55 protein-coding genes and 1 tRNA gene (2 of these 56 cut by a window edge) are annotated in these 57339 nt (G+C 57.8%); 28 read left to right on the top strand and 28 right to left on the bottom strand.

Annotation, left to right across the window (positions count from 1 at the left end):
* On the top strand, positions 1–303 hold the 3' end of the coding sequence (locus NIM86_RS09370; protein WP_253381385.1) for a diguanylate cyclase domain-containing protein. 948 nt of this gene lie to the left of the window's left edge; 303 of the gene's 1251 nt are visible here — the last part of the coding sequence; the start codon falls outside the window, past its left edge; the stop codon is at positions 301–303.
* A gap of 70 nt (positions 304–373) precedes the next feature.
* Here the strand turns inward: NIM86_RS09370 and NIM86_RS09365 are convergent.
* Positions 374–449, bottom strand: a tRNA-Lys gene (locus tag NIM86_RS09365).
* Between the two features lie 243 nt (positions 450–692).
* Between NIM86_RS09365 and NIM86_RS09360 the strand changes: the two genes are divergently transcribed.
* The 5 genes from NIM86_RS09360 (at position 693) to NIM86_RS09340 (ending at position 6603) form a co-directional block, all read left to right on the top strand.
* Positions 693–2132 (top strand): UbiA family prenyltransferase, encoded by a 1440-nt coding sequence (locus NIM86_RS09360; protein ID WP_253382000.1) that lies wholly within the window; start codon positions 693–695, stop codon positions 2130–2132.
* A gap of 3 nt (positions 2133–2135) precedes the next feature.
* Complete coding sequence (locus NIM86_RS09355) at positions 2136–3470, top strand: FAD-binding oxidoreductase (RefSeq protein WP_253381382.1); 1335 nt, start codon at positions 2136–2138, stop codon at positions 3468–3470.
* Between the two features lie 147 nt (positions 3471–3617).
* Entirely contained in the window at positions 3618–4061 is a 444-nt protein-coding gene (locus NIM86_RS09350; RefSeq protein WP_253381380.1) for a transporter, read from the top strand.
* Positions 4062–4072: 11 nt separating this feature from the next.
* The gene (locus NIM86_RS09345; RefSeq protein ID WP_253381378.1) at positions 4073–5113 is read left to right on the top strand and encodes an NAD(P)-dependent oxidoreductase; all 1041 of its coding nucleotides are present in this window, start codon (positions 4073–4075) and stop codon (positions 5111–5113) included.
* Between the two features lie 134 nt (positions 5114–5247).
* On the top strand, positions 5248–6603 hold the full coding sequence (locus tag NIM86_RS09340) for an aspartate aminotransferase family protein (RefSeq protein WP_253381998.1): 1356 nt from the start codon (positions 5248–5250) through the stop codon (positions 6601–6603).
* A gap of 14 nt (positions 6604–6617) precedes the next feature.
* On the opposite strand, the gene NIM86_RS09335 is transcribed toward NIM86_RS09340, so the two are convergent.
* Both NIM86_RS09335 and NIM86_RS09330 read right to left on the bottom strand, forming a co-directional pair.
* Positions 6618–8417: a hypothetical protein gene (locus tag NIM86_RS09335; protein WP_253381376.1), complete on the bottom strand. Its 1800-nt coding sequence runs from the start codon at positions 8415–8417 to the stop codon at positions 6618–6620.
* A 96-nt stretch (positions 8418–8513) separates the two neighbouring features.
* Complete coding sequence (locus NIM86_RS09330; protein ID WP_253381374.1) at positions 8514–9167, bottom strand: exopolysaccharide biosynthesis protein; 654 nt, start codon at positions 9165–9167, stop codon at positions 8514–8516.
* A 299-nt stretch (positions 9168–9466) separates the two neighbouring features.
* Between NIM86_RS09330 and NIM86_RS09325 the strand changes: the two genes are divergently transcribed.
* Positions 9467–9811, top strand: a complete 345-nt coding sequence (locus NIM86_RS09325) for a hypothetical protein (RefSeq protein WP_253381372.1) — start codon at positions 9467–9469, stop codon at positions 9809–9811.
* On the opposite strand, the gene NIM86_RS09320 is transcribed toward NIM86_RS09325, so the two are convergent.
* The 4 genes from NIM86_RS09320 to NIM86_RS09305 all read right to left on the bottom strand — a co-directional run bounded on the left by NIM86_RS09320 (position 9801) and on the right by NIM86_RS09305 (position 15238).
* On the bottom strand, positions 9801–11900 hold the full coding sequence (locus NIM86_RS09320; protein WP_253381370.1) for a hypothetical protein: 2100 nt from the start codon (positions 11898–11900) through the stop codon (positions 9801–9803). The genes NIM86_RS09325 and NIM86_RS09320 overlap by 11 nt on opposite strands.
* A 2-nt stretch (positions 11901–11902) precedes the next feature.
* Entirely contained in the window at positions 11903–13366 is a 1464-nt protein-coding gene (locus NIM86_RS09315; RefSeq protein WP_253381368.1) for an efflux RND transporter periplasmic adaptor subunit, read from the bottom strand.
* On the bottom strand, positions 13363–14160 hold the full coding sequence (locus tag NIM86_RS09310) for an efflux RND transporter periplasmic adaptor subunit (RefSeq protein ID WP_253381366.1): 798 nt from the start codon (positions 14158–14160) through the stop codon (positions 13363–13365). The genes NIM86_RS09315 and NIM86_RS09310 overlap by 4 nt, the downstream gene beginning before the upstream one ends.
* A 283-nt stretch (positions 14161–14443) precedes the next feature.
* On the bottom strand, positions 14444–15238 hold the full coding sequence (locus tag NIM86_RS09305; RefSeq protein ID WP_253381364.1) for a TSUP family transporter: 795 nt from the start codon (positions 15236–15238) through the stop codon (positions 14444–14446).
* Positions 15239–15456: 218 nt separating this feature from the next.
* On the opposite strand from NIM86_RS09305, the gene NIM86_RS09300 reads away from it, so the two are divergent.
* The 7 genes from NIM86_RS09300 (at position 15457) to NIM86_RS09270 (ending at position 21105) form a co-directional block, all read left to right on the top strand.
* Positions 15457–15885, top strand: coding sequence for a L,D-transpeptidase (locus NIM86_RS09300; RefSeq protein WP_253381362.1), 429 nt, complete (start codon positions 15457–15459; stop codon positions 15883–15885).
* Between the two features lie 197 nt (positions 15886–16082).
* Complete coding sequence (gene pobA / locus NIM86_RS09295) at positions 16083–17288, top strand: 4-hydroxybenzoate 3-monooxygenase (RefSeq protein WP_253381360.1); 1206 nt, start codon at positions 16083–16085, stop codon at positions 17286–17288.
* A 60-nt stretch (positions 17289–17348) separates the two neighbouring features.
* On the top strand, positions 17349–18146 hold the full coding sequence (pcaD, locus tag NIM86_RS09290; RefSeq protein ID WP_253381358.1) for a 3-oxoadipate enol-lactonase: 798 nt from the start codon (positions 17349–17351) through the stop codon (positions 18144–18146).
* Positions 18143–18574 carry a 4-carboxymuconolactone decarboxylase gene (pcaC, locus tag NIM86_RS09285; protein ID WP_253381356.1) on the top strand — a complete coding sequence of 144 codons (432 nt, stop codon included), beginning with the start codon at positions 18143–18145 and terminating at the stop codon, positions 18572–18574. Before pcaD ends, pcaC begins: the two co-directional genes overlap by 4 nt.
* Entirely contained in the window at positions 18574–19320 is a 747-nt protein-coding gene (pcaH, locus tag NIM86_RS09280) for a protocatechuate 3,4-dioxygenase subunit beta (RefSeq protein WP_253381354.1), read from the top strand. The genes pcaC and pcaH overlap by 1 nt, the downstream gene beginning before the upstream one ends.
* On the top strand, positions 19320–19934 hold the full coding sequence (pcaG, locus tag NIM86_RS09275; RefSeq protein ID WP_253381352.1) for a protocatechuate 3,4-dioxygenase subunit alpha: 615 nt from the start codon (positions 19320–19322) through the stop codon (positions 19932–19934). Before pcaH ends, pcaG begins: the two co-directional genes overlap by 1 nt.
* A 67-nt stretch (positions 19935–20001) precedes the next feature.
* Positions 20002–21105 carry a 3-carboxy-cis,cis-muconate cycloisomerase gene (locus NIM86_RS09270; protein WP_253381349.1) on the top strand — a complete coding sequence of 368 codons (1104 nt, stop codon included), beginning with the start codon at positions 20002–20004 and terminating at the stop codon, positions 21103–21105.
* A 16-nt stretch (positions 21106–21121) separates the two neighbouring features.
* Here NIM86_RS09270 and NIM86_RS09265 read toward each other — a convergent pair whose 3' ends face one another.
* The 16 genes from NIM86_RS09265 to NIM86_RS09190 all read right to left on the bottom strand — a co-directional run bounded on the left by NIM86_RS09265 (position 21122) and on the right by NIM86_RS09190 (position 38731).
* Positions 21122–22246 carry a glycine betaine/L-proline ABC transporter ATP-binding protein gene (locus NIM86_RS09265; RefSeq protein ID WP_253381347.1) on the bottom strand — a complete coding sequence of 375 codons (1125 nt, stop codon included), beginning with the start codon at positions 22244–22246 and terminating at the stop codon, positions 21122–21124.
* Positions 22243–23133 (bottom strand): proline/glycine betaine ABC transporter permease, encoded by an 891-nt coding sequence (locus NIM86_RS09260; RefSeq protein ID WP_253381345.1) that lies wholly within the window; start codon positions 23131–23133, stop codon positions 22243–22245. The genes NIM86_RS09265 and NIM86_RS09260 overlap by 4 nt, the downstream gene beginning before the upstream one ends.
* Before the next feature lie 98 nt (positions 23134–23231).
* Positions 23232–24251, bottom strand: a complete 1020-nt coding sequence (locus NIM86_RS09255) for an ABC transporter substrate-binding protein (RefSeq protein ID WP_253381343.1) — start codon at positions 24249–24251, stop codon at positions 23232–23234.
* A 272-nt stretch (positions 24252–24523) separates the two neighbouring features.
* Positions 24524–25258, bottom strand: a complete 735-nt coding sequence (locus NIM86_RS09250) for a transporter substrate-binding domain-containing protein (RefSeq protein ID WP_253381341.1) — start codon at positions 25256–25258, stop codon at positions 24524–24526.
* Between the two features lie 79 nt (positions 25259–25337).
* Positions 25338–25976: an energy-coupling factor transporter transmembrane protein EcfT gene (locus tag NIM86_RS09245; protein WP_253381339.1), complete on the bottom strand. Its 639-nt coding sequence runs from the start codon at positions 25974–25976 to the stop codon at positions 25338–25340.
* Positions 25973–26650 carry an energy-coupling factor ABC transporter ATP-binding protein gene (locus tag NIM86_RS09240; RefSeq protein ID WP_371872869.1) on the bottom strand — a complete coding sequence of 226 codons (678 nt, stop codon included), beginning with the start codon at positions 26648–26650 and terminating at the stop codon, positions 25973–25975. Before NIM86_RS09240 ends, NIM86_RS09245 begins: the two co-directional genes overlap by 4 nt.
* Entirely contained in the window at positions 26647–27207 is a 561-nt protein-coding gene (locus tag NIM86_RS09235) for a biotin transporter BioY (RefSeq protein WP_253381337.1), read from the bottom strand. Before NIM86_RS09235 ends, NIM86_RS09240 begins: the two co-directional genes overlap by 4 nt.
* 263 nt (positions 27208–27470) lie before the next feature.
* Complete coding sequence (locus tag NIM86_RS09230; RefSeq protein WP_253381335.1) at positions 27471–28418, bottom strand: sugar-binding transcriptional regulator; 948 nt, start codon at positions 28416–28418, stop codon at positions 27471–27473.
* A 46-nt stretch (positions 28419–28464) separates the two neighbouring features.
* Positions 28465–29466, bottom strand: a complete 1002-nt coding sequence (locus NIM86_RS09225) for a hypothetical protein (protein ID WP_253381333.1) — start codon at positions 29464–29466, stop codon at positions 28465–28467.
* Positions 29463–30563 (bottom strand): ABC transporter ATP-binding protein, encoded by a 1101-nt coding sequence (locus NIM86_RS09220; RefSeq protein ID WP_253381331.1) that lies wholly within the window; start codon positions 30561–30563, stop codon positions 29463–29465. Before NIM86_RS09220 ends, NIM86_RS09225 begins: the two co-directional genes overlap by 4 nt.
* 9 nt (positions 30564–30572) lie before the next feature.
* Positions 30573–31388, bottom strand: a complete 816-nt coding sequence (locus NIM86_RS09215; RefSeq protein ID WP_253381329.1) for a carbohydrate ABC transporter permease — start codon at positions 31386–31388, stop codon at positions 30573–30575.
* Positions 31376–32248: a carbohydrate ABC transporter permease gene (locus NIM86_RS09210; RefSeq protein ID WP_253381327.1), complete on the bottom strand. Its 873-nt coding sequence runs from the start codon at positions 32246–32248 to the stop codon at positions 31376–31378. Before NIM86_RS09210 ends, NIM86_RS09215 begins: the two co-directional genes overlap by 13 nt.
* Before the next feature lie 69 nt (positions 32249–32317).
* Positions 32318–33604 carry a sugar ABC transporter substrate-binding protein gene (locus NIM86_RS09205; RefSeq protein WP_253381325.1) on the bottom strand — a complete coding sequence of 429 codons (1287 nt, stop codon included), beginning with the start codon at positions 33602–33604 and terminating at the stop codon, positions 32318–32320.
* A gap of 16 nt (positions 33605–33620) precedes the next feature.
* Complete coding sequence (locus tag NIM86_RS09200) at positions 33621–35123, bottom strand: FGGY-family carbohydrate kinase (RefSeq protein ID WP_253381324.1); 1503 nt, start codon at positions 35121–35123, stop codon at positions 33621–33623.
* Complete coding sequence (locus NIM86_RS09195) at positions 35120–36838, bottom strand: glycerol-3-phosphate dehydrogenase/oxidase (RefSeq protein ID WP_253381321.1); 1719 nt, start codon at positions 36836–36838, stop codon at positions 35120–35122. Before NIM86_RS09195 ends, NIM86_RS09200 begins: the two co-directional genes overlap by 4 nt.
* Before the next feature lie 294 nt (positions 36839–37132).
* Positions 37133–38731 (bottom strand): IclR family transcriptional regulator C-terminal domain-containing protein, encoded by a 1599-nt coding sequence (locus NIM86_RS09190; protein ID WP_253381319.1) that lies wholly within the window; start codon positions 38729–38731, stop codon positions 37133–37135.
* Between the two features lie 359 nt (positions 38732–39090).
* On the opposite strand from NIM86_RS09190, the gene NIM86_RS09185 reads away from it, so the two are divergent.
* From NIM86_RS09185 to larC, 6 genes are all read left to right on the top strand, one after another.
* Entirely contained in the window at positions 39091–39819 is a 729-nt protein-coding gene (locus NIM86_RS09185) for a ribonuclease activity regulator RraA (protein ID WP_253381318.1), read from the top strand.
* Positions 39816–40280: a nuclear transport factor 2 family protein gene (locus NIM86_RS09180; RefSeq protein ID WP_253381316.1), complete on the top strand. Its 465-nt coding sequence runs from the start codon at positions 39816–39818 to the stop codon at positions 40278–40280. The genes NIM86_RS09185 and NIM86_RS09180 overlap by 4 nt, the downstream gene beginning before the upstream one ends.
* Positions 40280–40582: a YciI family protein gene (locus NIM86_RS09175; protein WP_253381314.1), complete on the top strand. Its 303-nt coding sequence runs from the start codon at positions 40280–40282 to the stop codon at positions 40580–40582. Before NIM86_RS09180 ends, NIM86_RS09175 begins: the two co-directional genes overlap by 1 nt.
* A 78-nt stretch (positions 40583–40660) precedes the next feature.
* Positions 40661–42175: an aldehyde dehydrogenase (NADP(+)) gene (locus NIM86_RS09170; RefSeq protein WP_253381312.1), complete on the top strand. Its 1515-nt coding sequence runs from the start codon at positions 40661–40663 to the stop codon at positions 42173–42175.
* Positions 42176–42222: 47 nt separating this feature from the next.
* A complete protein-coding gene (locus tag NIM86_RS09165) occupies positions 42223–42954 on the top strand; it encodes a ribonuclease activity regulator RraA (RefSeq protein WP_253381310.1) in 732 nt (243 codons plus the stop codon).
* A 122-nt stretch (positions 42955–43076) separates the two neighbouring features.
* Positions 43077–44033, top strand: coding sequence for a nickel insertion protein (gene larC, locus NIM86_RS09160; RefSeq protein WP_253381308.1), 957 nt, complete (start codon positions 43077–43079; stop codon positions 44031–44033).
* Positions 44034–44142: 109 nt separating this feature from the next.
* Here the strand turns inward: larC and NIM86_RS09155 are convergent, their stop codons facing one another.
* The 4 genes from NIM86_RS09155 to NIM86_RS09140 are packed head-to-tail and all read right to left on the bottom strand — an operon-like array spanning position 44143 to position 47959.
* Positions 44143–45063 carry an SMP-30/gluconolactonase/LRE family protein gene (locus tag NIM86_RS09155; protein WP_253381306.1) on the bottom strand — a complete coding sequence of 307 codons (921 nt, stop codon included), beginning with the start codon at positions 45061–45063 and terminating at the stop codon, positions 44143–44145.
* A gap of 1 nt (position 45064) precedes the next feature.
* A complete protein-coding gene (locus NIM86_RS09150; protein WP_253381304.1) occupies positions 45065–46363 on the bottom strand; it encodes a TRAP transporter large permease in 1299 nt (432 codons plus the stop codon).
* Positions 46363–46917, bottom strand: a complete 555-nt coding sequence (locus NIM86_RS09145; RefSeq protein ID WP_253381302.1) for a TRAP transporter small permease — start codon at positions 46915–46917, stop codon at positions 46363–46365. The genes NIM86_RS09150 and NIM86_RS09145 overlap by 1 nt, the downstream gene beginning before the upstream one ends.
* A 58-nt stretch (positions 46918–46975) precedes the next feature.
* Positions 46976–47959 carry a TRAP transporter substrate-binding protein gene (locus tag NIM86_RS09140; protein ID WP_253381300.1) on the bottom strand — a complete coding sequence of 328 codons (984 nt, stop codon included), beginning with the start codon at positions 47957–47959 and terminating at the stop codon, positions 46976–46978.
* Between the two features lie 26 nt (positions 47960–47985).
* Here NIM86_RS09140 and NIM86_RS17190 point away from each other — a divergent pair, with 26 nt between their 5' ends.
* The 5 genes from NIM86_RS17190 (at position 47986) to NIM86_RS09120 (ending at position 52479) form a co-directional block, all read left to right on the top strand.
* Positions 47986–48111: a hypothetical protein gene (locus NIM86_RS17190; RefSeq protein WP_256478420.1), complete on the top strand. Its 126-nt coding sequence runs from the start codon at positions 47986–47988 to the stop codon at positions 48109–48111.
* A gap of 251 nt (positions 48112–48362) precedes the next feature.
* On the top strand, positions 48363–49286 hold the full coding sequence (locus NIM86_RS09135) for a hypothetical protein (RefSeq protein ID WP_253381298.1): 924 nt from the start codon (positions 48363–48365) through the stop codon (positions 49284–49286).
* A gap of 130 nt (positions 49287–49416) precedes the next feature.
* The gene (locus NIM86_RS09130; protein WP_253381296.1) at positions 49417–50367 is read left to right on the top strand and encodes a tripartite tricarboxylate transporter substrate-binding protein; all 951 of its coding nucleotides are present in this window, start codon (positions 49417–49419) and stop codon (positions 50365–50367) included.
* Between the two features lie 60 nt (positions 50368–50427).
* Positions 50428–50985, top strand: a complete 558-nt coding sequence (locus NIM86_RS09125; protein ID WP_253381294.1) for a tripartite tricarboxylate transporter TctB family protein — start codon at positions 50428–50430, stop codon at positions 50983–50985.
* Between the two features lie 9 nt (positions 50986–50994).
* Entirely contained in the window at positions 50995–52479 is a 1485-nt protein-coding gene (locus NIM86_RS09120) for a tripartite tricarboxylate transporter permease (protein ID WP_253381292.1), read from the top strand.
* Positions 52480–52515: 36 nt separating this feature from the next.
* Here NIM86_RS09120 and NIM86_RS09115 read toward each other — a convergent pair whose 3' ends face one another.
* A complete protein-coding gene (locus NIM86_RS09115; RefSeq protein WP_253381290.1) occupies positions 52516–53403 on the bottom strand; it encodes a LysR family transcriptional regulator in 888 nt (295 codons plus the stop codon).
* 102 nt (positions 53404–53505) lie between these two features.
* On the opposite strand from NIM86_RS09115, the gene NIM86_RS09110 reads away from it, so the two are divergent.
* The 3 genes in view from NIM86_RS09110 to NIM86_RS09100 are tightly spaced (at most 21 nt apart) and all read left to right on the top strand, a layout consistent with a single transcriptional unit that may run on beyond the window.
* A complete protein-coding gene (locus NIM86_RS09110; protein ID WP_253381288.1) occupies positions 53506–55029 on the top strand; it encodes a UxaA family hydrolase in 1524 nt (507 codons plus the stop codon).
* Between the two features lie 21 nt (positions 55030–55050).
* Complete coding sequence (locus NIM86_RS09105) at positions 55051–56592, top strand: UxaA family hydrolase (protein ID WP_253381286.1); 1542 nt, start codon at positions 55051–55053, stop codon at positions 56590–56592.
* A protein-coding gene (locus NIM86_RS09100; protein WP_253381284.1) for a lactate racemase domain-containing protein crosses the window boundary here: on the top strand, positions 56592–57339 show its 5' portion. Its footprint extends 581 nt past the window's final position; only the first 748 of its 1329 coding nucleotides appear in the window; the start codon lies at positions 56592–56594; its stop codon lies beyond the right edge, outside the window. The genes NIM86_RS09105 and NIM86_RS09100 overlap by 1 nt, the downstream gene beginning before the upstream one ends.

Genomic DNA, 57339 nt, shown 5'->3' with positions numbered 1-57339 from the left:
CAGGATTCGTGCCGCGGTACGGATATGGCTTGCCGCGTTGGCGGCGATGAGTTCGCTATTGTTCTGCCGGGATCGGACAAGGAGCAGGCGGCTGGCGTTGCGCAGCGCCTGTTGCGATCGCTTGGCAGGCCATTTGTCCACGAAGGCCGGACGATCCAGATGTCGGCGAGTATCGGCTATGCCGAATACGGCGATTTCGACGATGTGCTGGGCATGCTGCAGGCCGCCGATACCATGATGTATGAGCAAAAACGGAAAAAGCCGGATAGCTCGCCCTATGGTCTTCTCAAACTCACCGCATGAGAAGCAATCGACTTGCATCGGGCAAAATTTGCAAGCGATGCTTAAAGAACGGATCGCAAACCATTGATTTTGGTGGGTGATGTAGGGATCGAACCTACGACCCGCTGATTAAGAGTCAGCTGCTCTACCAACTGAGCTAATCACCCGAACCGTCGCGGCCATATAGGCGGTGCGCGATTGTCTGTCCAGCCCTTTCAAAGCGGTTTGACGCCATCTTGCCAAGCGCGGAAGTGCCGGCACGCCTTGGGAGCTGTGTCCGGCACGGAGTTAGGCTTCTGTTAGCCGTGAGATCATTCAATCGTCGATCGGCGACGCCTCTTCAGTCCGTGGTCATTTCTTGATGGCATGAAGCAGGTATGAGCCACCACAACCAAACGATGACAGCTATCATGGATGCACGGACCGACATCAAGTCTATCCCGCTTGCCATAGACCTAGACGGCACGCTGGTTTCGACCGATCTCCTATGGGAAGGTCTCTTCCGTCTGCTGCGGTCGAACCCGCTCATTCTTTTTCTTGTGCCGATCTGGATCGCGTCCGGTGGACCAGCGCGGCTCAAGCACGAAGTGGCGCGGCGGGCGGACTGGGACGTTCCGGCACTGCCTTACCGGGATGACGTTGTGGGTCTTATACGCGATGAGCGGCGAAAGGGACGGACAATTATTCTGGCGACAGGCACGCCGAAGCCCGTGGCCGATGAAATTGCCGAACATCTCGGTCTCTTCGATGCGGTCATCGCGACGGAAGATCAAGGCAATATGACCAGCCGAAACAAGGCCGACAAACTCGTCGAACTCTATGGTGAGGCCGGGTTCGACTATGTCGGTAACAGCCGCGCCGATTTGCCGGTGCTGGCGGCCGCAAGGCAGGGCACTGTCGTTCAGCCAGATGCCTCAGCACGCCGCTGGGCATTGCGCAACGATGCGCAAAGGTTGGTTGATGAGCCGATTTCCTGGCGCGACATCCGTAAAATGCTGCGTGTTCATCAATGGCTGAAAAACGTGCTGGTCATCGTGCCGCTGATGCTGGCGCATGAGTACAGCAACTGGACCACGGTCACACAGGCTATCGTCGCATTCTTCTCGTTCTCGCTGTCGGCATCTGCGATCTATATCGTCAATGACTGTTTCGACATGGCGCTCGACCGTGCCCATCCGACCAAGAAAAACCGCCCCTTCGCCTCGGGAAGGCTCTCCATTCCGTTCGGCCTTATGTCGACCGCGGTTCTGCTCATCGCGGCGTTCGCGCTGTCTCTGTTCCTTCCCGTTGCGTTTACAGGCGTTCTGGCCGTCTACCTTTTGGCGACGACCGCCTATTCCTTCGCCCTGAAGCGGATGCTTCTCATCGATGTTTTCACGCTGGCATCGCTTTATACGCTGCGCATCATCGGCGGCGCGGCGGCGACACAGGTGGATGTCTCGTTCTGGCTCCTGGGCTTTTCCATTTTCTTCTTCCTATCGCTCGCACTCGTGAAACGGTTCGTGGAACTGAACGATCGTGGCCTTCAGGTCGGCCGGAAGATCGAAGGCCGCGCCTATCGCGGCGAAGACAAGGCCATCATCGCCATGAGCGGCGTCTCGTCGGGCTTCGGCGCGGCTATGGTGTTGGCTCTCTACATTCAGTCCGATTCCGTGGCCGGCCAGTATTCGCTGCCCTGGCTTCTGTGGCCGTTGGCGCCTGCGATACTCTTTATCTGCATGCGGATATGGATTCTCGCCTATCGCGGCGAGATGCATGACGACCCGATTGTTTTCATCATGAGCGATTGGCGCAGCCAGGCGGTTGCGGCCATTGGCGCCCTGCTGGTCGTGGGCGCGCTGGTTCTGTAGACAATGGCGCAGCCCGATTATCAGAGTTTCGGCCGGCTCCGACCGGCAATGCGGCACGCATTGACGCCGGATGAAGCTCTACCTCGCTTTCAGGATCGGTCGTTCGCCGATACGTTTCTGCCCTTCGGCAAAGGGCTCTCCTATGGCGATAGCTGCCATAATGATGAGGGTCATCTGATCGATATGGGCCGAGCGGAGCGCATCCTCTCCTTCGACCCGCAAACGGGCCTTCTCGATGCGGAAGCCGGCGTCGATCTGGCAACCATCATCGCCCATTGCGGTCCGCATGGCTGGTTTCTGCCGGTCACGCCCGGCACGCGCTTCGTCACGCTGGGCGGGGCAATCGCCAATGATGTGCATGGAAAGAACCATCATCGCCGCGGCACATTCGGCGCGCATATCGAAAGTCTGACCATCGCCCGTAGCGATAGCGGCGTTCGGGATATCAGCCCAACAAATGAAGCTGAGCTGTTTTATGCGACCATTGGCGGGATGGGTCTGACCGGCGTGATCGTTTCGGCGCGGCTTCGCCTGATGCGTGTTGCCTCTCTCGATGTCGTTCAGACCGTGACACCCTTCGGCACGATCGGCGACTATCTCGCCATGGCCGAAGCGGCCGATGCGACGAACGAATATGCCGTCGCCTGGATCGATCAGATGGCGTCGGGCGCGAAGCGGGGCAGGGGCGTCCTGCTTGCGGCGAACCATGCTGAGAGCGGCCCGGCGGGCGATGTTGCCATTGGCGGAGCGCGTCTTTCTGTTCCGTTCCAGCCGCCTCTTAACGTCTTGAATCGACCGTTCCTCAAATTGTTCAACGGCGCGTATCGTTTCTCTCAGCTTCGTAAAGCCGGTACGCCGTCACGCACAAGCTGGCAAAGCTATTTCTATCCACTGGACGGGGTGCGTGACTGGAACCGCCTGTACGGGCCAAATGGTCTTTATCAGCATCAATCCGTCGTTCCCTACGATAGTGCGGCGGACGCGCTACCCGCTTTGCTAGAGGCCGCAGAGAAGGAGGGCGCTGGCTCGTTCCTCACCGTACTGAAGCGGTTTGGCGAAGAGGGGAGCGCAGGACTGATGGGGTTTGCCCGGCCGGGTTACACACTGACGCTCGATTTTCCAAATCAGGGCGACCGTACGCGGCGACTTCTGAACCGGCTCGATGCAATCACGATCGCGGCGGGTGGGGCGGTCAATCCCTACAAAGATGCGCGAATGAGCGCCGATACTTACGCTGCCGGGTTTCCCGATTGGCCAAAGCTGGAGAGATCGAGAGATCCGTCACTCATGAGTGATTTCTGGCGACGGACCGGGCTTGTGCTGAAAGAGCGCAGTTAGCGGATTGTTACGGAAAAGCCTTCAATTCAAAACATTAACTTTACGCATCAAAACGCCTGCTGTGCGGCCAATTTCGGCATTCGCGTTTACGGGTTCGAACGTTTTGAACACTAGGCTGTCGCTAACTCAAACAAAGACTGTGCCGAAATGAAATATATTCCGTTCATCCTGTTTACCGTGGCGACCAATGCATTTGCCCAGCTCATGCTAAAGCACGGCATGATGCAGTTGGGCGATCTGGCAGTGCCGGGTGTCCATCCTCTTCTCAGGATACTGCAGATCGTTTTTCAGCCCTGGGTCTTTTTCGGCCTTTGCATGTTCGTGGTCTCGATGGCGAGCCATCTGTTCGTTCTGTCGAAGGTCGATCTCTCATTTGCCTATCCATTCTTGTCGCTCGCCTATGTGCTGGTTGCCGTTCTGGCCTGGCAACTCTTCGGCGAAGATCTGAATGCGCTGCGTATCGGCGGCATTGCGCTGATCTGCGTCGGCACCGTGCTGATCGCCCAGTCGGGTCGCGAAGGCCACGCCGATACCGCCGAGCCGACGGACATCAGCGCTGCAAAACCCGTTTCATCTTCAACGCTCAAGTGAGATCCAATCCCATGTCAAAACAACGTCATATCATTTTCGGCGGCGATGGCTTCGTGGGTCGGCATCTGGCGCCGAAGCTTGTCGGTGATGGCCATGAGGTGATCGTAGCCGACATCGTCAAAAGTGGATTGCCGCATTATGAGGAGGGCGTCGCCTTCACTCATTGCGACGTGACTGACCGGCAGTCTATCGAAGCTCTCAAACTGCGTTCGGACGACAAGATTTACAATCTTTCGGCCAAGATGCTCTCGCCCCTTCAGGTGCGCGCCAAGCGGCACGACTTTTTCTTTCCGGTCAATTATGATGGCACGGTCAACATCATCGAGGCCATGGACAAGGTGGGGGCGCGCGAGCTGGTGCACTTCACCACCGACATGGTCTACGGCCACACCGTTCATTATCCGATGACCGAGGATCACCCTGTTGCGCCGCTCGGCGAGTACGGGCTTTCGAAGTTGCGGACCGAAGAACTGGCCGAGGAGTGGCGCAAGAAGGGGATGAACATCACGCTCTTCCGCCCGCGCCTCATTATCGGGCCTGGCCGTCTCGGCATTTTGGAAAAGCTCTTCAAGCTCGTCGACCGCAATCTGCCGGTGCCGATGATCGGATCGGGTAAAAACCCCTATCAGTTCATCTCCGTTTTCGATTGTGCCGAGGCCGCACGGCTCGCCATGATCCATGGCTGCCCGAACGAAGCGTACAATTTGGGCTCCCTCAATCCGCCCTCCGTTCGCGCCCTTCTGACAAAGCTCATCAAGCACGCCGGATCGAAATCCGTTCTGGTGCCAACGCCGGGTTGGGCGGTGAAGCAGACGCTGAATCTGCTGGACTGGATGAACATGCCGCTGATGGACCCCGAGCAGTATCTCATCGCCGACGAAGACTGCCTGCTCGACGTCTCGAAGGGCGAGCGCGATCTCGGCTGGGTGCCCCAATATCGCGACGAAGACATGCTGATCGCCGCCTATGACGAATACCACGCCAAGAAAGCCGGCGGTGACGGCGCAATGAAAGCCAAAAACGATGCCGGCTATCTCGAGGCGGCGGAATGAGGAGCGACGCAGTGAATGTAATCGATAGACCGCAGAGCGCGGAACGCCTCGATCTGGATGCGCCCGAACTGGCGCCGGATACTCTGCCGGGCGCTCCGAAGCCCGATCTCCTCACCGTGGAGGATGCGACGTCCATGACGCTCGGCACGATGGCCGATCTGTTCATGGCCCATATCAATCCCGGCCAGATGCATTTCATGAAGCTGCTGGGCTTCAACAAGGTCAAAGTCGAGCGTGCCGAAGGCATGTATTATTACGACCAGAACGGCCGAAAAATTCTCGATTTCTTCGGCGGATTCGGTTCTCTGGCGCTCGGACACAACCACCCTCGCATTCTTGAGGCGCGCAAGCGTTTCCAGGATGAGAACCGGCACGAAATCGCCATCGCCTTCATGAGCCAGTACGCGGCGGCGCTGGCGAAGAATCTCGCCACGGTGTCGCCGGGCGATCTGGATATGGTGTTTTTCGGCTCATCAGGCTCAGAGGCAATGGAAGCGGCGGTCAAGCTGGCGGAGCGCGCCGCTGGCCCGGATCGGCCGAAAATCGTTTACGCCGTCAATTCTTTCCATGGAAAGACGAAGGGCGTGCTTTCGATCACAGATGGCGAACTCTACCGCGGCCAGTTCAAGCTCGTCGATGAGACGGTTCGCGTGCCGTTCGGTGATATCGAAGCCATTGAAAGTGCATTTCGCTCGGACCGCACCATTGGCGCTATCGTGCTGGAAACGGTCCAGGGAGGAGGCGGCATCATCGAGGCGCCGGAAGGTTTTTGGACCAAACTTCGGGCTCTCTGCGACCGCTATAGCGTCATCATGGTCTGCGACGAGGTGCAGTGCGGCTACGGACGGACGGGCAAGTTCTACGCCTTCGAACATCACGGCATCGTCCCGGACATCACGGCTCTCGCCAAAAGTCTGGGCGGCGGCAAGACCGCCATGGCGGCGATGATCGCCAAACGCGAAATCTATATGAAAGCCTATGGCACGCCGAAAAACGCGATGATCCACGCGCAAGCGACCTTCGGTGGCATTGGGGAAGCCTGTATTACCGCTATCGAAGCATTGAACGTGCTTTACGATGAGGGACTGATCGAGAATTCCGCGCAGACCGGCGCTTATTTGATCGAGCGGCTGGAAGAGCTAAAGGTTCGCTATCCGAAGCTGATCAAGGACGTCCGGGGGAGGGGACTGATGATCGGCCTGGAGTTCCACGATTTCAGCCAGGCAATGCCGCTCGTCGTTAAACCGATGATCGCGATGCTGGACGACAAGCTTAAAGGATCTCTACCCGGCTTCATCGGCTCGGCGCTTCTGCGCGATCATGGCGTGCTGGTCGCGTTCACCGAATATAATAGGAACGTCATCCGCCTGGAGCCACCGCTGATCGCAACCCGCGCGCATGTCGATGAGTTTATCGACGCGCTCGACGGCGTGCTCTCCAAAGGTGTGGTACGGATCGTCAAGGATTTTGTTGCCAGCCAGGTCGGTTGACAAGCCCGCTTTCGCTATTGCGTTTCAGGGGAGCCGGTTTCGCTTTGCGGACGGGCTTCCTCTGTATTGGCGGATCGATCCGCGCCGGGCGCTAGCGAACCGGCTAGCCGGGGATGGACGAACCCGTCGTAACAGGGTGTCAGTCTCATGCGCCGGTGTTTTTGCAGGGCTGGCCCATATATTCTCAAAAGGTGGGCGGTATTGGCGCGAGGGGCGCAGGTCGGCAGAAGAGCCAGATCGGTTTCGGCGACGGCTTTGACCGCTTCCTCATCCGGTTCGGGAACAGTACGCGTGGGATCGGCGCCGATTGCGATATGTTTTGGGGCGCTCCTACCCATCACCCACGGTATCGGGTTGGTGAAGTCGAGCGTCATGATGGTATCGAAGCGGACACCGCGCCGGCTCTCGATCTGCTGTAACTGGCGAACCAGAGCGTCCATCGTCCAGATCAGGCGAATCTGGAATTCGAAGTCGGAATAGCGAAGCGGACTGGGCAGTTCGCCTTCCTGGATGAAAGTCTCGAAGGTCTCCTGATGCTGAAGTGCGACCTTCAAATGTACTTCGGCCTGCCGGATAAAAAACGGCCGAGCCGTGACACTGCCAACCGTCTTCAGATTGGCGGCTGCGATAGGCTCGTTCTTGATTGCGCCGATCCACGTCCTTGCAGCCTTTTCCGTGACCGCGCCGGCAAGCGGCATCACGAGCAGGGCAGCCATAGCGACCCTTGTGATGTTGCCGATCGACGGACCCTGCTGCCACGCAATACGCTGGCACGCCAGAAGCGCGGGCGGAATCGCCGCGATCATGGCTTGGCTCCCGGTGTTCTGCGTCTCGTAGATGAGCGTGGCGAGCAGCGTCACCAGAACCCAAAGTCCGATGCGGTCCAGCAAGGCGGCAATACGTTCATGCCATTGCATCCATCGCGCGCCGTCGGGAGGGATTTCGCCACCCGCCGGCCACCGCAGCGTCAGGAGTGCAAGTATTCCGCCACCCAAAAGCGGCACGATATTGATTGAAGCGCCCTGCAGATATCGCGGCAGAAGCGACCCTTCGTTCATACTGACAAGGGTGAGGACATCGAAAATGTAAGCGGAAGGCAGCCGATAGACCAGTTCGAGAACGGTCAATGCGATCAGGAAGATCGCAGCGGAGACAAGTGCGTGGCGGAACGGAATGCGAAGGGTGGCAAGCGCAAAGAGGCATATCAGGCCGCCGGCTGCGAATGCGGTAATTTTCGTCAGAAACAGCGCCAGCATGAGAAGGGCGATCATCACCGCCATGAGCAGGGTGTGTCGCAGTGCGAGCACAGTGACGACGAGGACGTAGAGGAGTTGCGCGCCGTGGCGGTTATAGATGCCGAAACCGTCAGAACCGGGGAAGGGGTAGAATTCCTGCGTGTTGAAAGGCAGTGCCGTGAACACCAGAAACGGCAGAAGATATAGAAGGCTCTCGATCAGCGACCGGCGCGCTGCCGCTGTGCAGGCGATCACCATGGCTGGACCCGTAATCAACAGAACCGACCAGCTAATCAATAGAAGCGGCTGTGCTTTCGGCAGCAGTCGCAGTGCCCAGTCAAAAATCCAGTAGAAGAGCGGGCCGGCCGGCATAAAGAAATCGACCGCCGGAATTTGCCCGGTCCGCAGCCTTTGGACTGCGTCGAAATAGATGTACAGATCCCAGTACATCGGCCCGACGGGCACGTGGCGCACGACGATCAGGATGGCAAGCAGAAAGAGGACCAGTCCGAGAACCAGCAAGCCTGGCAAGGCAATGCTTATCCACCCGCGTTGCGGACTACCTGCTCTCGCGATCATTGATTTATCCCGACCCGTTCTTATCGCCCTTCATTGCCTCAACGCTGGCTGGTGGGTCAACGTGCCGGATCGATACATCTTTTGCCGGGAGCGCGATCAGGGTCGCGGCGGATCATGTGGTAGGGCATCGATCTTCTCGCTGACCCATTCCACGGCAAAGCCTGCTCCGGAAAGCACGAGGGCGATGATGATGAGGGAAGCCGCGCCGATCAAAGTGCCGATTGCGAGGACGATCCCGTCTCTTTCCGACAGGCCGAGCGCGACTGTGAAACATGCCAGCGCCGGAAGCCAGTTACCCAGCGGGATAGGCATGACAACGGCAATTCCCAGAATGAGAAGGAGAAAGCCGATCATACGTTCCGCGCGGGCGCGATTTGCGGGCCAGTAACGCGGCTTGATGAAGCGCTCGCCCTTTTCGATAAGCGGCACGATCCGATCGATCAAAAATCGCCATGCCTTCGCGGGCAGATACCGTTTCAGGATGAACCGGGGCAGCCAGACCCTTTCCTGGCGCATCACCATCTGCCAGGCGATAATTACGAGCGGAATACCGAGAAAAACACTGGTGCCGAACGGCAGCGGCAAAAGATTGAACGAGGCGAACACCATCAAGATTGTCGCGAACGAACGGTCGCCGAGCGCATCGGCGATCGTGCGAATACCCACGCTGCCATCGGTTTCCGGTTCGATTTGCCGAAGCACTTCGGAGAGGCGTCGATAGGGGGGCCTTTGACGGGCAGGCAGATCCAATGCGAGCGATGCTCCGGGAATTTGGGTTCAGCGGTCACGCAGATAGTTGGCCGGGCCGCATTGGGCAAGCACTCTTCGATGGCCAAAGGTCGAAAGTCACGCCAGATACCGGAATGATAACGGGTGCCGCGGACGATAAATAACGTTCCCCGGGCCGGTGCTCGTGTGTTTCGACCCCTTGATAAATCGACGAACAGGTGGACTAAGGGTTAAGGAACGGTCAAGCTCAGCCCGCGTTTGTTTCTCATCGCGTCATGGCGAAATGCACCTCTAACGCCTTAATGGCTGAAAGTCCTTCAATGATTAAGCTTCGTTCGGCAGATCCTGCTCTCTTCCTGGTTCCTGCCGTGATGGCGATGCGTTTGCCGCTCATGTTCGCCGAATTGGCTCTACCGGCCGATAAGCGTTCTGAGACGACCGGAGCCGTTACCGAAAAGCTGATTGCCGCCCAGGTCGGCGCGTGGGCCGGCTTCTCCGCCTATCTCACCCGCGCAGCATGGCTGCCCTACGACCTTATGAGCGGACGCTCGGTTTCAACCACATTCTCCGATGCGCAGGACAGGGCGGCGAATGCCGCACTATATCCGTCGATGCGTCAGGTGAAGAAGAACTATCGCAGGTTGACGCGCCGTTCTAGAAGTTGAGTTCACGAAGCAGGACGGTTGCAGCGTGGCGGATATAACGGCTGGCTGGCGCTCGCCTGTCGGCCGAGATTATGAGGCTCCCACGTAATTCCGAGCGCGGCGTGTCGCTTTGCGCTTCCAAATTGGCGGTAATAGCGAAATGCGGCGTGGTCGGCGCCTGACCAACTCCCGATGCGTCTTCGACCTCTATCGGACCGCCAAATTCGCCAGAAAGAAGCGGCAGATCGAGAAGCGGGCTCGGCGCGGCTGCAATTTCGACAATAACGCCTTTTCTCACCGACAACTCAGGATCGTCGGGTACGAAAGCTGCTTCACTTCCTATTTGGATGCGCTCAAGTTGCTCCTCGTTCACGTAAGCTCTGGCCAGTGGGGCACCGCGTTGCGCAATCGTACCGAGCGAGGTCGACGTATCGATCCAGCGGCCTCCATGTAGCGCCTCCGCAACCCAAACAAGATCGAACTCCTCGCTACTTGGATCAGGTTCGACGATCCGCAATGCGGCTGCTCGTTCTTCCAACTCTTTCAATTCGGCCTTCGCGGAAGCGACCTGTTGCGCAAATATGCGCCTTTCGCTTCGCTCCTGTGTGTCCGCGGCAATTCGTGCGAGGCGGATTTCGGCCAATCGAAGACGGGCCGTTGCGGCTTCCCTTAGATAGGGAAGGTCAGGGTCGCTCGCTTTGATGGCGAGACGACGCCTGCCGGCTGCCACCGTTTCCTCGATGCTTTCGAGGACGGCAGGCGCAGCAAGATGACGATCGGTAACCTGACGGTCTCTCATAACGGCGGGTGCGCGAATATGGCCCTGCCACGGTGCAAAGAGAGCGAGCGCCAGTACGGTTACGGTAACAAGTGTAATGGCTGTCTGGCGATTGAGCCGAAGCCGACCGCGTTGCTCGAACCAGCTCTTCAATTCACTGAATATTGGCCTGATTATAAAAAACCTGATCTCGGCGCAGAGAAGCAAGATTCCCAGCGGCTTTGCGACTAAATGGTAGACAACAAGCGCGATGCCGAGAAAAAGGAAGAAGCGGTAGATCCAACTGGCGTATGCGTGCAGGATCACGACGGAACTCATTTTCCCTGACAGCTTTTCGGGTGGCGGATCGCCGAATCCAAACACCGTTTCACGCATCTTCCAGCGGGCAAGGGCAGAACCGCGGTGCTGCAGGTTTTCAAATCCAATCAGATCAGAAAACAGGTAGTAACCGTCGAACCGCATCAATGGGTTGAGATTGACAAGCACACTCATTACCCAGCTCAGGGTCGCAAGAGCGAAGGCGATTGACCGCGCCGCTCCGTCCGGCAGCAGCGCCCAGGCGAGGGTCGCATACGCGGCGATGAAAAGCTCAACGATAAGCCCGCCTGCGCCGATCATCATTCGCTGGCGGCGCGGCAGGCGCCATGCGCCTGTCGTGTCCGTATAGAGGACAGGCATCATCAACATGAAAGCCACGCCTATTCTCGGCACCGGTATACTGTAGCGTTTCGCCATGAAAGCATGGCCGCCTTCGTGCAAAAACTTGAGGAGGATCAGGCTTATTCCGTAGAGCGCTGCACCTTCCAGGCTCGCAAGACTGGAAAACGTTTCTCGAAATCCATCCCATTGTCGGCCGGTCAACCACAGTCCAAAAAGCGCGACAATCAGTGTCAGGACCAGAAAGCCGCGGGAAAAAAGAAAACGGACATACGGCCAGGCTTTGTCCAAAAAAAGCTGCGGGCGGATGAGCGGAATACGGACGAAGAGGTAAGCGTGGAAGAGACGGGAAAAAAGAGAGCGCCGCTGCCGATTGCGAGCGTCAACTAACGCTTCGGCGTCGCCGGTTGCCAACAACTGATTGTCGCGGAGAAAAGATAGAAGCTCCTTATATTCGCTTTCGGTCGCGGCATTTACGTCGTGCCTCAGCGAGCATTGCCTTGCCTGATCGGCGCACCCCGTTTCCGGTGCCGTTAGCCAGTCCAGCATATGGGTTGGCAGTCGGAAGAAGCGGTTCCGAACCGGGTCTTCGATAAGGACTACGCTATCGGAAGCTACAGGCGCATGCAGGCGCAGATCCTGTCGGAGCGCATGAGCACCGACTGTCTCCTCCATCGCTACAATCCCAGCCGCTGCCGTAGTGCAGCGACCGGACGGCGAAAGAGGTAATAGGCGAGCGGTGCATGATCGCCGAGAAGCTGAGCGGTTCCGCGCATGCCGATGCGCAAATCTTCCGTCTGCTCGATCTTGCCGGTCAGGATATAGGCCAGGCGGTTGTCAGGCGTGACCTCCGCCCTGTAGCCTGCACCGACAATTCGCCCGCGGAGCGGATCGAACGGGCGACCGTCGAGGAAGAGACGAAATGGTGGCCGTTTTGCCAGAAGATTGGCGTCGCCGACCGGCAACTCCGCCCGCAGCCGAACCGATTTGGGATCGGCGATCTCCATTATACGTTCGCCCGTCGATACGGGTCGGCCGATCCATCGGTCGGGTCTGGAAAAAAGAGCGATACCGTCCCGCGCGGCACGGACTTCGGTTCGGGCCAGCCTGATCTCGGCTTGCCGAAACTCTGCTTCAGCAACCCGCCGCGCCGCCTCGACTTCGGCCAGTTCTCGGCGCGCTGCAGGGTCCGAAAAAGATGCCTGCCTGATCCGCTGCTCGCGCGCTGCCGCCACTGCGAGTGTCTCACGCGCAACCGTTTCGCGGCCGGACAGCTCGGTATCGTCGAATGTGAACAGCAGATCGTCTTCTGAAACCGCGCTGTTGGGCATGACTTCGATAGAACGAACGATGCCGTCTATGGGAGCAGCCACGATAAATGGTTCGTTGGCGACAATTTCTGCCGGCGCGAGGGCCGAGAGCGGCACGGGGACAAGCCCTAAAATACAGGCGCTGGCCACGCAAGCCGCCGCCAGTCGCGGTAGCCGTGCGCGGGTGAAGGCATACGGAGCTTTTGCGAAGAGGGATAATGCGTGGCCGCAGCTTTGGGCTATGCGGTTGAGTACCGGATCGTCCGATCGTGGCGCGTGATCGAACTCCAGAAGGAGCGCGCCGATCATCGGCTTTGTGCCCGTTCTTTCGCCCTCGAATTCACGGCAGTCCAGTAAGGGCATAAGAGCGGCGAAGAGTGCGCCCAAGGGGCTAGCAGGTGAATTCGATGATCTTGTGCCTTGCACAGCCGGCAAGTCGCTACTCGACAAAATTTCGATTTTTTCCAGTGAGCCGACCCGGTTATTAATAGCGGATTCCAGCCGGTTCATTTCCGGTGCATCCCGGTCAGGTCGCGAAACGTGGCTCGCATGCCGTAAAACCAGCAATCCGTTGCGTTCGACACCGAATAGGAAGGCGCGTCGAAAACCGGGCATCAGGTTTTTATCGAGTTCGGTTGTGATGATAACGCCGAGCTGATCGTAGGATTGCGCCATCCGCAGACGGCCCTCAAAACGAACCAGATCAGCCAGACGTGTTGAATGAACCGAACCATCTGTCAGCGCGGATTGTTTATCGGCCTTTATCGAAGGATCTGGATTGGCCGAGATGCTGCCCCATTTGAAATCTGAAGAGGGCGCCGGACGATTCATTTCGCAATCGCACCGGTCGTTTCAGACGGCAGATACGCCGTACCGCTCATCCCGGCCAATGTTCTACCCTTATCACCCTCTATACGCCCAACAATCTGGATGGTTTGACTGATAGCATCCACCTCGGCCGCGATCCGCTCTACCGTTGCCGACAGAATCTCGTCCGTCTCGTCGACATGAAAGGCGAAAGGCTGCCCCACGACGATCCACCGCAACCAGTGACTGGGCGCAACAAACTCGATCTCCAGCGTTCGATCGTCGAGAATGGTCATCAGGGGGTGGCCGCTGCGCGGCATTTCCGACGTTCGGACGTTCAATTCGATGACACGACCGTCGAAAGGCGCGGCGATCTCGCATCCTTCCAACCGTGCCGCAAGGGCTGCAGCTTCCGCCCGGCTTCTGGCAAGGTCGGCTTTGGCAATATCCACTTCGCCATTTCCCGCCGCTCCGTAGCGGCGCAATTCCGTCTTCTGCTTCAATGCCAGCTGGGCGGAATGTGCAGAAGCTTGCGCGGCATTCCACTCGGCGCGGTAGCGTTGGCAGGCAAAGCGGATAAGAACATCGCCCTTCTGAAAGGCCTGCCCGTCACGAAACGGAGCGCTTTCAACCGGCGCAATTAGGTCGGTGCCGATATCGAGACGGTTGGCCGGGCGAACAATGCCCCTGACGTCCGCATTCAATAATTGCGAAGAACCCTCGCTCGCCTGCTCCTGCGCCATGGCCGGCAGTATTGAACCGATTGCGATAGTTATCTGCAGACAGACTACTCTGTAGGAAATTTGTGCCGCTCGCATATGTGGTCCCCACGAATCACAATGCAATTTAAGCGTGCAAATAGGAAAATTTTCAACCCCAGACGCAAAAGCCACGTTTCGCCGGTCTTCGCGGTGAAACGTGGCCTTGCCAATCTACGCTGGCGCTTCGCCGACAAACACTGGCGAAGATACCGGGCTCCGGTACGCAATACCTGATCCGGAGCGCTGAAGCGGCTGTCCGCTTCGTCTTTCTTTCTAGTCTCTCTTCGTTACTTCTGGGTTATCGTGGCCTTAGCAAAGGGTAAAATCCGCCCCTTAAGTTTCAGGCCAGCAGGTGCCGAACCAGATTACCCACGGGATGATCGGCTTGTGAGAAGAGCCGAATAGCGGTTGCCAGGCAGATGAGGATGAGCAGTGGACGAATAAGCCAGGCGCCGCCACGGATCGCCAGTGCAGCGCCAAGGCGAGCGCCGAGAAATTGCGTGACGCCCATTGCAAGGCCGATCCGCCAGTTCACCGCGCCGAGCGCCAAGAACCCGGCAAATCCACCGATATTAGACGCGAAATTCATCAGTTTTGTATGCGCGGTGGCTCTCAGCAGGTTCTGACCTCGCAATGTCGTGAAGGCGAGAACAAAAAACGATCCGGTTCCCGGACCGAAAATCCCGTCATAGAAACCAACCGCCGGCACAGCGCTGAAACCGAACGCTCTTCGGCCAATGCGTGGCGTTTCGATCTCGGTCTTGGCCGGAGATTTCCACAATGCGAACCAGACGGCCACCGCGATTAGAAAGAACGGGAGGAGGGTGGCAAGGACGATCTGAGGCAGTAGTCCTGCAAGCCCCGCACCGGCCATAGCGGCTATTCCCGAAACAATGGCGTAGGGCCACCAGAGCCTCCAGTCCAACTGATGCGCGCGTGCGTAATGCAGGCAGGCCGAGCCCGATCCGAACATGGATTGAAGTTTGTTCGTTCCAAGTGCCGTCAAAGGCGGCATGCCAGCGAGAAGAAGTGCGGGGATGGTCAGCAGTCCACCGCCACCGGCAATCGCATCGATCAGGCCGGCAGAGAAGCCGACGCACAGTAAAGCCAGCAGAATTAGATCGAGCTCAGGCAATGCGGCACTTCCTGCACTGCCCCACGAAATTTTGGTGTGATGTGAACGGATTTTCCAAGTGTTTGCTGCCAAACATATTTTCAGTCTTAGTTCCATGCAGGGTTTCGCATCTATGAATGCGAAAAGCAGCGTTTGGGGCAATTTTGTGATGAAACCTTGACGTGTTTCTGTCACCTTAGGGCAGGTAAGGGATGTACCAATATGAGTTTGAGGGTTCCATGAAGTCTGTACTCGTCGCTTTCGTCGCCACGCTTATTCTGTCGATCAGCCCGATTTCCGCTTCCGCAGCCAAGCTAGTTGCGCAGATCGATATCTCCCAGCAGCGCATGACCGTTCTGAAAAATGGCCGTGTTCTCAGCCGGTGGCGGGTGTCCACCGCACGCCGCGGTTACTACACCCCGCGCGGCACCTATTCGGCCAAACGGATGCACCGGCAGTGGTATAGCCGGAAATACGATATGTCGCCCATGCCGCATTCGATTTTCTTTCACGGAGGCTATGCCATTCATGGCACAGGGGCGATCCGCTCGCTCGGCCGGCCGGCATCGCACGGCTGTGTTCGGCTTCACCCGAGCCATGCGGCGCAGCTTTACAATTGGACCCGTCAGGTCGGGATGCGCAACATGCGTGTCGTCATCAAGAACTAACGACGCGTCAAATCACGCTCGAAACTGCGGAGCCGGGTCTTGCGATCGGGCTCCGCCTAACATCTTCGAAATTTTAGATAGGCGTCGGCGCGTTCGCGCTGGCGCGCATGTCGGAAAAAGTACAAATATAGGCGTCGTCAGTCCATTCTCTAAATAGCGTTGGCGTGTAATCTGTCATGCCAATGGAGGAGGGGCGATTGAAGGTCGATGTCGCGATTGTTGGCGGCGGTCCTGCCGGATTGCTATTGGCCCGACTGCTTAGCCGCGCAGGCGTGGAAACGGTTGTTCTCGAACGTCGAAGCCGTGACTACGTGCTGTCTCGAATCCGGGCCGGCGTGCTGGAGTGGGGATCTGCCGAGACACTGCGGCAGGCGGGTGTCGGTGACCGCATGGACCGTGAAGGCTACGTCCATGACGGCGCTTATCTGGCGGCGGCCAATACCGCTTTCAGAGTGGATTTCATGAAGGCCTGCGGTCGATCGGTCATGGTCTATGGACAGACCGAAGTGACCCGTGACCTCTATGACGCGCTCGATCGCTCCGGGGCGGTCTCAATCGTTCACGAGGCCGAAGACGTGCGGCCACAGGACATCGAGACAGAAAAGCCATTCGTCACCTATCGGAAGGATGGCGTTGATCACCGGATCGATTGCCAGTTCGTCGCAGGATGCGACGGCTTTCACGGTGTTTGCCGCCAGACCATTCCGCAAGATGTGCGCAAAGAATACGAACGGGTCTATCCTTTCGGTTGGCTTGGCGTTCTGTCACGCACAGAGCCGGTCAGCGACGAACTGATTTATGCCAATCATGAGCGCGGTTTTGCGCTGGCGTCCATGCGCAACGCCAATCTGTCGCGCTATTACATACAGGTTCCGGTCAATCAGAAGGTCGAGAGTTGGTCCGACGATGCTTTCTGGGACGAATTGCGACGCCGCCTGCCGGCTGATAGCGCCGAGGCGCTAGAAACCGGACCTTCGGTAGAGAAATCCATCGCTCCGCTCCGCTCTTTTGTGTCCGAGCCGATGCGGCATGGCCGGTTGTTTCTGGCAGGCGATGCCAGTCATATCGTTCCGCCAACGGGCGCCAAGGGTCTTAACCTCGCAATCTCCGATGTTCGCTATCTTGCCGAGGGCCTCATACAGGTTATCAAGGATAAGGATGAGCACGGCATCGATATCTACTCCGCGCGCGCTCTCGACAGAGTATGGCGCGCCATCCATTTTTCATGGTGGATGACGTCGATGATGCATCGCTTTCCGGATCAAACGCCGTTCGACCAGCAGGTTCAGGAGGTCGAACTGAAGCGCATCAGGGATTCCGAGGCTGCACAAACATTGATGGCCGAAACCTACACAGGCTTGCCTTACGACAGAGGGCTCCAACACCTCGATACTCAAGTTTGATGCGGTTGTGACGCAAGCGATCGTATCTGAAGGCCGTGCGCTGAACGAGAAAGGGACAACATGCAATCGGTTTCGCCCAATGGCGTTGCGCTTCATTACGATGTGAGAGGCAACGCCTCCGGTCCGACGATCTTTTTCTCCAATTCCCTCGGAACGGATTTTCGCATTTGGGACGCGGTAGGGAGCGAATTGGCCGACGATTACCGCCTTGTTTTCTACGACAAGCGCGGACACGGCCTTTCTGGCCTGCCGAACGGACCGCTGAGCATGAGCAATCACGTCGATGACTTGATCGGACTGATCGAACATGTAGATTGCGGTCCCGCAATCGTATGCGGCCTGTCAGTCGGCGGTCAGATCGCCCAGGGTGTCTATGGCAAGCGCTCCGATCTCGTCTCGGCGCTGGTTCTCATGGATACCGCCCACAAGATTGGCTCGGACGAGATGTGGAATACGCGCATCGAGCATGTTCGGAGCAAAGGCATAGCGGCCATTTCCAGCGATATCCTCGCGCGGTGGTTCACCGATGATTTCAGGCGCGGCGATCCGCAATTTCCGCTTTACCGCGCCATGCTCGAACGCACGCCGGTCAAAGGATATGCAGGGACATGCGAGGCGTTGCGCGACAGCGATTTCACGGAGGTGGCGCAATCGATAACTGTGCCGACACTGCTACTGGTCGGTGAGGAGGATGGTTCGACGCCGCCACAGTTGGTCCAGAGCACGGCCGATCTGATTGCAGGGAGCCTGTTCGAAACTATTGGCGGAGCCGGGCATCTGCCCAATATCGAGCAACCTGGAGCAGTCGTCCGTCATATGCGGTCATTTTTGAATGGGCTGGGAGGAACGAGAGCATGACCGTTTCGAACCGTGTACCCCGTACGCCGGCTACCCAACGGCATGATGAAGGAATGGCGACACGGCGGGGCGTTTTAGGCAACGACCACGTCGACCGGGCGGAAAAGAACAAAACGATTTTCGACGCGCCGTTTCAGGACATGATCGTCGATGCCGCATGGAGCCGCGTCTGGTCGTCAGACGCCATCACCAGGCGCGAGCGTTCGATGCTGACGCTTTCCCTTCTGGCAGCCGGCGGACATTGGGACGAATTCACGATGCATCTGCGGGCGACGGCGCAGACCGGTGCGGAACCGGAAGACGTGCGCGAGGTGTTGCTGCATGTTGCGATTTATGCCGGCGTGCCAGCCGCCAATCACGGCTTCAAACTGGCGAAGGACTATTACAGATCGATTGGTGTCGATCTGGGAGAACTGGAGAGCGTTTAATGTCGAAACTTTTCAGCCCGACTGAAACCGGCGCGTTCGTTGCGCGAAATCCCGGCATTCATCCGCCCTCGTACACACCGGGATACAAGACTTCCGTCGCGCGTTCGCCGAAACACGCAAAACTTTCGCTCGGCATGACCCTGTCGGAGATGACGGGTCCGGTCTTCGGCCACGACATTCTAGGTGACCTCGACAATGATATGATCCTGAATTTCGCCGCGCCAGGGGAAAGCCCAATCGGACAGCGGATCATCGTTCATGGTCGTCTGCTGGACGAGCGCGGGCGGCCTGTTCCGGGCGCTCTCATCGAAGTCTGGCAGGCCAATGCCGGGGGACGATACCGCCATAAGAAAGAATCCTATCTTGCCCCGCTAGACCCGAATTTCGGCGGCTGCGGCCGGGTCATTACCGATGATGACGGCTATTATTGTTTCAGGACGATCAAGCCAGGGCCTTACCCCTGGCCCAATGGGCCGAATGAATGGCGCCCGGCGCACATTCATTTCTCGGTTTTCGGGCACGGTTTTGCGCAGAGGCTGATTACACAAATGTATTTCGAGGGCGATCCTCTCATTCCACTTTGCCCGATCGTGCGGACAATTCCGGATGAGGAGGCGATCAAACGGCTGATTGCGCCGCTCGACATGAACCACACGATCCCGATGGATGCTCGAGCCTATAAATTCGATATCGTGCTGCGCGGACGCCGGTCGACATTGTTCGAAAACCGGCTGGAGGGGAACTGATGGTGCAACCGCTCGATACGCTCAAGGAAACCTCGTCGCAGACGGCTGGACCTTACGTTCACATTGGGTTGACGCCTAATTTCGCTGGCATCTCCGGTATTTACGACGAAGATCTCGGAACCAGAATCATCGAGGATGGCGTCAGAGGCGAGCGCATCACGGTGGCGGGCAAGGTGATCGATGGCACCGGCACGCCGCTGAAAGATGCGGTGATCGAAATCTGGCAGGCAGATGCCGACGGTCTGTACAATTCACCAAGCGAGACACGCGGAGAAGCAGATCCGAAATGCCGTGGATGGGGCCGGTTTCCTGTCGATGGGGCCGATGGGTCGTTCTCGTTTGAAACGGTCAAGCCTGGAAGGGTTGCGCATCCCAGCGGGCGGGATCAGGCGCCACACCTCACTTTTTGGATCGTTGCGCGGGGTATCAATATCGGTCTTCAGACACGCATGTATTTCGCCGATGAAGAGGAGGCGAATAGTGAAGACCCAATCCTGACGAAAATCGAGCACCAGAGCCGGGTGCCGACCTTGATTGCCTGCAAGGAGGCGGACGGTTATCGTTTCGATATCCGTATTCAGGGTCACAATGAGACGATCTTTTTCGATATCTAGGTGACGTTTCGCTGGGCTAGGCGTGTGGCGGCACCGCAGGCCATTCTCTTCTTCCGGAAGGATTTCGATGGACGTCAAAGAAGGTCCTGCACTCGATGGAATTGGCGGAACCGTTCAGTCCTCGGCGATATTCGCCGATCTTTTGGGCGACCGCGAATTGCAGGCGTTGCTTGGCGACATCGCCATTCTTTCCCATTATCGTCAATTTGAAACCGCGCTTGTCGAAACCAAGCGCGATCTGGGTCTTGTAGAGCAAGAGCCCGCCTCCGAAGCGATACGGCATCTGGCGAGATTCTTGCCCGATACGGAGATGCTTGCGGATCGGACAGCGCGCGATGGCGTAACAATCGCCGGTTACGTCCAGCAGCTGAAAGAGGAGCTAAGCGAAGAGGCGGCTGCCGCCGTTCACACCGGTGCAACAAGCCAGGATGTCATGGATACGGCGCTTACGCTTTGCCTGCGAGATGTGAATGCGCGTCTCGAACTTCGTCTCCAGTATCTCGTCGAGCAATTGGACAATCTGTCCGCCCGTTTCGGTGACCGCACCGTTATGGGACGGACGCGCATGCAGGCGGCTCTGCCGATCAAACTACCTCATCGTCTGGAGAACTGGCGTCGTCCGCTGCGGGCATTACTGGAGGATTGGGCGCGTCTGTCGTCCAGTATCGAGTGGCTGCAATTGGGCGGTCCCGTGGGTGATCGACGCGGATTTGATGATCAGGCGGACGGGGTGGCGAGTATGCTTGCCGGGAAGCTCGGCCTGATCGATCCCGGTTATGCCTGGCACAATGATCGCCGTCCCATCATTGCCCAGGGTGAAATGCTGGCGCGGCTCTCCGGCGCTCTCGGCAAAATGGGGCAGGATGTTGCTCTGATGGCGCAGAATGGCATCGATGAGGTGACGCTATCCGGAGCCGGCGGTTCTTCCGCCATGGCCCATAAATCCAACCCCGTAGCGGCCGAGGTTCTTGTGTCGCTCGCCCGTTACAATGCCGCGCAATCAGGGCTTCTGCACAGCGCTCTCGTGCATGAACAGGAGCGTAGCGGCACGGCATGGACGCTGGAATGGATGGTTCTGCCAGCCATGTGCCTCGCAACCGGTCGCGCGCTTCTTCTGTCGACGCGCCTTCTCGATCAGATCGAGACGATGGGAAAAGCGCGCGACGAGTAAGCGAGGCGTGTAAGTCTCAGGCGTCGCCTGTCTTTTCCGTGGGCGCTTCGTTTTCCGGAACTCGCGGCACAAGAGCTCGCACGACATCTTCCATGTGCAGATTGCCGACCGGCTGTCCGTCTTTGAGTACGAGGTAGTCGCGATCGACCTCGCCGCGCGAATGCCCGATGACCTCCTCAAGCGTCTGATCGTGATCGATCAGATGATCGCCCGCTTCGATCTGTGCAGCCTGTTCGACCGTCGCAGAGCCGGCAAGCGGCTCCATGACCGAGCGAACCCGGAGAACACGCGCGCGATTGATGTCGGCCACGAAGTCCTCAATGTAGGGATCGTTCGGATGAAGTAGAATGTGTTGCGGCTCGCCCTGCTGGACAACCGCGCCATCCTTCAGGATCACCAGGCGGTCTGCAAGTTTCAGCGCCTCATCAAGATCGTGCGTGATGAAGATGATGGTCTTGTTCAGATCCGTCTGCAGTTCCAGAAGCAGGTTCTGCATATCGGTGCGGATGAGCGGGTCGAGCGCCGAAAAGGCCTCATCCATCAGCAGAATTTCCGCATCTGTTGCAAGAGCGCGGGCGAGCCCGACACGTTGCTGCATTCCGCCGGAAAGCTGGTTCGGATAGCTGCCTTCATAGCCGGCGAGGCCGACCTTCTCGGTCCAGTATCGGCTTGCATCAGCCGCCTTCTTCTTGTCGATCCCCTGAACGGTCAGCCCGTAGGCGACGTTTTCCTCCACCGTGCGATGGGGGAAGAGGCCAAAGCGCTGAAAGACCATCGAGGTCTTATGCCGACGAAATTCCATCAGGCGTTTCTGATCGAATTCAAGGACGTTCTCGCCGTCGACGATTATCTCGCCGGCCGTGGGATCGATCAGCCGGTTGATGTGGCGGATCAGCGTCGATTTGCCCGACCCCGAAAGGCCCATGATGACCTGAAGCTTACGCGCGGGAATATCGACGTTGATATCCTGCAAACCAAGAACGTGAGCGTGTTTTTCCAGCAGTTCCGGCTTGCCCATGCCGTTTCGGACGGCGTCGATATGAGCCTGCGGATTATCGCCGAAAATCTTATACAGATTTCGGATGGAGACCTTTATCTCGTCTCCTGCGGAGACAGGCGCTGTGGAATCTGTCTGCGTCAATGGCCCGCCCCTTCCTCACGATAGCTTTGCATGCGGCGGCCGAACCTTTGCGAAACGCGGTCGAAGATAATTGCGAGTGCAACGATGGCCAGCCCGTTCATCAGACCGAGAGCGAGGTACTGGTTCGATACCGCGCGGAGAACCGGCACACCGAGTCCCGCAACGCCAATCAAGGAGGCGATGACGACCATCGACAGAGCCATCATGATGGTCTGGTTGACGCCGGCGAAAATGGTTGGCAGCGCCAGTGGAATTTGCACGCCGAAGAGCTTTTGCTTGTAGTCGGCGCCGAAGGCCGTTGCAGCTTCAAGAACTTCCTTGTCGACCAGCCTAATACCGAGATTGGTCAGACGCGCCATTGGCGGCAGCGCGTAAATGCACACGGCGATCAGGCCTGGCACCTTGCCGATGCCAAGAAGCATGACGACGGGGATAAGATAGACGAAGCTCGGAATGGTCTGCATCACATCCAGGATAGGGGTGATCGCTGCCTGAAACTTGTTCGAACGCGCCATCAGAATGCCGACAGGCAGGCCGATTGCGATGCAGATAACGGTTGCGACCGAAACGATGGCCAATGTCGCCATCGTATCTTCCCACATATCGAGATATCCGATGACCATGAAGCAGACGATCGTGGCGATCACCATCGTTACCGACCTGGCACCGAACCATACCAGGCCTGCAATGGCGGCAAGGACTATCGGCCATGGCGTATTGACCAGAAGCCTTTCGAACCACACCAGAAACTGCAGAAGCGGATCGAAAAAATCTTCCAGTCCTTCTCCGTAATTCCGTGAAAAGTTCCGAAAACCGCTATCGATCGCCTTTTTCAGATCGCGAAGGTCCGAACGGCCCATCGTCGGGAATTCATCAAAGAATTCCATATACTCCACCCATCATCTAAATTGCCTTCACGCTGTCGGCGCTCGTTACCGACAAAAAAGAGAGCCGCCCGGTGGGCGACTCCCGCAATCAATTGGTCTTAGAGTTTTTCTTCGACCTTTTTGGCGACGTCCTCGGTGACCCACTCACTCCAGAGGTCCTTATGCTTTTCGAGGAAGTAGAAGGCTGCATCCTCGCCACCGGCCTGTTCGTCCTGCATATAGACGAGCATCTGGTTCATCACCTCGCCGGGGAAGACACGCTTGGACAGGTAGTCCTGAGCCGGCCCCGACTTCTCGGCGAACTCATCGGTCACGACCGTCCGCACTTCGGACTTGGTCCATGCAGTTTTCTTCGGATCTTCACAATCCTGCTCGGCCAGCGCGATACAGCCGTTCCAGTTTTCGTCACCGGCGAATTCGGCTTCGAACGGCAGCAGAACCATTTCGTACTTGCCGATCATGGCGGTGGGCGACCAGTAGTAGCCGAACCACGGCTCGCCACGCTCGGCGGCTTTCGACATCGAGCCATCCAGACCAGCGGCCGAACCCGGATCGACCAGCTCCCAGCCTTTCTCTTCCATGTCGAAGGCACGGTAAAGGTTGGCGTTGACGAGCTGGCAACCCCAGCCGGCGGGGCATCCGATGAAAGCACCCTTGGATTCGTCTTCCTGGTAGGGGAAGAGTTCAGGATGTTCCAGGATCTTCTCGACCGTATCGAGCTCGGGATGCTCTTCGGCGAATTTGGGCGTCACCCACCAGCCTTCGCCAAGATCGGTAATCGGGCCTTCATTGACGATCTTCAGTTCGCCTTCCTCAATGCCCTTTTCCAAAAGGTCCCGGACGGCGTTGATCCATAGTTCTCCGGCCACTTCCGGTTCGCCCTTCTCGTTCATTGAGGCGAAGATGGTGGTGGTGCCGCCGGTCACGAGCTGCACATCGCAGCCATAACCCTCTTCCAGAATGATCTTGTCGACATTGGCCATCAACTCACCGGATGGCCAATCGAATTCAGCCATCGAGACACTGCCGCAGCTGGAGTCCTGTGCGGCGGCGCCTGTCGCGCTGAAGGCGAGGGCGGCTGCACCGGCGGCAAGAGTAAGAAGTTGTTTGTTGATCATGTCTCGTCGTTCTCCCGTACGATTTTTTTGAGATGGATCGCGCATGTAGTTCACGCACAACCAAAAGGATTGGTTGTGTCACCATAACGCTTCTGAAAGCCAAGGCAACCGGGGGGAGGTTCACCCAACGTCCCCACCAATTTCGTCAGCCGAGACTATATTTCGTTTTATTTCAGATCTATATGCCCCATCCTCACTTTACCATGAGAATTGGGCTGGATCGCCTTCATTGATCTTTTCGCGGCGCACATGGACTGTCTCGTCAGATGGCTTCAGCCCGCCGGGGCGGCGATCTTGACCGTCTTATCGCCATTGGCTTGAAGGTGCTCGGCTATGAAACCATTGCCCTTTGCGTCTTCAATGAATGCGGAGAGTGCAGCGAGGGCATTGTCTCTGCCCTTTGGTACGCACATTGCCTGAAAGATGGAGATGAAGCTGCCCGGAAGAATGTTGATGTCCTCCCGGTCGATATAGCGGGCTTCAAGTGTCTGCCTGACACCGGCAACGGCGTCATGACCGCCGCGATCGAACTGGTCCAGGGACGCGCCGGGAGTTTCTGCGCGGACGATTTCCGCCGCTTCCAAGGCCGTCGAAAGATAGAGGTCGTAAGCCGAATTCTGAGCGACGAGAATTTTGGCATGCGGTACGTCGAGCTGGTCTATTTCCTGAAATGGAGAATCGGCGGGGACGGCGTAAGTGCCCTCGATTTCGACGTAGGGCGCGGTGTAATCGACCTTTCGCGCTCTCGTTTCGTCCACGGCCAGAAAGGCGACATCCCATACATTGTCCTCGACGTCAGCGAAGGTCTTTCCCGCACCCTGGTAAGTAATCATCTCAAGTTCCAGGCCGGTCTGACGGGCCAGTTCTCGCGCCAGATCGGGCGAAATGCCTTCAAGCTGCCCCTCTGCGCCCTTCCGCGCCAAGGCTGCATTGCCGAGGTTGATTGCTGCCCGAAGGCGACCCGTCGGCGCGAGCTCGGCGAGGGTTGTTTCATCGAATGCCGTCATGATCGTCCCGTGACTATTTGCTTTGTCATGGGAGATGGCCTCCCATCGCACCGTGACAACCGCCAGTTCAATTATGCTGTCATTCCAAAGCGGCTGTGCGTTTAGCGGGCGTTTCGTCGTCCGAAAGACCGAGACCGCGCGCCTCCAGCGCTTCCGCGATTTCGTCCGCCAGCCTCAGTGTGCGGATGAGTGTCGGCCCTGCGCTTCGAAAAAAGCGATCGCGCCCGCCACGCGCCCGTTGCGCTTCGCGAACGTCCTCCGCAGCTTGCGTAATGACGGGAATGAAACGAATCGCCAGCGTCATCGCTAACGCGATCCGTTCTGCCGGTATGCCAAAGCGCTTGAATGGCCGCATCGCGGCAAGCAGCGCGTCTGAAAGAGCGGCGGGGGATGTGGTCAAAGAGAGCAGGGCGGCGAGAAGGATCAGGCTGCTGAACCGCAGGATCGTTTCGATGGCCTCGACCCAACTGGCGGCGAAAACCTGAAAAAGGGCGAGCAGCAGGATAAAGGGCAATGCGGGCCGAAGCTGGCTATAGAGGGTTTGGACGCTGAAGCGTGCGACGAGATAAAGCACGACCGTGAGGGCCAGCACCACCGCCAGGCTCCAGCCTTCCAGGAAGAACACGATGGTGCAGGTCACCGCCAGGATTATGAGCTTCAGCCCGGCGGGAAGACGGTGAATAAGGCTGGTTCCGGGCCTGTAAAGCCCGTTTATCACATCATGGCCTTTTCGTAGAGGCCGATGGCTTTCTCCGGATCGCCGTCGGCGATGACCCTGCCTTCGTCAAGCACAATGACCCGGTCGAAATGGGCCAGCAAATCCAGATGATGGGTGACGAAAATGACGGTCTGGGGCAGGGCTGCGACATGGGTGGCAATTCGCCGACTATGGCGAAGATCCAGAAGGGTCGTTGGCTCGTCGAGTATAAGCAGCTCGGGTTCGGTTACGAGAACGCCGGCCAAAGCGACAAGTTGGCGTTCGCCGCCCGACAGTTCATGCGCAAGACGTTGCCGCAGGTGCGATATGCCAAGACGTTCCAGTACGCCCGATATGCGGGTGGCATGTTCGGCTTTCGGAAAACCTCGTTCCTTCAAACCGAAAGCGAGGTCTTCCTCGACGATGGGGTAGACGATCTGGCTGTCGGGGTTTTGAAAGACGAAGCCGGTCATGCGGCGTACATCTTTTTCATTCTTAGCCGTATCGTGTCCGCAAACGCTGACCGATCCGCTGGTCGGGCGGATCAGGCCGCCCGCCATTCGCGCCAGTGTCGACTTCCCCGACCCATTGGCTCCGATGAAGCCGATGCGATGCTGTGTCAATTCCAGATTGAGCGGATGCAGAACGGTCTTGCCGTTCCGCACCAGCATTACGTCGGAGAAGGTAAGCTTCACGAAGTAGCGCGCTCGTGCGTCGCGATCAGCGGGTAGGACCGGCGGACCATCAGGGCGATGGCGGACGCGATGGCCGCCTTGATGAAGTCGCCTGGAAGATAGCTGGCTGAGCCGATGGCCGTCTTTATCACCGAGATATCCGTCGCATAAGACAGCCAGAGTATGCCAAGCGGGTAAATCGCTAGAATGCCGCCGGTGACGCAGGCCAACATCATCCATCCGAAATTCATTCGCTGCCAGAACCGCTCGGCAAGCCAACCGACAACAAATGCGCCAATTGGCCAGGAGAACAGGAAACCGGCGGATGGGCCGGCGAATACGCCGAGGCCGCCCCGCCCGCCCGGCAGAAGCGGCAATCCGATCGCGACGAGAACCAGAAAGAGTAGAACGGCCAGAGCGCCGCGCCGGGCGCCCAAGATGGCGCCAGCCAGCATCACGCCGAAACTCTGTGCGGTGATCGGCACGGCCAAGACAGGGATCTGGATGGCGGGTACAAGACCGAGCACGGCGATGAAAGCAGCAAACAAGGCGATAAAGGAAAGACTACGCGTATTCATGAAAAGTCCCTTTTGTGAGGCGGGCGGTGCCATGGAGCCCCGCTCAAAGTGAGCGGTTTCGGTTTGCATCATGCCGAGTCGAGAACGCCCGCAGGCGGGGTTCTATATTCGCACATGCCGTAAGGGCAAGATGCAGTTCGATACCTCTCCATGCATATTGGCAAACTGACTATCGTGAGGCGAGGTAGAGACTGTCTCGACTTACGATAGCGGATAAGGATGGTATCGATTTCTCATCGCATTGAGGTAACGATAGCGGCTGGCTAACTGCGCCGGTCCAGCAGCGCTTCCGCAAGCGCTGCCTCAAGAACGACATTGGACGCATACCCCCCCAACAATGCAGCGCGTGTCGCGTCAAGTTTGCTGAGGCCGCTAACAACCAGCAGTCCTTGCATACCTTTTAGGGCGGCATGATCCGCGCCGATCATACGTTCGTCGAGATCTCCCAAAATTGGTTCGCCAACCGCATCGACAAATCGACCCGCTATGATGCCGACCGCGTCTTTCGACTTGTAGTAGGAGATGTCCTCCTCTGTCGCAATCTTGAACTGAACCACATGCGTGTCGAACGTACATGGGCTCAGCGAATAGATGGCTTTATTGCAGTCCAGAAGGCGTTCCAACTGCTCGGAAAGAATCGGTTCTGCCCGCAATCTGGCCGCCAATTCACGGTCGGTACAAACAGCTGGAGCATTGAGATTGATGCACTGCGCCGATAATCGCCTCGCAATTTCGGTGGTGCAATTTTCGGAAGTCGGTAAAAGCGGGTTGGCAAGCGAACCGATGAGCTGACGCACCACGAGGTCGGGGACGGGCCACCATGGCACCCGCTCGGATACGAACGATACCGTCTGTCCCCAGGAGACGCCCAGCACGTCTCCTTCTTCGACAAAGTCTGGCAGATAGTGCGCCGCTGCTTCGCAGACCTGTAATGTGACATCGCGCTCGTCGCCCTCGCCGGCGACAACGTAGGCCATCTCAAGGCCAAAGCGTTCGCATAATGCGTCGGCCAGATCGTTGGCGCGGAAATGCGTGCCGACGATCTTGACGCCAACAATCTGACGGTCACGGGCAAGGCGCAGGTAGTTGATGACGGTCGGTCGTGAAAGATTGAGCCGCTTGGCAATTTCCGCCTGATTAAGACCCTTGATGTAGTAGAGCCAAGCCACTTCTGCCACGTTTCGGTCCGAGGGGTGGTTCACTCTTGTCATATGGGTCGGTTCTCTTCGCCGCTTCGCTTATCGCGTGTTGTTCTGTTTATGCCGCCTTGGCGTCAAGGCGTAAGATTTCTTCAGTCACGGAGAGGTCGTCGGCAAGTCTGCGGTCCGGAAGGATTCCAAGCCCGGCGAGATCGCTATGATAGCCACGCACGGCTTCATCTGGCTCGACCTCCCGGTCGGCGACGCGCTTCATCCATTCGATCATGGCGAGTTGATTTTCCGCCTGATTGATTTTCCGTCCGAACAGAGCAATCCGCGCGCCGTGGCGTTCCGACTGGGCGATCAGTTCGAAAGTATCGCGATGCGTCGCGCCCGCCCCGCCTAGAACGCCGACGACCATTGATGGGTCGTAAGAGGTCAGTTCCTGCATCGCCTCGGGACCATTGTAGGCGACCTTGAGAAATTCAGGCCTCTCTGCTTTTGTCAGGCTTGCCAGCAAGCGAATGATGCAGTCCGTAACAAAGGCACCCGTATTCGCCGTTGGCACCGCGTCATCGATGTTGGGATTGAAAACCTCCAGGAAATGGCTGATGCCAAATTCTTCTGCCTCGCGGCGGAAATCGGCATATGCTTCGAGCGCTCGCGCGTCAGCCTCGGCGTTATTGTTGAAGGTCACAGAATAAAGGACAAGTTTCACTGGCGCGTGCGCCAGGCTGGCTCCTCTGTATGGTCGGGAGGGCGCTTCCCGATAACGCCCGGCGCGGACGTTTCCCCAAATGTCAGTCGTCTCGTTGGCGCGGAAAGCAGGCTGAACAGATGTCTTATCAAATGCCCCGCCAGCGAGCAGAACTTCCAGATTGCTCGCCGACGCGAGTAAAATGTCTACCTTATCCTGCGTTATCACCTTGCGAATCTGGTCGAGAAATTCGGGTCGTGTGCGATAGCCGGACATCTGGCCACTTGCATCTCGTCGCGCACCCGGCGCCGTTACGCCTCCGGTTACGTCTGCATCCTTTGCATCGGCGATGATGAAATCGCCTTTGCGATAATCACCCTTGCGAATTCGTGCGATTTTTTCAGCATAACGGCTACTGCTCATAGCGTTTCATCCGGGCTGCGGAGTGACTTTCCGGTCTTCGGGTCGAAGACGTGAATGTGTTCGGGATGGATAGCGAAATGTACCGTCTGGCCCGGCTGAAGCCGACGAAACTCTTTTGTGACAAACGAAATTTCCTGCCCGTCCATCTCGGTGATGATCTGACCCTCGCTCCCCATATTCTCAACCAGAACAACGTGGCCGGTCAGGGCGTTGGTGGCATCTGGTTCGCAAAGATCCATGCGAGACGGCCGAAGCCCCAACTCGACATCGCTCCCGTCCTTGAGCGAAGGAAACATTTCGGGCGACAAACGCAACGCAATTTCGCCTGCTGTCGCAAGCAATCCTTCCGGATCGACGGATATCTTGGCTTGCAGAAAGTTCATCGCTGGTGTGCCAATGAAATCGGCAACGAAACGGCTCGCCGGACGCTCAAAAATCTCGTCGGGAGTACCGATCTGCTCAATCCGGCCAGACTGCATCAACACAATGCTGTCAGCAATTGTCATCGCCTCCAACTGGTCGTGGGTGACAAAAATGGTCGTGGTTTTGAGCGAGAGGTGAATCTTGCGTATTTCGGTTCGTAGTTTCTCGCGAAGCTTGGCGTCGAGGTTCGACAGCGGCTCGTCGAACAGAAAAACTTTCGGCGTCTTTATCATGGCGCGCGCCATGGCGACGCGTTGCTGCTGGCCTCCAGAAAGGTTTTTTGGCTTGCGGTCCAGAAAAGGCTCCAAGCCAAGCAACCCCGCCACATGATTCAAGCGACGGTCTATCTCATCGCGCGCCACGCTCTGACGGCGCAGGCCGAAGGTAATATTGTCCGCCACCGACATGTGCGGATAGAGCGCGTAGGATTGAAACACCATCGCTACATCGCGTTCTCCGGGCGGCAGGGTCGTCACATCCTCGTCGCTGATCTCGATTGTACCGCCCGTTACATCCTCCAGGCCGGCGATCATGCGCAACATCGTGGATTTGCCGCAGCCGGAGGGGCCGAGAAAGACCACAAATTGATGGTCCGGAATTTCAAGGTTGAGCCCGTCTATCACGGGATGGGCACCGTAAGCCTTGACTATATCGGTGCAGGAAATGTTGGCCATGACCGTTTCCTATTTCGGGCCGCTTCGGACCATGCTGTTGAGAAGGCCCATGAGCAGGCCGATGAAGACGAGCGGCGGCAGTACCAGAAGTACGGTCGCAGCGTTGATCACACCCCATGGCACCTCCTTGCCCAAAGAGGTGATCGATGCCGCGACAACGGGTAGCGTTGCGTTCTGCGCGGCCAGTGTCAGCGCCAGAAGCAGTTCGTTCCAGACAAGAACGAAAGTGAAGACCAGCGCGCCGAAAAGCGATGGAGCGGCAATTGGAAGAGAGAAGCGCCAAAAGACTTCCCAAGGAGGGCAGCCTTCCATAGCTGCCGCTTCCTCGATGTCGCGGGGCACGCTTTCGAAAGCCGGTACGGCGAGCCAGATAATCGTCGACACCGACGTAGTAAGATAGACGAGCACGAGCCCGAACAGCGTATCGTAGATGCCAAGGTCGAGGTAGATCACGATGAACGGTATCGCGATGGCAACCGGCGGCATGAAGCGCAGTGACAAAACAAAGAATTGGATATCGTCGCCCCATCGCCGCGCATAGCGAGCGAGGGCATGCGCTGCGGGAATGCCGAGCAGAGCGCCGATCAGTACTGTAGCGGAGACGACGACCACCGAATTTAGCAGGCCATCACGGATCGTTGGATTGCGCAGAATCGTGACGAAATTGTCGATGGTGGGTTCGAATACCAGCTTTGGTATCGGAGTGACGATATCACGCAATTCCTTGAAAGCGCCGAGTACCGTCCAGAAAATGGGTCCCAGCGCAACAACAACCAAGACAGCAGGAATAATACGCATTGCTGCGTGACCGATCAGTTTGCCCATCGTCTGCCGGCCTTCCAGATGATTGTGAACGCGATAGTGGTGACGACAAGCAGAAGAATTGACATCGCTGAAGCGTAGGAAATCCGACCGCCCATATTGATGCCCATCTGATAAGCATAGAGATCCAGTGTCTCAGTCGCTGTGCCAGGCCCGCCGCCTGTCATAACGAAGATGAGATCGAAGGAACGCAGCGATTCCACAGCCTTGACCAGAACCAGGCTGATGATCGGTCCTTTCAGCATCGGCAATGTCACATAGGCGTGGATTTCCCAGGTTCGGGCGTTATCCAACATAGCCGCTTCGATCGGATCGCGGGGCAGGGTTTCCAGCAGCTTCAAAAGGATGACAGTAAAGAAGAGCCCCCACTGCCAGATGTCGACCACGGCAACCGAAACCAAAGCCAAAGACGGATCGGCAAGAAATTCGACCGGTCCGATGCCGACCAGGCCTAGCAAATAGTTGATGACGCCGAGCGAAGGCGAATAGAGAAACCGCCATATGAAGGCGGCAGCCACACGCGGCAGCAGCACTGGTACGAGAAATGCGAAGCAAAGCAGATTGCGCCAAATCGGTTTTTTGACGGTCTCGAAGATCAGGATCGCTAGCGTCACCGCGAGAAGTATTGTCCCCGCCACTGTAAACAACTCCCAGATCACGGATATTTCCAGTGCGTTGAAGAAGCGCCGATCACGCAGAAGTCGCAAAAAATTGTAGGCGCCGACAAATTCGGCATCGGGTGATCGCAGAGTGCGATTCATGAGTGCTAGCCAAATAGCGCCGCCGACCGAGACAATCGCCAGCATGGCCAAAAGAGCGATAGCCGGCGCCAGCGACAGCGCGGCAAACGGTTTGCGTGTCATGTCCTGTCCTCAGAGTAGGCGGAATCCGGCGGCGGGTAGATGCCAGCCGCCGGACTGGGAGGCGCGTGGTTATTTCACCCGCGCCAAGCTGTCTTCGGCGAAGAACGCGGCCTCATCGAGCGCGCTTTTGACGTCATCGCGTGTTCCGGAAAAAAGTTCTTCGAGGACGAGGCCGAGATTGTCGCCGATCTCAGGCCATGCCGGATTTGCCATGATGAGCAGGCTTGTCTTTTCGGACGTTGCAAGAAGGGCTTCGATATATTCTGCAGGTACAAGGGCTTTATAGGCATCGCTCTGCAGGGTGGATACGCGGCCAATATCGGAGGCGATTCCGGCGGCGAGACGCTTTTGCTCCATCTCCTGAGATGTCGCCCAGCCGACAAAATCTCCCGCTGCCGCTCTCTCGCAGTCGGTATCGGCACCGACCTTCGAGACGGCCCAGCCATGAGCCCATCCAGCCGATGGAAGGGGATCGGGCGGCGGTGCGTAACCGACCTTGCCGACCACCGTCGATTTGGCCTCGTCTTCCATCCAGGGGCCGAAAACATCGGATTCGATAAGGAATGCGACCTGTCCGCCCCTGAAGGCCTCAACGGAGTCCGACCAGTTGAAGGTCGCGACCCCCGGCGGCGCATATTCCATCAGATCGATATAGAGTTCGGTCGCCTCGACGCCTGCTTCGTTGTTGAAGACGGGCTGCTTTTCTTTAAGCCATTCTCCGCCTTTGGCGCGGAAGAAAGGTGTCCAGCGCCAGACATTCATCCCTGAGCCGCGCTGGCCGCGTGCTGACCATCCATAGCGACCGGCATCCGGATCGTTCGTCGCCTTGATCGCCGCCGTGAGCTCATCAAGAGAAGTTGGCACGTCGATGCCTTTCTCCTCAAGAATGTCCTTGCGATACATCATCACATCGCCACCGCCGACAAAGGGGGCGAAATACTGGACGCCATCGACAGTTGCGACATTGCTCAGGTCGGTTCGAAAGTCCGATATGTCATATTCTTTCGGAACCACTTCCGCCAGCGGGTAGACCCAGTCCGCCGACACGTATTCCGCCAGATTGGCTTCATCGATGTAGATCACATGATAGGAGCCTGCGCCTGTGGAGGCATCGAGGCGCGATTTGGCCCGGCGCTCGTTCTCGCCCAATAGCGTGATTTTAACCTCTGTACCCCATTTTTCGTTGAACTCTCCAAGATGCTCGTCCAGCGCGGTGACAGCCGGCATTCCTTGCGCGATGACGTTCAGGGTCGGTACTTTTCCCTTGCAAGCCGTGGCATCTTCTTGCGCAAAGGCCTGCGTTTGGGCAGCCAGCACAATAAAGGCCGTGCCAGCCATCATTTTTGCGTTTCTCATTCTCTCTCTCCCTGGTTTAGATTTGCTGCTGTACCGTTGTCGGCGCATCGCCTGTCAGAAGCTGAACCACTCCCTGATCCAGCCGTAGAAATTCTTGAAACCGGCGGTCGTAGAAAACACGCAAGGTCGGATCTGGCCGATGTTCCCGAGCGACGTGGGTCATGTTGCGAACCGCTTCCGGTAGGTCTCCGTAAGCACCGCATGCAACAGCCGCGCAGATTGCGGCACCCAGCGCGCCGACCTCCGAGGCACGGACAACTTCAACGCGTTGCTGGCATATGTCCGCGAAAATCTGCGCCCAGATGGGGGCTTTGGCCGCCCCGCCGGCGAGACGGATCGTCTCCGGAAATGGCTTGTCAGATAGCGTCACCGCTTTTTCGGCATGCGCGCGAGCCTGAAAAGCTACAGCTTCGAAGATTGCACGCAGCATGGTGTTCAGATTGTCCCCGACACCGATGCCTACAAATGCACCGCGACGCGGTTCGGGCCCGAGCACATGCGGCAGAAACTGGCATCGACGCGCGGTTACGTCTGTTGCTTCGACCATGGCACTGGCTTCATCAAGGGTGACGCGGCCAGCCAGGCCGTGTTCGAGAAACCAACCAAGATTGGCCGCAGAACTCGGGCTGCCTTCGGCGATAAGCCGTTTGCCATCGCGGTAGAGCATGTTGAGAATCGGTGTGGCGTCAGATTGAGGTCGATCACATTCGATGCTGTTGATTGACCACGTGCCGGCTATCATCGTCAGCACGGGTGCATCGACTGCTCCCGCGCCGAGTGCGCAGGCCGCCACATCCATCATCGAGCCAGCCACCGGTATACCTTCCGGCAAACCCATCTCGAGAGCGGCGGTATTCGTTACGCGGCCCGCAACGCTATGACTCGCTACAATTGGCGGCAAACGATCACGGCACGCGGAGACGCCGAGACTTTCCAGGGCGGAAAAAGCATATTCGCCAGCCTCGATATCCATCATTCCGCCGCCACTCGCGTCGGTCGGGTCCGTCAGAACTTCGCCCGTAAGGCGAAAGCGTATGAAATCCTTGCACGCTAATGCCCACCGCGTACGCGCCATGACCTCGGGTTCGTTCAATGCAAGATGAGCGAATTGCATCAGTGTCTGACCGCCCCAGAGCCGGTTACCCGTCACCTCAGAGATGGTCGCAGCATGATTGGACGCATTCAGTCGGTCGACGATCGGTTGGGCGCGATGATCAACGGAAACAATTCCGGGGCGGGTGCCTCGGCCCTTTTCGTCGATCAGGAAGATGCCATTGCCGAACCCGGTGCAGCCGACGCCAAGAATGCGTTGTCCCCGGCACTGTTCGGTCACCCGGCGAACTGCTGCTACAATGCCCTGCCAGAACATCTCAACATCGCGCTCAACGCGTCCGTCGGCGTGATGCTCGGTATGCACGATAGCCGTTCCCTGAGCCATTTCGTTGCCCGAAAGGTCGAAGGCTACGACTTTGACAACTGTACCGCCGGCATCGATGGCTATCAGTATATCTTCGCTCATCGGTTCTCACCTTCGTTCTCGGCGCTTGCGCCCATGATGCGAGGGTCGGTGAGGGCACTATGGACTTCGGCATCGACGTCGTTCGGATCGCGTCCGGTTTCTGTAAGCAAGATCTGCGCGACGTCTTCGATGGTCTCTCGTCTCAGTCCGCTTCCAAGTGTGAGTTGCGTCCGCCGGAGAAGAATATCTTGGACCGTGCAAGCGGCGCGCGCATGGATCAGCCAAATGATTTCGGCGCGGCTGTAAGCAGGTGCGCCAGCCAGAAGGTGATTATCGCTGTCTCTGCATGCTTCGGCCACCTTGCGCGCAAGGGCGCCATAGCGTTGTAGGAGTATTTCGGCACGGTCGATAGAAAGTCGGCCGATCGTGGCAATCTCTGACGCCACACAAAGATCGGCGCCCGGATAGTCGCGTTTGGCCGTCGAAATTACGCGTCTCTTGCCAAGCCGACTAAGAGCCCGGTCAGCGGCCTCCTCTGCAAATGCGCGAAAGGTCGTCCATTTGCCGCCGACGAGCGATAGCACAGGTAGTCGAGAATCGGCGACACGATCTTCTTCGAGCGCGTGATCGCGCGCCGCGCTCGTGGCGGAGCCCCCGTTTCCTCTCCGCAGGGGGCGAATGCCTGTCGTGACGGAGACAATCTGGCTCCGTTCGACCTCGATGTCGCAGAAGAGGCCGTTTATAGCTTTCAGAAGATAATCGACTTCCGTCCCGGACACTTCTCGATCTTCGGGGTCAGGTGTTTCCACTTCTGTTGTGCCGATAAGAACGTTGTTTCCGACAGGCAGAGTGATGACCATGCGCCCTGCGCCATCGTCGTAATAGAAGGCTTTCCCATTCATGCGGCGTTTCAGCGCTGGATTGTCGAGAACGAGGTGCGCGCCCTTTACGCCTCGCACGTAATTCGTTGAGCAACCGAGGGCAGAGTTGACCCTGTCTATCCAGCTACCGCTGGCATTGATGACAATGCTGGGTTTAAGAACATAAGAATCAGATCCGAACCGGTCTTGTACAGTGAAGGCAGAGCCGTCGAACGACCAGTGGACATGGTTGAGAGCGGCTACGCTATCGCCGGTACTGAGCGCTTCACCCAGCATTTCCAGGATCAGTCCTTCGGGGTTTGATATCCGCCCGTCGAAATAGCGCGCCACGGCTTTTACGCTCGGTTGAAGGCCCTTCGGAAAACTGCTGCGCCGAAGACTTATGCTGTGTGACGGGAGTGGCTGCTCGCGTCGCCCAAAACTTTCGTAAAGCGTCAGCGCGCCCTCCAGAGCGAGGAGGCTGAGTGGCCCGCTCCTTTTCGTAAGCCCGAGGAAGCGCATGACCGCGCTCCCGAAGCCGCTGACGATATTGTCCAGTGGAACAACCACTTCCATCGGACGAACAAGATGACCGGCATGGGCGATCAGCCGGTTTCTCTCTTGCGCAGACTCGGCGACGAGACGGAACTCGCGGCCCTCCAGATATCGTAGGCCACCATGGGCCATTCTGCTGGAAGCGCTGCTCGCCCCAGCACAGAAATCGCCGGTATCGAGCAATACGCAGGACACGCCGTTCAGTGCGAGATCGCGCAGCGTTGCGACGCCGTTCACGCCACCTCCGAGGACAACAACCTCCGGCCGGGTCAACGCTTCGAGGCGGCGCAGGCTGTCACACCGCATCGGCGCGACGTTTTGCCGGACATCTCCGGAATGATTGTGAAACAGCTTTTCCATCCCAACCACAGGAAAATCGATTATCTGACATATGTCAATGCATATTTACAAAGATAAATTTCTTGATTGCCGGACACAGGGAGCGGGACTCGCGATCATGATGATTCAAAGGGGAGGATTTTCGAGCGACAGGTCCTCAGATCTGGAATAGACGCAGCCGTCATGAAGGCGCGCTCGCCCTCTATCTGAGAGGCTAAAGACAGCTGAAAATTCAAGCCGGGCAGGAGAGATCAGTGAAAACTTTGGCGCATGGATGCAGCTAATGTCAGTCGACTACAAGAAAGTAGAAAGAGCCTATAGCGTGATCTTGACCAGCCCGCCTGACGAGGGAGCCGCCTGGATCAGGCTCTGCGACATGGTGTAACGGTCGGAACCGGCGACCACCGAATTTACCCGCTCACCTGGGGCGAGTCCCTGCAAATTCGGCATCGGCACAGGCACGTGTTGGGCCTTTTCGCCGTCGGCGTCATACATGCATAGGGACCAGCTTTGATGGTAAGCTACCCAGATCTTACCGGAACGGTCGAAACTCAAGCCGCTGATCCGTCCATTGCCGGAGCGACTTATTTCCGTGATCTCGGTCAATGCCGTCCCATTCTTCGAAAGGGCAAGCCGCACTAGGCAATTGTCCTGCATGCGAGCGGCCAAAACGGCGTCGCCGTCATCAGAGATGGATATTCCGGCTCTGCCGCAGAGGCCGCTCATGAGTTCGGTCGAGTTCCATGAAGAACGGTCGATGCTGACCAGGTTTCCTTCGCGCAATACCAGTAACTGTTCTTCGGACAATGCTGCGATGTCGTTCACATCGGAAAAATCCGCGCCGGTCCGTTCTTCGTAAGCGGCGTTGCCGCTTGGCTCCAAGCGCATCAACGCCCCATCGGACACGAACAGAATGTGACCAGATGGCATGAGTGTCGATGCGTCTATCTGCGATGTCTCTACAAGTCTGGCGCTTTCACCGTCGCGCTCCAAATGGATCGATCCGCCAGGTCCGTCCTGCCAGACGAGCCCGCCCCACACGCTGCTATATCCAAGCGCTTTGGAGGAAAAGGCCCGCGTATCGATCACTTCCAAGCGGCCGCCAGCCGGCGGGGAGGGGTAAGTGGCCTGACCGTTATTCTGGGGTAGGAGCAACTGACCGATATGGCGTGACGTCATTTGAAGGACAGAAGCCAATTCCAGACGGCGCTCTTCGTTCATTCTGTGAGCCGGGACCGTTATGGAGACCGAGGCGAGGGGCCTGTTTTCCGCACTGAGAATTGGAGTGGAAACGCACACCACACCTTCAATGATTTCGTTGTCATCGATTGCGAATCCGCGAGCTCGGGTCATTTCGATATCGGCACGGAGGCTTTCCAGATCCGTAATCGTATAGGGCGTGTAAGCCGTAAGACGCATGCGAGACATCAATGCTTCGCGCTCCTGCTCGGGCAGGAAGGCAAGGAGACATTTGCCGAGGCCGGTTGCGTAGAGCGGTTTGCGTTCGCCGATCGGAGAGTGGAACGGTTGCGATAGCCGGCCTTGCCAGCGGGAAATCGTTACTTGCGCGGTGCCAAGGAGAATCGAGAGGTTGACGTTCTCTCCGTGCTGGTCGGCCAGGCCTTTCAGCGGCGCGGCGGAGACTGCGATCAAATCGGAGGAACTGTTGATCGACCCAGCCATCTCGGTGAATTTCGGGCCGAGAACATAGGACTGATCGCGCTGGTCGATATCGATCATGCCGCGTGCCGAAAGGGCGGATAGAATGCGGTAGAGTGTCGACTTCGAATGGCCTGTCCGCTCGGCTATGTCTTTAAATTTCAATCGGTTATCGGTGTCGGAAATCAGTTCGACAATATCGAGCGCCTTTGTCAGAAGGGCGGTTCCGCGGACAGGCGTGTTGATCTCGTTCATCGTGTCGGCTCGTATCCTGTCCGTCTGGTCGGGTCGGTCATTTCTAGGTGAGGCGATTTGTCACGTCTAGGGTGACGATCGGCATGCAGTTTCGCGCCTTTTGAAGCGACAGTCTGGACATTTATCCGATCATATTCCTAAATCATTGTCTCACAAAATGGGAAATATTCTTCATGCCTATTGAAGCGGGAGATCCTTTTGTAAAATTATATCAATAGCAAAATCATACGTTTATATGGAGAAATCCTGAGTATCTCTGAGGATTTTTTAAAATCCTGTTTGCAATTCCAGTCTCGCATTCTGTAGATATTGTCCTACAATATGAACCAACTGATATCAGGAACATGAGGGCAGCGACAATGCAGCCGATCGCCACTTCGGTGCTCGAAAAGCTTGGCAAATGCGGTCAGGGCACTTTGACCACGCAGCTGTTCCGACGCGGTTTCCGTCAGCAGTTCATGGTCGGGATCGCGCCACTCAACCCTGCAGCCGCGAAATTCGTGGGGGAGGCCTTTACGCTGCGTTTCATTCCCTCGCGCGAGGATCGTGACTGGGATTTGGCTGACCTGCACAAGCGGGGCGATGACAACGTTCAGTGGGAGGCTGTCGAGGCAATCGGTTCCGGTAATGTCATGGTCATCGACAGCCGAAATGACGACCGTGCCGCATCGGCAGGCAACATGTTGATGACCCGTATGATGAGAAAGGGAGTGGCGGCAGCCGTCACAGACGGAGCATTCAGGGATGGCACCGAAATTTCACAAATGCCCTTCGCCGCATTCTGCCGCAGCAACACCGCGACCACACGCCCTGCATATCATCGCGCCGTCGCCATGCAGGAGCCGATAGGGTGCGCGGGCGTCGCTGTTTATCCGGGCGACATCCTGGTCGGTGATGCCGACGGCGTGACGGTCGTCCCCCGACATCTTGCCGCGGAAATCGCCGAAGACGCATACGAGCAGGAGCGTCGCGAGAAATTCCTGTTCACAAAAATCGATGCTGGCGCGTCGCTGTTCGGGACCTATCCGGCAGGACCGGAAACAATGGCCGAATACAAGGATTGGCTGGAGAAAGGACATACGCTTTGACCACACCCGCAGAGAAGGCCGAGGCGCTGATCCGGCACTATTTTGAAATGTGCAATGCCGGCGACCGGCAAGGCCTTATCGACTGCTTCACCGCAGATGGCACACACTATTTCCCACCGGGGCTTCCCGGGGCGCCTTGGCGCGGTGCTGAGGCCGTTGCGGATGGTTGGGTTCGCTGCGTCGAGAAGATGGGTTCAAAATGGACGATCGAGAAAATTCTTGCCGGTGCGGACGGCAAAGAAGCCGTTATTGAATGGACCCACTGGAAGACGGGGATCGGTGAGGTGCTGCGCGGCGACGAATGGTACATCTTCAACGACGATATCACCAAAATCCGTGAAATTCGCGCCTATTACGCCAGCCCTGTCAATAAAAACGAGCCGGTCAACCAACTCCACGATTTCGATTATGAGGGGCGTGGCTACCATCTGCATCCTCCGGCAGTAGAGGGGCGAGACTGATGCCGCAATACGCGCTCATCTGCCGTGACGCACCCGGCGTTCTAGAGCGTCGAATGGCGGCGCGCGCCGACCATATGGCCGGCCTGAAGACCGAGAAAGCGGCGGATCGCATCGTCGATGGCGGCGCTATTCTCAACGACAAGGGTGAAATGGTCGGGTCGGTCGTTCTCTGCCAATTCGACAGTCGCGCCGACCTCGATGCCTATCTGGAGCGTGAGGTTTACGCGCGAGAGGGCGTCTGGGGCGACATCGAAATTCTTCCGATGCGCTTTGTGGACTGGCCCAAACTGATGGCGGGCTAACGGTCAGCCTACACTTTGCCGGCACGCGGACAGAGCCGGACAGAAACAAAAGGAAACAATATGAACGGAGGCACCTCAATGCCTTTCACCCCCCGTGGGAAACATCTGGTCGCTGGCGAATGGGTCGCCGGACCTTCGACGTTCCGCTCCGAACCTGCCAGTGGCGAGGCATATGACTATGCGGTCGGTACACCGCAACTTATCGATCAGGCCTGTAAGGCTGCCGAGGAAGCGTTCTGGACCTACGGCTATTCGTCACGCTCGGAGCGCGCCGCATTTCTGGAAGCGATCGCTGACGAGATTGAAGCGCGAGGCGAAGCGATCACGGCGATAGGCACTTCGGAGAGCGGTCTGCCGGCAGGCCGGCTGGAAGGAGAGCGCGGCCGCACCACCGGTCAGTTGCGCCTGTTTGCAGAACATATCAGGCAAGGCGATTATCTGGACAAGCGCCACGATCCTGCACTTCCCGACCGCGAGCCGGCTCCAAGGCCCGATCTGCGCATGATCGAGCGGCCAATCGGTCCTGTCGCCGTCTTTGGGGCATCGAATTTCCCGCTTGCTTTTTCCACTGCCGGTGGGGACACCGCCGCCGCACTGGCGGCAGGCTGCCCAGTCGTCGTCAAGGGGCACTCGGCCCATCCGGGCACCGGTGAAATCGTGGCCGAAGCCATCGCGGCAGCCATTGAGAAGACAGGTATGCCAAAAAGTGTCTTCAGCCTGATCCAGGGCGGCGATCGTGACGTCGGCGCAGCGCTGGTCAAGCATCCTCTTATCAAAGCCGTCGGGTTTACCGGATCGCTTGCAGGCGGTCGGGCGCTGTTCGATCTTTGCGCACAGCGACCGGAACCCATTCCGTTCTTCGGCGAGCTCGGCTCCGTCAACCCGATGTTCGTCCTGCCTGGCGCCGCGGCTGCTCGTGGCGAGACGATTGGAGAGGGTTGGGCCGGTTCGCTGACCATGGGAGCCGGGCAATTCTGCACCAATCCCGGTATTGCCGTTGTCGAGAAAGGGCCTGAAGGTGGCGCCTTTGTTGCCGCCGCCGCGGAGGCGCTAAAGGGTGTTCCGGCTCAATGCATGCTGACTGATGGCATCGCGAATGCCTATCGAGACGGCAAATCGCGCTTCGATGGCCGTAACGCCGTCAAGCCCGTGCTCGTGAACGATGCGGCCGGTCGAAATGCCAGCCCCAACCTTTTCGAGACCGAGGCATCCAACTACCTCCAGGATCGCGCTCTTGGAGAGGAAGTCTTCGGGCCGCTCGGACTGGTTATCCGCGTTGCGGATACCGATGAAATGACGACCCTCGCGAAGGGCTTCGAAGGCCAGCTGACGGTCACGATCCATATGGATGACAGCGATACGGATCTCGCAAGCAAACTGATGCCCGTTCTGGAACGGAAAGCGGGCCGCCTGCTCGTCAACGGTTTTCCGACAGGCGTGGAAGTTGCCGACAGCATGGTGCACGGCGGACCTTATCCGGCCTCGACCAATTTCGGCGCAACATCGGTCGGCACGCTTTCGATCCGGCGCTTCCTGCGGCCGGTTTGCTATCAGAACTTCCCCGAGGTCCTTCTGCCCGAAGATCTGCGATAGGCGCGCCACCTCATCGTGCCAGCAAAGTGCAACTCCAGGAACACAAAATGACAGAAGAAATTGAAATTACTAAAGATATTCTCGACAAGCTGCGCGGGTCTTCCACAGCGACGGTAACGACCCAGCTCTTCAAGCTGGGGTACCGCCAGCAGTTTCTCGTTGGGGTTGAGGCGCTCAATCCAAAGGCTAAGGCATTTGCAGGTGAAGCCTACACGCTACGTTTCATTCCTTCCCGGGAAGACAAAGACTGGGATTTGTCGGACCTCGCCAAGCGTGGCGAAGACAATATGCAGTGGGAAGCGGTTGAAGACGTTGGCGAGGGCCAGGTTCTGATGATCGATAGCCGCAATGACACCCGCGCTGCTTCGGCAGGTAATATTCTCATCTATCGCATGATGTTGCGCGGGGTTGCGGCCGTCGTGACCGATGGCGCCTTCCGTGACGGCCATGAAATCGGCGAACTGGATATTCCTACCTATGCCCGTGGCAATACCGCGACGACGCGCCCGGCCTATTTTCGGGCCGTAGACGTGCAATTGCCCATCGGTTGCGGCGACGTCGCCGTTTATCCGGGCGATGTCGTGATGGGCGACCGCGACGGCGTCTGCGTCATTCCACGGCATGAGGCCGCCAAGGTTGCCGAGATGGCCTCCAATCAGGAGGCTGCCGAGGAATTTATCTATGAAAAGATCAAGGGCGGCGCACCGATCTGGGGCAACTTCCCAATGGGACCGGAAACCCGCGCCGAATTTGAGGAATGGAAGAAGACCCGCGGCTAAGCGGGCGATGACTTCTCTTCGGGGCGTTCTTTATGGACGCCCCGTTTTTTATTCGGGGTCCTTCATTGCTACTCCGTCGATAGCGAGCCAGCATCGGTCTCAACGATGACGGGGAGAGACCGATGTCGAAGCAACGGCACCACATTCACATAACACTCTCCGGCGCCAGCTCCGCGCGACGCCTTGCCGAAGCGTTAGCGGCGGCTTTTCCTGCGTTGGAGCAGCGGTTGGCGGAGATCCGACAGCTTGTCGGCGCTGAGGTGCTCACCGTCGAAGCGGCTCATAAATGTTGGCAGGCTGCCCCGCTCGATGTCGATGTCCGTGCGATTGGGGATGCGATCCTTTCTCGCGTCAGGCAATATGGCGGCGAAGACAATTCTGTCGATCTCGCAGCAGTCGCCATCGCAGCGTCCGTCCAGGCGGAATTGTCAGAAGCTGTGTGGAGCGTAGGCGATCTGCCGCTCGGCGACATCACAAGCGCCAATCCTGCAATTTTCGGTCTGCTGGAGGGATATCGATGGGTCGCCGGGCCCGGTGCCTGTCCCGACCTTTCCGCCTGCGCAATCATTTCCGAACTCAATTCCAGCCATAGCACCGGATGCACGCCTTTCGGCGCGCCTTTATCTAGCGCGAGCGATGCCGCCGGCACGACACTCGTTCAGATCTTCGACTACGCAGATTCGGACACTGTTGGCTGGATTGCGTTCGATATCGACGACATGACCGGAGAGGAGATCGCTCATGCCTGCGACCATTTGCGATCGCTTTCCGGCCTTATCGATCTGTCGCTTTTTGCGGGGCAGGGGAAGAAGGGCCGCCCGGTGATGCGTTTCGAGCTTCTCGCTCAGCCGGAACAGCTCGATACGATTATCGCGGCGGCGTTCGAGCAGACCACCACGCTGGGCTTGCGATATGATCGGCAAGCGCGTCGCATCCTGCCGAGATGGCCGTCCGAGGGCATCGAACCCCGCGCCAAATATGCGCGACGTCCAGATGGTGCGACAACCGCCAAGATCGAGGCAGACGACGTAGCCAGCCTGCCCACGCTAAAAGCGAGGCGTGAGGCGGCCCGCAACTAGACCATCCCATGCAATAGGCCGTGACGCCATCGAACCCATCGGCGATTGAGGAATTGCCAGCGCTCCGGGTGGAAGCGCATAGGGTATCTCCGTTATCGGTGTTCCGGCTCTAAGATGGAATGTCGGCGAATCGCGCAATCTTTGCACCGGAGATTTTGGCGCGCATGCTGAACAGGCTGCCAGCATGCGGGAAGCTCGCAAGAACCTCGGGCGTCATCTGATTTCGGTGTCCGGTGATGAAAATCGTCTTCATGTCGGCACCGCCAAAGCAGGGCATAGTCGGTTTCGGCAAATCCGGAAGATCGATACTGCCCAAGAGCTCGCCGTCGCGGCTCCAGATATTCAGGCGCGACGCCGAAACGCCAGCGCTCCAGTAGCGCCCGTCACTGTCGGCGGCTGCGCCGTCAGGACGGCCGACTTCATTGGAAGGCTCGGCGATTCTGGTGCGGTTGCCGATCTCACCGGTTGCTGTGTCGAAATCCCATCGGTCGAGCCATGGTGCGCAGCTATCGCTATGATACATGGTGCGCCCGTCAGGCGTCCAAGCCAAACCATTCGATACCTTCAGCCCATCGACCACCTTCCTGACCGAACCGTCAGGCGCGACTCTGTAGAGCGCCGAGACAGGCTGCATCTTATCGATTTCCGTTTCGTGCATTCCACCGACCCAGAAAGCGCCATCCGGTCCGACCTTGCCGTCATTCAAGCGTTCATCCCGTCGCAGATCAGAAAACCGTACAAGGATATCCCTGTCACCAGCCTTCGGATCGAACAGGATAACGCTTTGGCGCAGCGCGACGATCAATCGACCTGAATTGCACAGGCCGATGCTGCCGACATCTTCGCCCATCCGGTGTTCGCCGGTCTGCAGCGAGTCGGGATCGATCCAGTGAATGACACCGGCTTTGATATCGATCCACCACAGAAATCCACGTCGGTCGTCCCACACCGGGCCTTCGCCTAGACTGTTGCGGCAATCCAGCAAACAGCGCGGTTCCGTTTCGGCGAAATTGGAGAGGGGTTCACGCATGTCAGTTACCCGCGAGCATGGTGCGGACCAAACCCGGCAGCCACAATGTCACTGTCGGAACGAAGGTGATCAATCCCAGCATGCCAAATAGCGAGGCATAAAAGGGCGTGACTTGTCGCATCAGCGGAAACAGACGCACCTTTGCGATGTCCATCATAATGAAGAGTATGATGCCGAAAGGCGGTGTCAGCGTGCCGATCATCAGGTTGAAGACGATCATGACGCCGAACTGCACCGGATCGAGCCCGATCTGCATTGCGATTGGTAAAAGCGCTGGCACCGCAACAATCAGAATCGCTGTCGTTTCGATGAATAGCCCAGCGATTAACAGGCCGACATTGATCAGAAGCAGCGTCAGCACGAAATCGGTCGTGAGACCGGTGATGCCGCCAGCTAGGTGCTGGGGGACGTTGAGCACCGCGATTAGCCAGGCGAAGGGCGCAGCGGCTGCGATGATAAAGAGCAGCACGCCGGTGGTAATGACCGTATCGGCCAGACAGAGTTTGATGTCCCTTAATTTCAGCTCGCCATAGATCAAACCGAGCAGTACCGCATAGAGGACGATAATGGCGCCGAGTTCCGTCGGAGTGGCAATACCCAAGAGTAGTCCGGCGATCAGAATGGTCGGTGCGAGCAGACCCGGCAGCGCCCGCCAGAATGAACTTGCCACCATGGAAAAGCTGGCGCGGGGACTGCGAGGCATTTTGTCGCCTTGGCGAAAAGCGATCAGGTAGGTTGTGACCGACAGCGCCAGGGTCAGGATGAGACCCGGTACGATTCCGGCTAGAAACAAGTCTGCGACGGACACGCCAGCGAGCACCGCGTAAATGACCATGATGACGCTGGGCGGAATAATCGGTCCGATGATAGCGGACACCGCGGTAATCGCGGCGGAGAACTCTGAGCTGTAGCCAGCCTTTTTCATCGCTTTGATTTCGACCGTGCCCAGACCAGCAGCATCGGCTTGCGCAACGCCAGACATGCCGGAGAAGATCAGGCTGGCGAGAATGTTCACATGCGCCAATCCGCCTCGAATATGACCGACCAGATTTCCGGCGAATTCGAAAATGCGTTCGGCAATGCCGGAGCGGTTGAGGAGATTGCCGGCTAGGACGAAGAGCGGCACGGCCAGAAGCGGGAAACTGTCCAGCGAGGGCGCCATGCGCTGCGCGACAATCGAAATGGGTAAGCCGCCGTCCAGCAGCATCCACAGGAGCGCTCCTGCAAGCATACTTATGCTGATGGGCACCTGAAGGATGGCTAGCAGAAACACGGCGCCGAAAAGAAACCAGAGAGACATTAGAGCACTCCCTCACTATGGTCGGCGTCGAAGATCTGATGACGCAGGCTCTGCAGCTGTTCTTTTCCCTCATGTGTACGGCCGATCCACGCCGCACCGGCCAGTCCCGCCGTCATCGAGATGGACGCATAAACAAGAGGGATCGAGAAAAAGTATGCTTTGGGAATATCGATTGGCAGGGCGATTGAGGTCGTGCGCATCTCGATTGGCAGAAATCCAAAGGCAAGCTTGCCGATATAGAACAGCGTAGCGCCAGCTACGATTGCGCCGAAGATATCGAGCGCCAGCGCCAGACGCTCGCCACCAAACGCTTCCAAGGCCGATACACGGATGTGCTGGCCGAGCTTTGCCGCCAGGCCTGCGCCAATAAACGTCACCCACAGAAAGCAGAACATCGCCGCTTCCTCGGCCCATACGAGCGGTGCGCCGAAGAGCGAACGTGCGACGATCTGGTAACCGATCAGCACCACGATAAGGGTCAACAGGGTGCTGGCGACGATGAGTTCGAGCCGGGCCCAGAGTTTGAGCGCGGAGATCATACTGAACGCACGCATGGCGGTCTCCGGTGATTGGCTGAAAGGGAAAGGCCCGCGCAAGGCGCGGGCCAAAAGATCATTTCAGATCCTGAATTTCCTGAATCAGACCCTTGCGCCACAGTCCTTCGGACTCGATCGCGGGTACTGCCTCCAGCGAAGCCTTGCGGAAACTTTCGACATCGGGCTCGTGAATCTCGCCGCCGCTATCCTTGATCATCTGGAGAGTGGCTTGCAACTGCTCGTCGGACTCGTCGGCGGCATGATTGACTGCCGCTTCTGCGGCTTCCATCACGTCGGCACGCCCTTTGTCATCGAGCGACTGCCAGAACGTTTCGTTGACTGCGATAACGTTGCCGGTCATCACGTGGTTCGTCATCGAAATATGCGGTCCGCTCTCATGCATCCGGTTGGCCGCTCCATTGGTCGGCTGGCCTTCCGCCGCATCGACCACGCCGGTTTTCAGCGCCAGGTAGACTTCGCCCCATGCAACCTGCGTCGGCTCTGTGCCGAAGGCGCGCCAAAGCTCAACGTAGGATTTGATGCCCGGAACGCGCATCTTGATACCCTTGACGTCATCGACGCTCATGATTGGCTCTTTGGCAAACATCACACGGGCCTGGGTGGGCGCCACCGTAAGGATGCGAATATTCGCCTTGTCGACGATTTTCTCCTTCATCTCTTCGAAGAGCGGACTGGCTAGAAATTGCCGCATGTGGTCCGCGTCGCGAAAGGTGAAGCCCCAGGACAAAGCCTGAAGGTCCGGCTCCAAAGCCGAGAACCAGTCCAACACCGTTCCGAAGCCCTGAACGTTCCCCTGGCTGAGCTGATCTAGTATCTGCTGTCCGCTGCCCAGTGCGCCGCCGTTAACGTAGTTGACCTTGATCGACTCGTTGCGGCTCCCCAGTTCCTCAATGAATTTGAGGTTCATGTTGTCATTTAGCGATCCGGTCGGATCGACCGCGGTGAGCAACATGTCCTGGGCCGATGCCGAAGCCGCGCTCATGAGCAAAGCCGCTGCGGCAATCTGGGCTGCATGCCGCAGCCTGGAAAAATGAAACATTTATATGGTCCTCCCTGAACACCGCCATGAGCACGATCACTCATGACGATGTGCATTGCTCCTACAATGTGGACATGCTCGTCAATAATTTTCTGAATCCGATGAAAGATTTTTCGACCGATAAGCGTTACACCAAACTGTTTTTATCGTAACAATATTCTGATAATGCTGTGAGAATTTATTTTCATCTGGCTGTTTGGGCTGGGATCACGGCTGTATGGAAAAGTTCAATTTCCCTGAGTGGCGATCAAAAATTATCTACATTGTGATAAATGGCGCTTGAAAGTCGCGCCGTCTAATGGCACTTAATTCCCAACATGTGGGACAGCCAGCTTATTCATTGCGCTCGTAAGGGCCACGCGCTGGGTCTGGCAGTCGGAACGATGATAGGGAGAGAAAACGCATGGCCTTGCCGCCCACAATGACGGCTTATTGCGCACGCCATTATGAAGAGCCTCCCCAGATCGAGCACGACGATGGTGCGTCGACTTGGGTGACGCGCGGCGTCAGCCTCTGTGTGTCGGTTACTCAAGCCAAAGACGGCACCATTCTTGAGCGGACGGCTGAGGATCAGCCCGAAGAGTATATCTTGATCTTACCGGAAAAAGTTTCGGCCTCAATCGAGGCCGGTTCGGAGAAAGTGACGGCGGTCGCCGACAGTCTGACCATCGTCCCTCCGGGGGCGTCCCGGATTACCGTGAGGGGAGAAGGCGTCGTATCCCGGGTCTTTGCGGTCGGTGCGTTGGACATGATGGCGCAGGCGGGGAATGCGCGTGATTTCGCCGCCGGCTACGAGACTGACGTGCGGCAGGCCGAGGCATGGCCAGACCCGCCCGGCGGTTTTCGGATTCGGACATATCCGCTGGCAAAATATGTCGATCCTGACGGAGCACGAATCCAGCCGCGCGTGTTCCGGTCCACAAATATGATGATCAATGTCTTTGCGCCGTGGCATGACCGCCGCGACCCCAAGACGCTTAGTCCGCATTGGCATGATGATTTCGAACAGGCCTCGCTCGGTATATCCGGCGAATTCGTGCATCACATCCGTTACCCTTGGGAGAGTGACTCCACGCGCTGGCATCAGGACGAGCACATTGAAGCCAAAAGCCCTTCTGTTCTGATCATTCCCCCGCCAGCACAGCACACGACGCAGGATGTCGGACCGGGTATTGCCCGTCTGGTCGATATTTTCGCGCCGCCGCGCGCGGACTTCTCCCAGCGGCCTGGATTCGTGCTGAACGAAAGCGATTATCCTGCGCCGGACTGGGTGGGTGACTCAAAAGCAGCAAGCGGTGGCGCACTTGCAGGCTGGCAGAAAGGCTGACGCTGCAACGCCCGCGACGTCGCGGGCGTCTCTAGAATTTCGACATTTGCGGCTCTCTTACGGGCGGCAGGTGCGAAACCGGCGGATATTCCGCCATCGACCCGAAAACGTTCCTTGGGAGGAAACAACAGTGTTTCATAAAACCATGAAATTTGGCCTCGCCGTTGCGACGGCGTTCGGCATTGCCGGCGCAGTTCAGGCGCAGGAAAAGATCGACTATCCGGTTGATAGCGTCCGGCTAGTCGTGCCGCAGAGCGCAGGCGGCGGCACCGATGCCAGCGCGCGCCTGTTTGCCGATATGTTCAACAAATACACCGACGCGCAGATGGTCGTCGTCAATCAGAAGGCCGGTGGCGGCGTGGTCGCTCAACAGACTGTGCTCAAAGGCGCAACCGACGGCGGACAGCTTTATTTCAACCACGCCGCTGACCATGTGGCCAACCTGCTGGGTAAGACGCCGTTCAGCTATAAGGATTTCCGCACACTCGGCACGACAGCAGCATTGAGCGATGTCGTGCTGGTTCCGGCAGACGCCCCTTACAACACGCTTGGTGAGTTGGTCGACTACGCGAAAAAGCATCCCAAGGAACTGACCTATGTGACGCAATTTGGCGGCACGACGGAAGCGAAAGCGAATGCCATCAACAGCGCGGCGGACGACTCCTTCAAAATCGTCGATGGCGGTTCGGGTGCAGACCGGATCGTGCTGCTGCTCGGCGGCAATGCCGACGTCTCGGCTGAGGGCGTCCGGTTCGCGAAGGAACACACCGGTGCAGGCACTTTGAAGGCGCTCGCGGTTCTTCGTGCCGACCGTGACCCACTCGTTCCGGACTGGCCGACAGCTGCTGAGCAGGGCTACGATATCGATATGCCGTATTATTTCACGATTTCGGCGCCAGAAGGCATCGACGATGCTGCGGTTTCGGCTGTCGACGAGGTTCTGGAAAAGCTGCGAGACGACAAGGAATTTGCCGAAAGCCTTGCCAATCTCGGTCAGTCTCCCGCGATCCGCACGAGTGACGAAGCCGGCTCGTTTGTGGAGCAGGAGTACGGCACAATCGAGAAGTTCATCTCCAAGTAAGAGCTTCTGCCGGACGGCCCGGTTTGGCTGGGCCGTCCCCTTTGTCCAGGAACAAAAGCGATGTCTCATTCCAGGCAGGTCAAGCCGGCTGATCTTGTCGCATCCGTCGTGTTTGCAGCACTGGCGGTTTTCGTCGCGATACAGCCTTTTCTCTCAGGTGAGCCTCGACTGAGTCCCGGCGATCCGGGGCCGTGGCTTTTGCCCTTGATCTATGGCGCCGGACTGATCGTTCTGTCGGCAGCGCTTTTCCTGCGCGGGTTGCGTCCAGCACCACTCGGCGCGGATGTTCTGCAGATCGTTGAAGAGTACAACAACGCTGACGGCGACGAAGCCGCTGACGTCGAATCCCCCGATAATCCAGCCGATCAGGAACGCGCGATGCTGCCGCGATTGTTGGCCGTTGCGATGCTCTGCATTGTATATGTCTGGTCGTTCGAGCACCTCGGCTTTTATATCGCCACTGGAGTTTTTCTCTTTCTTTCGATTGTCGCACTCGGCACGCGCGGCATCCGTGACATCGTCGTCGCGATCATCGTCGCAGCCGCCACAACTGCGACTGTCGGGCTGGTTCTGACCCATCTTCTAGAGGTCAGCCTTCCAGTCGGCGATCTCCTCTGAGGTATAGCCATGTTCGATATGTTTCTAACGAATATCGTCTGGCTGATGACGCCGAGCGTACTGCTATTCATGCTCTTTGCCGTCTTGTTCGGCCTGGTTCTGGGTGCTCTGCCGGGGATGAGCGCCACAATGGCTATCGCCATCGTGCTGCCGCTGACCTTCACCCTTGAGACAAAATTTGGGATTGCCCTGCTGATTGGCGTCTACATAGGCGGCGTAACCGGTGGACTGGTATCGGCGACACTGCTCCGTATTCCGGGAACGCCGTCGTCTATCGCCACTACATTCGATGCCTATCCGCTTGCGCAGAAGGGATTTGCGCAGAAAGCACTCGGCACCGCTATGGTCGCCTCCGCCGTTGGCGGGATGATCAGTCTTATGGTGCTCGTTGCCTTCGCTCCGACCATCTCGGCTTTTGCCGTTAAGCTCGGGCCGCATGAATATGCGATGCTGTCTCTGGGCGCCATCATACTGGTCGTCTTTCTGTCGAGCGGTAATTTCATAAAGGGACTGATAGCGGCCATTCTCGGCATGACCATCGCATCGGTGGGTTTCGCGCCAATCGATGGAACGGCTCGACTGAGCTTTGGCATTATCGACATTATGGCAGGCGTCTCGCTCGTGCCGCTGATGGTCGGCCTGTTTGGCGCTTCGCAGGTCATCTCCGGTATTCTTTCGCCAAGCGTTGCATCCGGCGCAAAACTGAAAGTGACCGGACAGGGCATTACCCTCCGGGAATTCCGTGACAACATCAAAAACATGCTGCGCTCTTCAGCCATTGGCGTCGGAATCGGAATTTTGCCTGGCATCGGCGGTTCGGCGTCAAACCTCCTAGCCTACGGCGCCGCCAAACAGAGCGCAAAGGATCCGGAAGCCTTCGGTACCGGTGATGTACGCGGAATTTACGCTTCAGAATCCGCCAATAATGCCAGCGTGGGCGGCGCGCTCTTGCCTCTCATAACACTTGGCATTCCTGGCGATGGAGCGACGGCTATCCTGATCGGCGGCTTCACCATTCACGGCCTTCAGCCCGGACCTCTACTTTTTCAGGAGCAGCCCGATCTGATGTCAATGATCTATGCGGCCTTCGCTATCGCGACGCTGGTTCTGCTGGTTATCCAACTCGGCACGATCCGGCTCTTTCCCAAAGTGCTGCTGACGCCACCTCAAATTCTCAACCCGCTTTTGCTGATGCTGATGGTCGTCGGCACTTACGTTTCGGATAACCGCGTCTTCGATGTCTGGCTGATGCTTGGATTCGCTATTCTTGGCTATCTGCTTGAACGGTTTGGATTTTCACTGGCGCCGTTAATCCTCGGATTCATTCTCGGCCCGATATTCGAGACGAACTTCCGCCGCGCGATGATGTTCTCCGAGGGCAATATGATGGATTTTGTAACCCGACCGATATCTGCGACATTTCTCGGTTTCGTGGTCCTCTTGCTTTTCCTGTCGCTTGGGGGACTGCGGCTGCTAAGACGTTCTCGCGCCTAGTGTTAATTCGGAGAGCCGATAGGCGACCGTGAGCACCTATCCCTGATTGCCAATAGCCTTGGCCAGATCGGCGAATGGAGGGATCGATCTGTTTGGACTGTCGCTTCGGTAGATCAGGTGCAGTTCCGCTTCCACGGGTTTTCTGAGCTTCAGATTGCGGAAGACGATATTGTCGAAACTGGCGTTGCGGGCATCCTGCGGCACGATCCCAATGCCCATTCCGACACTGACCAAAGACAGGATCGACTGCGCGTGATTGACCTGCTGGATTATTTCCGGAAACACCTGCTCATCTCGAAAAATACCATTGAGTATTTGATGCATGTAGGGCGCATCGGCGCGATAGCTGACGAACCTTTCAGCCCTGATATCACTCATGGTCAGACGCCGTCGCGGCGCCAAGGGATTGTCCAGAGGTAAAACGACCGCCAGTTTCTCGGTCCATACGGGAACTGAGACGATGTTTGCCGGAGGGACGACAGGGCGAACCAGGCCAATATCGATCTCGCCAAGCGAAAGGGCATCGAGCTGTTGGGCACCGGTCATCTCGTGAAGCGAGATATCGACGCCCGGATAATCTCTCGCCGCTTTGTCGAGCAGGGTTGGCATGAAGCGGTACGATGATGCACCGATGAAGCCCAACTTCAAAACACCTGTTTGTACGTCGGATCCGCGCCGCAGGTCATCGGCAACCTGGCTGCATTTCTGAAGGATGGTGAGGGCTTCTGGCAGCAGTTGGCGTCCAGCGGCAGATAGCTCGACGCTATGACTGCTACGGTCAAACAACCGTACCCCGAGACTATCCTCAAGTTTGCTGATCTGCCGCGACAATGGCGGCTGGGTCATATTCAGCTTTTGCGCTGCGCGACCGAAGTGCAATTCGCGGGCCAGCGTGACGAAAGAGCGGAGTTGATTGAGGTCCATGGCGATGCGTATCTGGTATCGTTGAAATACCTTAATAATGTTGGATCGGTATCGCAACGGTCATTAATGTCTCGTCAAAGATATTCTGGCCGAGGACTCCCGATGACCGTTGCCCTGGACGCTGCACCTGTATCCTGTCGCGATGGCGATAATGTCGCCGTTGCTGTCGATGATCTGTCGGAAGGGACATCGATTACGCCGGAGGGGCTGCGCGTCGCGACTGCCGTCCCGGGTGGCCATAAGATCGCGCTGACGGATATGGCAGAGGGTGCTGCCGTCAAAAAGAACGGACACATTATTGGTTGGACCATTGCACCGATCGCTGCCGGCGAGATCGTGCATATCGAAAATATGGCGGCAAACCGCAAGCTGCCTGAGATAAGCGCTTCACGGGCTCTCAATCCGGTTCCCGATGCGGATCACGTCAGTTTTAGCGGTTTTCGTCGTGCCGATGGCCGGATCGGTACGCGCAACATAATTGCCGTGCTGATTGTCGGCAATTGCGCGGCCACGGCGGCGCGCCAGGCGGCAGACCTATTCGACGAAGAGACGCTTGAAGCCTACCCCAATGTCGACGCTGTCGTGCCGTTTATTCACGCCATCGGTTGCGGCATGGAAATGACGGGGGAGCCGATGGATCTGCTCCGCCGCACTCTGTCGGGCTATGTTCGGCATCCGAATGTGTTCGGTGCGGTTGTTATGGCGCTCGGCTGCGAGCGCAACAATCTCGGCGTCTTCCTGGAAGAGGAAAAACTGGAAGTCGGCGAACGGCTGAAAACTGTTACGTTGCAGGATGTCGGAGGGGTTGCCAAGGCGGTCGAAACTGCTCGCGGCTATATCGAAGAGATGCTGCCGGAAGCCAATAAATGCGTGCGAGAGACCGTTTCCGCTGAAAATCTTGTCGTTGGTCTGCAGAGTTCAACGGCCGATGGTCTGTCCGGTCTGACCGTGAACCCGGTCATGGGGCGCGTTGCCGACCTCATCGTCGCCAGTGGCGGCACCGTTATTCTATCGGAGACGCCGGAAATCATCGGGTGCGAGGCTGGGTTGCGCGATCGGGCTGAGCCGGGAACCAAGGCTGCGCTGGATGACATCATGGACGAGTGGCAGGAGCGGAGCAGGGGACGCGACACGGTGCTGGCCGGGCGACTGCCCCGCTCGGCGGCCAAACATGGCGTCACGACATTGCTAGAACGGGGTGCCGACGCGCTTGCGAAGCAGGGGTCTTCACCTCTATCGGCGGTCCGTCGCTACGCTCAACCGCTGGGCGCTGCGAAGGGCCTGGTTTTCATGGACAGCCCCGACTTCGACCCTGTCTCGATCACCGGACAGATTGCGACCGGCGCGACAATGATCCTCATGGGGACGGCCACTGGTTCGGTCGCTGGGAGCATGCCTTCACCGACGCTGAAACTGTCGTCGACTACGCATCTATTCGAGCATCGCTCTGCCGAAATGGACATCGATTGCGGGCCTGCGCTGGCTGGCCAAGAGGCTGTCGACGACATCGCGCAGACGGTATTCGCCGCATTGCTGGAGGCTGCTTCCGGCAAGCAGACCAAGAGCGAATATGAAACCATGCGCGAGACGGAATTCGTGCCGTGGTCCATCGGTGTGCTGGCCTGATCGGGAATTGGAGATAGAAAGATGAAAAGCGATACTAGCCCGGTCAATCCATTTATCCGACTGGACCCGGAGGACAATGTCGTCGTTGCCCGCATGCCGGTTCCGGTAGGCACGGACGTGCCGTCCGAGAGCGTCATAACGCTGCAGGAAGTGCCAGCCGGTCACAAGATCGCCGCTCACGACATCAAGGCGGGCGATCCGGTTCTCAAATACAATACGGTCATTGGCTATGCGGCCGAAGACCTGCCGGCTGGCACCTGGATGCACAGCCACAATATCCGCTTCGACGAGGTGGTGAAGGATTACGCCTTCAGTACACGCTACGAGCCGACCGATTTCATCCCGCAAGCCGAGCGGGCCACCTTTGACGGCATCGTTCGCGCCGACGGACGGATCGGCACGCGCAATTATGTCGGCGTGTTTGTGGTCAGCACCGCCAGCAGCACGGCCGCGCGCAAGATTGCCAAATCCTTCAGCGAGACCGATCTGGCCGACTTTCCGATGGTCGACGGCGTGGTCCCTTATGTCCACGAGCAAGGCGACGGGATGGAGTGGACCGGCGAGCCGATGGAACTGCTTCGACGTACCATTGGCGGCTATCTGAAACACGCCAACACGGGCGCTGCGCTGATTATTGCGCAGGGTGGCGAGGTGAACGATCTGGAAGAACTGCTGCAGGATCAGGGACTGGAACGCGGCCCGCGCCTGAAGACCATGCTTATTTCGCAGACCGATGGGTTGCGCTCGGCCATTGCGGCTGGCCGCGAGCTTGTCAAAGAGATGCTCCCCATCGCCAATGAGTGCCATCGCGAGCCCTGTTCAGCCGAACATATCACCGTTGGCCTTCAGTGTGGCGGGTCGGATGGATTTTCGGGACTGTCAGCCAATCCCGCACTCGGCGCTGCGATGGATATTCTAGTGCGCAATGGCGGGACCGCCATCCTGTCCGAGACATCGGAAATCTTCGGTGTGGAACATACATTGACCCAGCGTGCCGTCTCGTCGGAAGTCGGGCAAAAGCTGGTCGACCGGATGAACTGGTGGCTCGAATATAACAGCGGCAAGGATACCCAGATTAACGGCCGCGTCAGTCCGGGAAACAATGCGGGCGGTCTCGCCAATGTTCTGGAGAAGTCGCTGGGTGGCGCCAAAAAGGGTGGCAATACGGGCCTGATGGACGTCTACAAATATGCCGAGCCGGTAACGGCTAAAGGATTTGTTTTCATGGACACGCCCGGATACGATCCGGCTGCAGCAACAGGGCAAATCGCCGGCGGCGCCAATATGGTTTGTTTCACGACCGGCCGTGGTTCCTGTTTTGGCTCGGTTCCGGCTCCGACAATGAAGCTGGCGTCTAACACGCCCATGTATGAACGGATGAAATCGGATATGGACGTCAATTGCGGCCGCATCATCGATGGCGAAACGACGGTCGAGGCGTTGGGGCGGGAGATTTTCGAGCAGCTCTTGGAGCATGCTTCAGGTCGCGAGCCGACGAAAAGCGAAATCTCCGGCATGGGCACCAATGAATTCATGCCCTGGCCGATCGGGATTGTCTGCTGATGGCGACGCCGGGCTATGTCAAGCTGCTGGAGGGCACGCGCCTGCCTCGTATGGCGCCGATAAGGCAGCATTTCGAGGCGATAGAGGCTGGCGATCCAACCGAAGCCGTTCGCAAAGCCATGCAGGAGAGCGATTGCGCTGCCAAGATCCGTCCCGGCATGTCCGTGGCTATTACCGTGGGCAGCCGTGGCATCGCCGCGCTGGACCAGCTTGTCAAAGCGATCGTCTTGGAATTGCGTAAAGCTGGCGCCGAACCGTTCATCGTTCCGGCAATGGGTAGCCATGGCGGTGCGACGGCTGAAGGGCAGGTCAAGGTTTTATCCAAGCTCGGTGTTACCGAGGAAAGCGCCGGCTGTCCGATCCGCTCTTCCATGGATACTGTTGAAGTAGGCCGACTGGAAAACGGTATGCCGGTTGTGATCGACCGTCTCGCTCACGAGGCGGACGGGATCGTTTTATTCAACCGTATCAAGCCCCATACTTCATTCCGTTATTCCAATGAGAGCGGCCTAATAAAAATGCTGTCCATTGGCCTGGGCAAGCAGTCCGGCGCGGATAACTGCCACGCCTGGGGAATTGACTGGGTTGGCCAGATTATTGTCGATATGGCGCGTGTGAAGCTTGAGCGTTCATCGATCCTTTTCGGCATCGGGACTATCGAGAATGCTTACGATCGCCTTTCCGAGGTGGTCGTTTTGCCGCCTGAGGGCATGATCGAGGCTGAGCGGCCTCTTCTTCAGAAAGCCA

Origin of the sequence: Notoacmeibacter sp. MSK16QG-6, assembly GCF_024158145.1 — a bacterium.
Classification (GTDB): Bacteria; Pseudomonadota; Alphaproteobacteria; order Rhizobiales; family Rhizobiaceae; genus Notoacmeibacter.
This window is presented reverse-complemented; position numbering and strand designations above follow the sequence as displayed.

Excerpts from the sequence above, each read along its gene's own strand:
- NIM86_RS09135 (WP_253381298.1), top strand. The coding sequence starts at position 48,363 with ATGGCCTTGCCGCCCACAATGACGGCTTATTGCGCACGCCATTATGAA.
- NIM86_RS09310 (WP_253381366.1), bottom strand. The coding sequence starts at position 14,160 with ATGCGAGCGGCACAAATTTCCTACAGAGTAGTCTGTCTGCAGATAACT.
- NIM86_RS09320 (WP_253381370.1), bottom strand. The coding sequence starts at position 11,900 with ATGGAGGAGACAGTCGGTGCTCATGCGCTCCGACAGGATCTGCGCCTG.
- NIM86_RS09255 (WP_253381343.1), bottom strand. The coding sequence starts at position 24,251 with ATGATCAACAAACAACTTCTTACTCTTGCCGCCGGTGCAGCCGCCCTC.
- NIM86_RS09140 (WP_253381300.1), bottom strand. The coding sequence starts at position 47,959 with ATGTTTCATTTTTCCAGGCTGCGGCATGCAGCCCAGATTGCCGCAGCG.
- NIM86_RS09165 (WP_253381310.1), top strand. The coding sequence starts at position 42,223 with ATGACAGAAGAAATTGAAATTACTAAAGATATTCTCGACAAGCTGCGC.
- NIM86_RS09125 (WP_253381294.1), top strand. The coding sequence starts at position 50,428 with ATGTCTCATTCCAGGCAGGTCAAGCCGGCTGATCTTGTCGCATCCGTC.
- NIM86_RS09260 (WP_253381345.1), bottom strand. The coding sequence starts at position 23,133 with ATGGAATTCTTTGATGAATTCCCGACGATGGGCCGTTCGGACCTTCGC.
- NIM86_RS09170 (WP_253381312.1), top strand. The coding sequence starts at position 40,661 with ATGCCTTTCACCCCCCGTGGGAAACATCTGGTCGCTGGCGAATGGGTC.
- NIM86_RS09235 (WP_253381337.1), bottom strand. The coding sequence starts at position 27,207 with ATGAATACGCGTAGTCTTTCCTTTATCGCCTTGTTTGCTGCTTTCATC.
- NIM86_RS09195 (WP_253381321.1), bottom strand. The coding sequence starts at position 36,838 with ATGGAAAAGCTGTTTCACAATCATTCCGGAGATGTCCGGCAAAACGTC.
- NIM86_RS09360 (WP_253382000.1), top strand. The coding sequence starts at position 693 with ATGGATGCACGGACCGACATCAAGTCTATCCCGCTTGCCATAGACCTA.
- NIM86_RS09185 (WP_253381318.1), top strand. The coding sequence starts at position 39,091 with ATGCAGCCGATCGCCACTTCGGTGCTCGAAAAGCTTGGCAAATGCGGT.
- NIM86_RS09335 (WP_253381376.1), bottom strand. The coding sequence starts at position 8,417 with ATGATCGCGAGAGCAGGTAGTCCGCAACGCGGGTGGATAAGCATTGCC.
- NIM86_RS09250 (WP_253381341.1), bottom strand. The coding sequence starts at position 25,258 with ATGACGGCATTCGATGAAACAACCCTCGCCGAGCTCGCGCCGACGGGT.
- NIM86_RS09110 (WP_253381288.1), top strand. The coding sequence starts at position 53,506 with ATGACCGTTGCCCTGGACGCTGCACCTGTATCCTGTCGCGATGGCGAT.
- pcaH (WP_253381354.1), top strand. The coding sequence starts at position 18,574 with ATGTCGAAACTTTTCAGCCCGACTGAAACCGGCGCGTTCGTTGCGCGA.
- NIM86_RS09270 (WP_253381349.1), top strand. The coding sequence starts at position 20,002 with ATGGACGTCAAAGAAGGTCCTGCACTCGATGGAATTGGCGGAACCGTT.
- NIM86_RS09155 (WP_253381306.1), bottom strand. The coding sequence starts at position 45,063 with ATGCGTGAACCCCTCTCCAATTTCGCCGAAACGGAACCGCGCTGTTTG.
- NIM86_RS09210 (WP_253381327.1), bottom strand. The coding sequence starts at position 32,248 with ATGACACGCAAACCGTTTGCCGCGCTGTCGCTGGCGCCGGCTATCGCT.
- pcaG (WP_253381352.1), top strand. The coding sequence starts at position 19,320 with ATGGTGCAACCGCTCGATACGCTCAAGGAAACCTCGTCGCAGACGGCT.
- NIM86_RS09350 (WP_253381380.1), top strand. The coding sequence starts at position 3,618 with ATGAAATATATTCCGTTCATCCTGTTTACCGTGGCGACCAATGCATTT.
- pcaD (WP_253381358.1), top strand. The coding sequence starts at position 17,349 with ATGCAATCGGTTTCGCCCAATGGCGTTGCGCTTCATTACGATGTGAGA.
- NIM86_RS09230 (WP_253381335.1), bottom strand. The coding sequence starts at position 28,418 with ATGACAAGAGTGAACCACCCCTCGGACCGAAACGTGGCAGAAGTGGCT.
- NIM86_RS09345 (WP_253381378.1), top strand. The coding sequence starts at position 4,073 with ATGTCAAAACAACGTCATATCATTTTCGGCGGCGATGGCTTCGTGGGT.
- NIM86_RS09325 (WP_253381372.1), top strand. The coding sequence starts at position 9,467 with ATGATTAAGCTTCGTTCGGCAGATCCTGCTCTCTTCCTGGTTCCTGCC.
- NIM86_RS09355 (WP_253381382.1), top strand. The coding sequence starts at position 2,136 with ATGGCGCAGCCCGATTATCAGAGTTTCGGCCGGCTCCGACCGGCAATG.
- NIM86_RS09200 (WP_253381324.1), bottom strand. The coding sequence starts at position 35,123 with ATGAGCGAAGATATACTGATAGCCATCGATGCCGGCGGTACAGTTGTC.
- NIM86_RS09145 (WP_253381302.1), bottom strand. The coding sequence starts at position 46,917 with ATGCGTGCGTTCAGTATGATCTCCGCGCTCAAACTCTGGGCCCGGCTC.
- NIM86_RS09220 (WP_253381331.1), bottom strand. The coding sequence starts at position 30,563 with ATGGCCAACATTTCCTGCACCGATATAGTCAAGGCTTACGGTGCCCAT.
- NIM86_RS09115 (WP_253381290.1), bottom strand. The coding sequence starts at position 53,403 with ATGGACCTCAATCAACTCCGCTCTTTCGTCACGCTGGCCCGCGAATTG.
- NIM86_RS09205 (WP_253381325.1), bottom strand. The coding sequence starts at position 33,604 with ATGAGAAACGCAAAAATGATGGCTGGCACGGCCTTTATTGTGCTGGCT.
- pcaC (WP_253381356.1), top strand. The coding sequence starts at position 18,143 with ATGACCGTTTCGAACCGTGTACCCCGTACGCCGGCTACCCAACGGCAT.
- NIM86_RS09215 (WP_253381329.1), bottom strand. The coding sequence starts at position 31,388 with ATGGGCAAACTGATCGGTCACGCAGCAATGCGTATTATTCCTGCTGTC.
- NIM86_RS09340 (WP_253381998.1), top strand. The coding sequence starts at position 5,248 with ATGACGCTCGGCACGATGGCCGATCTGTTCATGGCCCATATCAATCCC.
- NIM86_RS09175 (WP_253381314.1), top strand. The coding sequence starts at position 40,280 with ATGCCGCAATACGCGCTCATCTGCCGTGACGCACCCGGCGTTCTAGAG.
- NIM86_RS09300 (WP_253381362.1), top strand. The coding sequence starts at position 15,457 with ATGAAGTCTGTACTCGTCGCTTTCGTCGCCACGCTTATTCTGTCGATC.
- NIM86_RS17190 (WP_256478420.1), top strand. The coding sequence starts at position 47,986 with ATGAGCACGATCACTCATGACGATGTGCATTGCTCCTACAATGTGGAC.
- NIM86_RS09105 (WP_253381286.1), top strand. The coding sequence starts at position 55,051 with ATGAAAAGCGATACTAGCCCGGTCAATCCATTTATCCGACTGGACCCG.
- NIM86_RS09120 (WP_253381292.1), top strand. The coding sequence starts at position 50,995 with ATGTTCGATATGTTTCTAACGAATATCGTCTGGCTGATGACGCCGAGC.
- NIM86_RS09190 (WP_253381319.1), bottom strand. The coding sequence starts at position 38,731 with ATGAACGAGATCAACACGCCTGTCCGCGGAACCGCCCTTCTGACAAAG.
- larC (WP_253381308.1), top strand. The coding sequence starts at position 43,077 with ATGTCGAAGCAACGGCACCACATTCACATAACACTCTCCGGCGCCAGC.
- NIM86_RS09315 (WP_253381368.1), bottom strand. The coding sequence starts at position 13,366 with ATGAATCGTCCGGCGCCCTCTTCAGATTTCAAATGGGGCAGCATCTCG.
- NIM86_RS09225 (WP_253381333.1), bottom strand. The coding sequence starts at position 29,466 with ATGAGCAGTAGCCGTTATGCTGAAAAAATCGCACGAATTCGCAAGGGT.
- NIM86_RS09150 (WP_253381304.1), bottom strand. The coding sequence starts at position 46,363 with ATGTCTCTCTGGTTTCTTTTCGGCGCCGTGTTTCTGCTAGCCATCCTT.